The organism is Roseibium algicola (assembly GCF_001999245.1).
Classification (GTDB): Bacteria; Pseudomonadota; Alphaproteobacteria; order Rhizobiales; family Stappiaceae; genus Roseibium; species Roseibium algicola.
On sequence record NZ_CP019630.1, the window covers coordinates 1 to 57,671 of the forward strand.

Annotated in this window: 48 protein-coding genes, 1 pseudogene and 1 riboswitch (1 of these 50 running past the window's edge); of the genes and pseudogenes, 29 read left to right on the plus strand and 20 right to left on the minus strand. The window is 58.2% G+C overall.

Going from position 1 to position 57,671, the window contains the following annotated elements:
- Window positions 1-284: 284 nt before the first annotated feature.
- From B0E33_RS00010 to B0E33_RS00030, 5 genes are all read right to left on the minus strand, one after another.
- Window positions 285-890 carry a thiamine phosphate synthase gene (locus B0E33_RS00010; RefSeq protein WP_075281625.1) on the minus strand — a complete coding sequence of 202 codons (606 nt, stop codon included), beginning with the start codon at window positions 888-890 and terminating at the stop codon, window positions 285-287.
- Window positions 887-1,660 (minus strand): thiazole synthase, encoded by a 774-nt coding sequence (locus B0E33_RS00015; RefSeq protein ID WP_077290044.1) that lies wholly within the window; start codon window positions 1,658-1,660, stop codon window positions 887-889. The genes B0E33_RS00010 and B0E33_RS00015 overlap by 4 nt, the downstream gene beginning before the upstream one ends.
- A gap of 5 nt (window positions 1,661-1,665) precedes the next feature.
- Window positions 1,666-1,863, minus strand: coding sequence for a sulfur carrier protein ThiS (gene thiS / locus B0E33_RS00020; protein WP_077290045.1), 198 nt, complete (start codon window positions 1,861-1,863; stop codon window positions 1,666-1,668).
- Complete coding sequence (thiO, locus tag B0E33_RS00025; RefSeq protein WP_077290046.1) at window positions 1,847-2,824, minus strand: glycine oxidase ThiO; 978 nt, start codon at window positions 2,822-2,824, stop codon at window positions 1,847-1,849. Before thiO ends, thiS begins: the two co-directional genes overlap by 17 nt.
- A 161-nt stretch (window positions 2,825-2,985) precedes the next feature.
- A riboswitch (TPP riboswitch) is annotated at window positions 2,986-3,106 on the minus strand.
- 47 nt (window positions 3,107-3,153) lie between these two features.
- Complete coding sequence (locus B0E33_RS00030) at window positions 3,154-3,678, minus strand: P-loop NTPase family protein (protein ID WP_208997732.1); 525 nt, start codon at window positions 3,676-3,678, stop codon at window positions 3,154-3,156.
- Window positions 3,679-3,824: 146 nt separating this feature from the next.
- On the opposite strand from B0E33_RS00030, the gene B0E33_RS00035 reads away from it, so the two are divergent.
- Window positions 3,825-4,760, plus strand: coding sequence for a pirin family protein (locus B0E33_RS00035; protein ID WP_031270780.1), 936 nt, complete (start codon window positions 3,825-3,827; stop codon window positions 4,758-4,760).
- Here the strand turns inward: B0E33_RS00035 and B0E33_RS00040 are convergent.
- A complete protein-coding gene (locus B0E33_RS00040; RefSeq protein WP_156912294.1) occupies window positions 4,729-5,571 on the minus strand; it encodes a DUF6030 family protein in 843 nt (280 codons plus the stop codon). The two genes, B0E33_RS00035 and B0E33_RS00040, sit on opposite strands and share 32 nt — an antisense overlap.
- A gap of 300 nt (window positions 5,572-5,871) precedes the next feature.
- Here B0E33_RS00040 and B0E33_RS00045 point away from each other — a divergent pair.
- Window positions 5,872-6,578, plus strand: a pseudogene (locus tag B0E33_RS00045) (class II aldolase/adducin family protein).
- A gap of 2 nt (window positions 6,579-6,580) precedes the next feature.
- Window positions 6,581-7,474 carry an ROK family protein gene (locus B0E33_RS00050; protein ID WP_077290049.1) on the plus strand — a complete coding sequence of 298 codons (894 nt, stop codon included), beginning with the start codon at window positions 6,581-6,583 and terminating at the stop codon, window positions 7,472-7,474.
- Between the two features lie 74 nt (window positions 7,475-7,548).
- Here B0E33_RS00050 and B0E33_RS00055 read toward each other — a convergent pair whose 3' ends face one another.
- On the minus strand, window positions 7,549-8,700 hold the full coding sequence (locus tag B0E33_RS00055) for a DMT family transporter (RefSeq protein WP_208997733.1): 1,152 nt from the start codon (window positions 8,698-8,700) through the stop codon (window positions 7,549-7,551).
- 94 nt (window positions 8,701-8,794) lie between these two features.
- Here B0E33_RS00055 and B0E33_RS00060 point away from each other — a divergent pair, with 94 nt between their 5' ends.
- Window positions 8,795-9,373, plus strand: a complete 579-nt coding sequence (locus B0E33_RS00060; RefSeq protein ID WP_023014493.1) for a MarR family winged helix-turn-helix transcriptional regulator — start codon at window positions 8,795-8,797, stop codon at window positions 9,371-9,373.
- Between the two features lie 150 nt (window positions 9,374-9,523).
- Window positions 9,524-10,288, plus strand: coding sequence for an FKBP-type peptidyl-prolyl cis-trans isomerase (locus B0E33_RS00065; protein ID WP_075281618.1), 765 nt, complete (start codon window positions 9,524-9,526; stop codon window positions 10,286-10,288).
- Window positions 10,289-10,355: 67 nt separating this feature from the next.
- Here the strand turns inward: B0E33_RS00065 and sthA are convergent, their stop codons facing one another.
- A complete protein-coding gene (sthA, locus tag B0E33_RS00070) occupies window positions 10,356-11,756 on the minus strand; it encodes a Si-specific NAD(P)(+) transhydrogenase (RefSeq protein WP_023004084.1) in 1,401 nt (466 codons plus the stop codon).
- Window positions 11,757-12,169: 413 nt separating this feature from the next.
- Here sthA and B0E33_RS00080 point away from each other — a divergent pair, with 413 nt between their 5' ends.
- From B0E33_RS00080 to B0E33_RS00100, 5 genes are all read left to right on the plus strand, one after another.
- Complete coding sequence (locus B0E33_RS00080; RefSeq protein WP_167579468.1) at window positions 12,170-13,021, plus strand: substrate-binding periplasmic protein; 852 nt, start codon at window positions 12,170-12,172, stop codon at window positions 13,019-13,021.
- Between the two features lie 234 nt (window positions 13,022-13,255).
- Window positions 13,256-15,442 (plus strand): anthranilate synthase component I, encoded by a 2,187-nt coding sequence (locus B0E33_RS00085; protein ID WP_077290053.1) that lies wholly within the window; start codon window positions 13,256-13,258, stop codon window positions 15,440-15,442.
- 306 nt (window positions 15,443-15,748) lie between these two features.
- The gene (locus B0E33_RS00090) at window positions 15,749-16,087 is read left to right on the plus strand and encodes a hypothetical protein (RefSeq protein WP_023004080.1); all 339 of its coding nucleotides are present in this window, start codon (window positions 15,749-15,751) and stop codon (window positions 16,085-16,087) included.
- A gap of 137 nt (window positions 16,088-16,224) precedes the next feature.
- Window positions 16,225-16,749, plus strand: coding sequence for a TerB family tellurite resistance protein (locus tag B0E33_RS00095; protein ID WP_167579469.1), 525 nt, complete (start codon window positions 16,225-16,227; stop codon window positions 16,747-16,749).
- 304 nt (window positions 16,750-17,053) lie between these two features.
- Window positions 17,054-17,902: a hypothetical protein gene (locus B0E33_RS00100; protein WP_023014491.1), complete on the plus strand. Its 849-nt coding sequence runs from the start codon at window positions 17,054-17,056 to the stop codon at window positions 17,900-17,902.
- A 9-nt stretch (window positions 17,903-17,911) separates the two neighbouring features.
- Here the strand turns inward: B0E33_RS00100 and amt are convergent, their stop codons facing one another.
- The 4 genes from amt to B0E33_RS00120 all read right to left on the minus strand — a co-directional run bounded on the left by amt (window position 17,912) and on the right by B0E33_RS00120 (window position 25,797).
- Window positions 17,912-21,106, minus strand: coding sequence for an ammonium transporter (amt, locus tag B0E33_RS00105; protein ID WP_208997734.1), 3,195 nt, complete (start codon window positions 21,104-21,106; stop codon window positions 17,912-17,914).
- Between the two features lie 362 nt (window positions 21,107-21,468).
- Entirely contained in the window at window positions 21,469-22,560 is a 1,092-nt protein-coding gene (locus tag B0E33_RS00110; protein WP_077290055.1) for a metal-dependent hydrolase, read from the minus strand.
- Between the two features lie 219 nt (window positions 22,561-22,779).
- Window positions 22,780-24,624 carry a dihydroxy-acid dehydratase gene (gene ilvD, locus B0E33_RS00115; RefSeq protein WP_031270774.1) on the minus strand — a complete coding sequence of 615 codons (1,845 nt, stop codon included), beginning with the start codon at window positions 24,622-24,624 and terminating at the stop codon, window positions 22,780-22,782.
- A gap of 201 nt (window positions 24,625-24,825) precedes the next feature.
- Window positions 24,826-25,797, minus strand: coding sequence for an AraC family transcriptional regulator (locus B0E33_RS00120; protein ID WP_077290056.1), 972 nt, complete (start codon window positions 25,795-25,797; stop codon window positions 24,826-24,828).
- A 137-nt stretch (window positions 25,798-25,934) separates the two neighbouring features.
- Between B0E33_RS00120 and B0E33_RS00125 the strand changes: the two genes are divergently transcribed.
- Entirely contained in the window at window positions 25,935-26,339 is a 405-nt protein-coding gene (locus B0E33_RS00125) for a DUF4345 domain-containing protein (protein WP_077290057.1), read from the plus strand.
- Between the two features lie 92 nt (window positions 26,340-26,431).
- Here the strand turns inward: B0E33_RS00125 and B0E33_RS00130 are convergent, their stop codons facing one another.
- The 3 genes from B0E33_RS00130 to B0E33_RS00140 form a co-directional block, all read right to left on the minus strand.
- Window positions 26,432-27,538, minus strand: coding sequence for an alkene reductase (locus tag B0E33_RS00130; protein WP_077290058.1), 1,107 nt, complete (start codon window positions 27,536-27,538; stop codon window positions 26,432-26,434).
- Window positions 27,539-27,650: 112 nt separating this feature from the next.
- Entirely contained in the window at window positions 27,651-28,250 is a 600-nt protein-coding gene (locus tag B0E33_RS00135) for a TetR/AcrR family transcriptional regulator (protein ID WP_077290059.1), read from the minus strand.
- Between the two features lie 103 nt (window positions 28,251-28,353).
- Window positions 28,354-29,553 carry an ABC transporter substrate-binding protein gene (locus tag B0E33_RS00140; RefSeq protein WP_055653752.1) on the minus strand — a complete coding sequence of 400 codons (1,200 nt, stop codon included), beginning with the start codon at window positions 29,551-29,553 and terminating at the stop codon, window positions 28,354-28,356.
- Window positions 29,554-29,847: 294 nt separating this feature from the next.
- Between B0E33_RS00140 and B0E33_RS00145 the strand changes: the two genes are divergently transcribed.
- The 3 genes from B0E33_RS00145 to B0E33_RS00155 all read left to right on the plus strand — a co-directional run bounded on the left by B0E33_RS00145 (window position 29,848) and on the right by B0E33_RS00155 (window position 33,070).
- A complete protein-coding gene (locus tag B0E33_RS00145) occupies window positions 29,848-31,032 on the plus strand; it encodes an SH3 domain-containing protein (RefSeq protein WP_167579470.1) in 1,185 nt (394 codons plus the stop codon).
- Window positions 31,033-31,259: 227 nt separating this feature from the next.
- Window positions 31,260-31,736: a hypothetical protein gene (locus B0E33_RS00150; protein WP_077290061.1), complete on the plus strand. Its 477-nt coding sequence runs from the start codon at window positions 31,260-31,262 to the stop codon at window positions 31,734-31,736.
- Window positions 31,737-31,879: 143 nt separating this feature from the next.
- The gene (locus B0E33_RS00155) at window positions 31,880-33,070 is read left to right on the plus strand and encodes a lytic murein transglycosylase (protein WP_077290062.1); all 1,191 of its coding nucleotides are present in this window, start codon (window positions 31,880-31,882) and stop codon (window positions 33,068-33,070) included.
- Between the two features lie 116 nt (window positions 33,071-33,186).
- Here the strand turns inward: B0E33_RS00155 and B0E33_RS00160 are convergent, their stop codons facing one another.
- Both B0E33_RS00160 and B0E33_RS00165 read right to left on the minus strand, forming a co-directional pair.
- On the minus strand, window positions 33,187-34,788 hold the full coding sequence (locus tag B0E33_RS00160; protein WP_208997735.1) for an arylsulfatase: 1,602 nt from the start codon (window positions 34,786-34,788) through the stop codon (window positions 33,187-33,189).
- 227 nt (window positions 34,789-35,015) lie between these two features.
- Window positions 35,016-35,564: a cupin domain-containing protein gene (locus B0E33_RS00165; protein WP_208997736.1), complete on the minus strand. Its 549-nt coding sequence runs from the start codon at window positions 35,562-35,564 to the stop codon at window positions 35,016-35,018.
- Between the two features lie 335 nt (window positions 35,565-35,899).
- Here B0E33_RS00165 and B0E33_RS00170 point away from each other — a divergent pair, with 335 nt between their 5' ends.
- Window positions 35,900-37,927 carry a methyl-accepting chemotaxis protein gene (locus B0E33_RS00170; protein ID WP_167579471.1) on the plus strand — a complete coding sequence of 676 codons (2,028 nt, stop codon included), beginning with the start codon at window positions 35,900-35,902 and terminating at the stop codon, window positions 37,925-37,927.
- A gap of 183 nt (window positions 37,928-38,110) precedes the next feature.
- Here B0E33_RS00170 and mdlC read toward each other — a convergent pair whose 3' ends face one another.
- Entirely contained in the window at window positions 38,111-39,715 is a 1,605-nt protein-coding gene (gene mdlC / locus B0E33_RS00175) for a benzoylformate decarboxylase (RefSeq protein WP_077290064.1), read from the minus strand.
- 144 nt (window positions 39,716-39,859) lie between these two features.
- The gene (locus B0E33_RS00180; RefSeq protein WP_077290065.1) at window positions 39,860-40,564 is read right to left on the minus strand and encodes a metal-dependent hydrolase; all 705 of its coding nucleotides are present in this window, start codon (window positions 40,562-40,564) and stop codon (window positions 39,860-39,862) included.
- 235 nt (window positions 40,565-40,799) lie between these two features.
- Between B0E33_RS00180 and B0E33_RS00185 the strand changes: the two genes are divergently transcribed.
- From B0E33_RS00185 to rpmG, 14 genes are all read left to right on the plus strand, one after another.
- Window positions 40,800-42,575: an autotransporter outer membrane beta-barrel domain-containing protein gene (locus B0E33_RS00185; RefSeq protein WP_156912295.1), complete on the plus strand. Its 1,776-nt coding sequence runs from the start codon at window positions 40,800-40,802 to the stop codon at window positions 42,573-42,575.
- Window positions 42,576-42,623: 48 nt separating this feature from the next.
- The gene (ruvX, locus tag B0E33_RS00190; protein ID WP_023004059.1) at window positions 42,624-43,112 is read left to right on the plus strand and encodes a Holliday junction resolvase RuvX; all 489 of its coding nucleotides are present in this window, start codon (window positions 42,624-42,626) and stop codon (window positions 43,110-43,112) included.
- A gap of 61 nt (window positions 43,113-43,173) precedes the next feature.
- The gene (locus B0E33_RS00195; protein ID WP_055653735.1) at window positions 43,174-44,100 is read left to right on the plus strand and encodes an AEC family transporter; all 927 of its coding nucleotides are present in this window, start codon (window positions 43,174-43,176) and stop codon (window positions 44,098-44,100) included.
- A 438-nt stretch (window positions 44,101-44,538) separates the two neighbouring features.
- The gene (locus B0E33_RS00200) at window positions 44,539-45,495 is read left to right on the plus strand and encodes an aspartate carbamoyltransferase catalytic subunit (protein ID WP_055656461.1); all 957 of its coding nucleotides are present in this window, start codon (window positions 44,539-44,541) and stop codon (window positions 45,493-45,495) included.
- 17 nt (window positions 45,496-45,512) lie between these two features.
- Complete coding sequence (locus tag B0E33_RS00205; protein ID WP_031270764.1) at window positions 45,513-46,814, plus strand: dihydroorotase; 1,302 nt, start codon at window positions 45,513-45,515, stop codon at window positions 46,812-46,814.
- A 92-nt stretch (window positions 46,815-46,906) separates the two neighbouring features.
- On the plus strand, window positions 46,907-47,686 hold the full coding sequence (locus B0E33_RS00210) for a DUF3108 domain-containing protein (protein WP_167579472.1): 780 nt from the start codon (window positions 46,907-46,909) through the stop codon (window positions 47,684-47,686).
- A 114-nt stretch (window positions 47,687-47,800) separates the two neighbouring features.
- Window positions 47,801-48,466, plus strand: a complete 666-nt coding sequence (plsY, locus tag B0E33_RS00215) for a glycerol-3-phosphate 1-O-acyltransferase PlsY (RefSeq protein ID WP_031270763.1) — start codon at window positions 47,801-47,803, stop codon at window positions 48,464-48,466.
- Entirely contained in the window at window positions 48,463-49,602 is a 1,140-nt protein-coding gene (gene dprA, locus B0E33_RS00220; protein WP_077290068.1) for a DNA-processing protein DprA, read from the plus strand. Before plsY ends, dprA begins: the two co-directional genes overlap by 4 nt.
- A gap of 188 nt (window positions 49,603-49,790) precedes the next feature.
- Window positions 49,791-52,469: a type I DNA topoisomerase gene (topA, locus tag B0E33_RS00225; RefSeq protein ID WP_077290069.1), complete on the plus strand. Its 2,679-nt coding sequence runs from the start codon at window positions 49,791-49,793 to the stop codon at window positions 52,467-52,469.
- 62 nt (window positions 52,470-52,531) lie between these two features.
- Window positions 52,532-54,784 carry a ribonuclease R gene (gene rnr, locus B0E33_RS00230; RefSeq protein WP_156912499.1) on the plus strand — a complete coding sequence of 751 codons (2,253 nt, stop codon included), beginning with the start codon at window positions 52,532-52,534 and terminating at the stop codon, window positions 54,782-54,784.
- On the plus strand, window positions 54,781-55,251 hold the full coding sequence (locus B0E33_RS00235) for a DUF983 domain-containing protein (RefSeq protein ID WP_077290071.1): 471 nt from the start codon (window positions 54,781-54,783) through the stop codon (window positions 55,249-55,251). The genes rnr and B0E33_RS00235 overlap by 4 nt, the downstream gene beginning before the upstream one ends.
- Window positions 55,248-55,994, plus strand: a complete 747-nt coding sequence (locus tag B0E33_RS00240; RefSeq protein WP_077290072.1) for an NUDIX hydrolase — start codon at window positions 55,248-55,250, stop codon at window positions 55,992-55,994. The genes B0E33_RS00235 and B0E33_RS00240 overlap by 4 nt, the downstream gene beginning before the upstream one ends.
- Before the next feature lie 59 nt (window positions 55,995-56,053).
- Window positions 56,054-56,575, plus strand: coding sequence for a P-loop nucleotide/nucleoside kinase family protein (locus tag B0E33_RS00245; protein WP_077293083.1), 522 nt, complete (start codon window positions 56,054-56,056; stop codon window positions 56,573-56,575).
- Window positions 56,576-56,731: 156 nt separating this feature from the next.
- On the plus strand, window positions 56,732-56,899 hold the full coding sequence (rpmG, locus tag B0E33_RS00250; RefSeq protein ID WP_023004047.1) for a 50S ribosomal protein L33: 168 nt from the start codon (window positions 56,732-56,734) through the stop codon (window positions 56,897-56,899).
- Between the two features lie 601 nt (window positions 56,900-57,500).
- Here rpmG and B0E33_RS00255 read toward each other — a convergent pair.
- Window positions 57,501-57,671, minus strand: the 3' end of a protein-coding gene (locus B0E33_RS00255) for a response regulator (RefSeq protein WP_006934912.1). Its footprint extends 201 nt past the window's final position; only the last 171 of its 372 coding nucleotides appear in the window; its start codon lies beyond the right edge, outside the window — the gene reads right to left on this strand; the stop codon is at window positions 57,501-57,503.

A 57,671-nucleotide genomic window follows, 5' to 3' on the forward strand; every position in this document is an offset into this window, starting at 1 on the left:
AAGACTGGACCGCGCGATTTGAAATCGCCTCCGCACTCGGCCAGACCGAAGCAGTCAGGTCCGGCGCCGGTATCGGCATCCTTCACGACTTTATCGCGCGCGACAATGCCGACCTGATCGCCGTTCTCCCGGAGATAAAGCTTCACCGGGCCTACTGGATGGTGACACATGAAAGTTCGCGCCCTCTCCGCCATGTTGCCGCGGCACAGGATTTTCTGCGCGATCAAGTCGCGCGCGATAAAGCGATTTTCGTTTAACCAGGCCGAAGGCGAAACGAGTTCCACCTACCGCCAGGGATCTGTCGCCATTATCCATTCCCTGGTGCGCGCTTCCGGGTCGGCATTCCGGGTGATGTCGGTGACAACGGCTGCGATATCTGCGCCGTTCTCGAACACACCCGGCAGACGTTCCGGATTGAGGCCGCCAATAGCAACAAGCGGCAATTCGCCGATCTGCCGCTTCCACCGCCCGACCTTTTCAACGCCTTGGGGCGCCCATTTCATTTCTTTCAGGATCGTTGGATAGACAGGCCCCAGCGCGACATAATCGGGCTCGACAGAAAGAGCGGTTTCCAGTTCCTCACCGTCGTGGGTCGAAACGCCAAGTTTCAGACCCGCCTTGCGAATGGCCGCGACATCGGCGTCAGCAAGGTCTTCCTGACCAAGGTGGACAAAGTCGCAGTCCAGTTCAATCGCGAGCTGCCAATAGTCGTTCACGACAAGTTGGCAGCCGTGCTTTTCGCAAGCGCTCTTGGATGCTGCGATTTCCTTACGCAGGACTTCGTCGCTCGCGTCCTTGATGCGCAGTTGAACCAGTTTGACGCCAAGCGGAACCAGCCGCTCGATCCAGTCGGAACTGTCGACGATGAGGTAAAAGGGATCGAGCTTCATTCAAACACCGCCATTCCGAGAACCGGGGTAGAAGGAACCGCCATGTCGCGAGGTTCCAGGGGTTGGGCTTCATAGGCCAGGCGACCGGCCTCAATTGCAACTGCAAAGGCCTTGGCCATTGCGACAGGGTCTCCGGCCTTTGCGACAGCCGTATTCAGCAGTACCGCATCGAAACCGAGTTCCAGAACAGCGGCCGCATGGGACGGTCTGCCAAGACCGGCATCCACAACAAGTGGGATGCCTTTGAAGTGACTGCGATAGGCACGAAGGGCATCCGGATTGACCGGCCCCTTCGCCGAACCGATTGGCGCACACCAGGGCATCAGCACCTGGCACCCCGCGTCAAGCAACCGTTCGCCGACGACAATATCGTCCGTCGTATAGGGAAACACTTTGAAGCCGTCATCGCTCAGGATACGTGCGGCTTCCACGAGGCCAAAGACATCCGGCTGCAGGCTGTCGTGATGACCGATCACTTCCAGCTTGATCCAGTCGGTTCCAAAAAGGTCGCGTGCCATTTTTGCGGTGGTGACGGCTTCCTTCACCGAATGACATCCGGCAGTGTTGGGCAACACCTTGACGTTCAGTTCCCGGATCAGGTCCCAGAACCGGCCGCCTCCGCCACTTCCTGCCGTTTCGCGCCGAAGGGACACCGTCAGAATTTCAGCCCCAGATACCTTCACCGCGTCCGACAGAATTTGGGGTGACGGGTACTGGGCAGTTCCAAGCAGGAAACGCGACGCAACGCTTTCGCCGTAAACTTCAAACATGGGCGTCATCCTCCCTGCATCGGCGACAGGATCTCGATACGGTCGCCAGCTTGAAGGACGCAATCGCTTCGTTCTTCAGCACAAACCAGATCGCCGTTGCGTGCCGTTGCAAGAAACTCATGGTCATAGGCCAGTTCGTCCAGAAGCGCAGCCAGCGTCGCGCTGACAACTTCCTGAGGTTCGCCGTTAATGGTTAGCTTCAAGGGACTTCTCCTGAAGGTGTTGCACGATCGTGCCTGCCGCCTCCATGGCAAAATGCGGAGCAAGCAGGAAGCCGTGCCGGTAGAATCCGTTCATTGACAAGGTGTTGCCGGTAAACGTGAGACGAGGAAGATTGTTTGGATATGCCGGGCGCAGGCCCACCCCGGTTTCGATGATCTTTGCCTCGGCAAATCCCGGATGCAGGCTGTAGGCGGCATTTAGAAGTTCCATGGTGGACCGAACACTGACCGCTCCCTGGTCACCGCTTTCGATCATGGTTGCCCCGACCATGAAGACACCGCTGTCACGAGGCACCACATAGACCGGGATGCGCGGGTGCAGAAAGCGCACCGGCCGCGAAAGCGAGACATCCGGCGCGTGGAGGATCAGCATTTCACCGCGTACGGGACGCAAGTGCGGATCCGGTGAGGCCATGCCGGTACAATCGGCGACAAGATCGGTCGCCGCGGTGAAGTGCTGCGCCTCTAACCTCACCTTTGCACCGCTTTCAGACACTTTTGCCCGCAATGCCGTGAGGGCCTGCCGCGGATCGAGATGGGCTTCCCCGGCAAAATGGAGCCCCTTTGCAAATCGGCCTGCGAGGTCCGGCTCGAGTGCGCCCAGCGCGTCAGTTTCGAGCCGGACAAAGCCGCTGGTTCGAGAAGCAAAGCGACTTAACTCGCCGGTATCGCGCGGCGCGGCAACAACCAGCGTGCCATTGTGCCGGACCTGTCCCGGCAGAACCTTGCTCCACCAGCCAATGGAGGCTTGCCCGAGCCGCAGAACATCTTCCTCGGCACTTTCCCGCTCACACCATGGCGCCAACATGCCGCCTGCGAGCCAGGAGGCACTGGCGGTGAGATCCTTGTGTTTTTCCAGCAGCTCCACCCGCACACCGCGCGAGACAAGCTCATGTGCCAGTGCCAGACCGGCGACACCCGCCCCTTTGATACCGACCTTCATTCCGCCTCACCTGCCAGGGTGGACGTCAGTCGTTCGACATCACGGAATGTCTGATAGCCCGCTTGCATTCAACGGATCTCCGCCAGGACCGGAAAAGGTCCCGCATTTCGGACATTCGGCTTGGAAAGGTGGCCGGGTTGCAGCATTGCCGTGGCGAACGCAGCTGGCCGAGAACACCTTCCCTTCGCCAGCATGACCTGGATCAGGTTCGTCGGGTCCCTGCACTGCGCAAGTGCGCCAGCAGTATCTCAGCCTCTTCTGGAGGCACCCCGGGTGAGCCCCTGTTGTGCCGCCCGTCAGGCGCACCTGTCAAGAGACAGGATGAGCCTTCATCCTTGTTGCCAGGGTCGCGCCAGAAAGTCGTCGATTTCGGCAAGGGTGCTGAACCGATAGACTTTCAGATGATCCGGAGGTTCGCGGTAGATGTGCTCCAGCTTGGCTCTGGCGGAGTGTCTCGTTCGCCAGATGAACCTCAGGAATTCAACAGTTTGCCAGTTGAACTGCTCAGGGCAGCCCTCGGCCAGATCCGGACGGCTTTGCCCATTGTACTTCACCGACCGTTTCAGCACTCGAAATATGCGGCGCATTACCGGGACATCGAGCCAGATGAAAGTGTCGGCACGTTCGATACGTTCCGCATAGGTGCTTGAATGACCGCCCTCGAAGATCCACACATCCTTCAGATGGACCTCATGCGTCAGCCGGTCTTTCTCTTCCCGCGTCCGCTCGTTCCAGCCGGAGCGGTAGTGGATCTTGTCCATATGATAGACCGGCAGTCCGGTTTTCCGCCCAAGGGCAACGGCAAGCGTGCTTTTGCCCGAGCCCGGGCCGCCAACGATCATCACGCGTTTCATGTCGCACCAAACAAAAGCAAGGAAGGGCCGGTCGTTATACAGATTGTGCTGGGGATGAAAACCCGAAACAGACTGTTCAATGGACACTTTGGCTTCGCTGGCCCTATCTAGTTTGCAAGACAGAATGTTCTTTGATGGAGAGGCAGATGAGCTGGTTGAATTGCCCTGATCCCGTACCGGGAAATGCTGCAAGCTGTGACCCGATTGAAACGATCATCGTACCGCGGACATCCGACCTCGGCGGATTTTCGGTAAGACGTGCCCTGCCGTCTGCCAGGCGGCGGATGGTTGGCCCTTTCATCTTCTTCGACCAGATGGGCCCGGCAGAACTTTTGGTCGGCGGCGGTATCGACGTGCGCCCGCATCCTCACATCGGGTTGGCGACAGTTACCTATCTCTTTGAAGGAGAGATGTATCATCGTGACAGCCTTGGAACGGAGATTGCGATTGCCCCCGGTGCTCTGAACTGGATGAGCGCCGGCAAGGGCATCGTGCATTCCGAACGTGAGAGGCCGGAACGCCTGCAGGAAAAACGTCCCCTGTTCGGCCTGCAGAGCTGGGTGGCCCTGCCCAAACACCTGGAAGAGACCGACCCGACCTTCCAGCACCACGGCACTGAAGAACAGCCGGAATTTGCCGACAAGGGCGCTTCAGTCAAACTTATCGCGGGCGAGCTTTATGGCCACAAGGCACCGGTGAAGACAGCGTCCGACATGTTCTATGCCGATATCACGCTGGAACCGGGAGCGAAGATCCCGCTGGATGCCGGGTGGGAAGAGCGCGGCCTTTATACGGTCTCGGGCCAGATCACCATCGCCGGCCAGAATTTCGATCCGGCCCAGCTATTGGTGTTCAAACCGGGTGATCATCTGGTGATTGAAAACACGTCTCCCGTGCCGGCCCGTTTCGTAGTGCTTGGCGGCGAACCGATGGACGGCCGGCGTTATATCTGGTGGAACTTCGTGTCCTCATCGAAAGAGCGCATCGAGCAGGCCAAGGAAGATTGGCGTCTTGGCCGTTTCGATACGGTACCCGGCGATGCGGAAGAGTTCATTCCCTTGCCTGACCGTCCGGGGCCCTGACACTCCAGCCGCTCTCCAATGGCGGTGCTTTTTCAAACCTGTCGGCGGGCCGGATAAGGTCCGGCTCGCCAAAGTCCAGAATGATGTTGAGCCGTTGGCTTGCCAGCGGGTCACCCGTCAGATTTGGATCTTCCGGCGAAACCGACAGCCGCACGCCCCGGTGTGTCGTCTCCAGTTGCCTGAACCCGGAAACCGCCTCGCGAAACACTTCCGGAACCGTCCAGCCATACCGAAGCGACAGGGCGTCGATCACCAGCCAGACCGCATCAAGGCCGATCTGCATCTGGCGCGGATCTTCCACCACCAGCTTCAGCCGCAGATAATCGATGCTTTTTTCCGATGGGCCGCGCAGCAGAAAGAAAAGGGTTGTCGAACCGTAGTCGACACTGGGTGTGGTCAAGGGCACCAGGTCGGATGCACATTGCCAGCGGCCTTCACTGAAAGGTGCCCGGCTCCAGCCGGGATTTCCGAGCCCCAGAGACCGTAATTCGTCGCATAGCTGATCCGGCTGGCCCAGGAAGCTGCGTTTCAGCTCCGCGGAAAGTTCCGGTTCCGGAGCCAGCAGCACCTGCTTGGCCGGAGACTGCAGGGAAGAAAGCGGATCGGGCATCAAGGGGGCGGTTACAACGCTTTCCTCACTCCCTTGCCCGGCAAGGTGCAGGAACAGGCCGCCAACGGCGAAACCGGCAGCCAGCAACGCCAGGGTTCCCCAGATGTAGTACGGCGTCACCTGAGCACGTTTACGAGATCTGGACGCGCGGGTTGGCAGGCCGGGCCTCCTTGGCTCGCCTCCTTCAGACAGAGTTTCCATGTCTGACTCAGCCCAGCGCGGGCCCTTGGAACGGTGCCCCGGCCTCGACCTGGATTGCGCTCCCCTACCCGTCCGGTCTGCCGACATTGCAGCCGATCCAAGCAAATGCCTGAGCTTGTCTGCGAAACCTGCCATTCAGTCCCTTAACACCGCGATCCTCAACCGAGTGGTCAAGGGCACGGGATTTATCAAACCAATACCTTGAAAAGGCAACCGGATACCTGTCATGTAAGCGCCGCTTCCACGGTCGCGCAGCCAAACGTAACGCTCGCACCCGAACCAGAACCAAAGAGGCCCCGAATGCCCACCTTTCCAGGTGACACACCTGACCTGCGCCGTGCGATCATCGAGACAGCCCGCGCCTTGCCTCGTCTCGGACTGACCAAGGGCACGTCAGGAAATGTCAGTGCACGCACCGAATCCGGTTTTTTGGTGACGCCATCGGGAACGCCTTACGAAAATCTGACTGAAGACAAGATCGTCGCGCTGGACTGGGAGGGTTGCTACCGCGGCGAGACACTACCGTCTTCCGAATGGCGGATGCATCTTGACTTCTATCTGGCGAAGCCGGATTGCGGCGCGGTGGTGCATTGCCATAGTCCTCGCGCGACCGCCCTGTCCTGTCACCGGCGCGGCATTCCAGCATTTCACTATATGGTGGCGCTTGCCGGTGGCGACCGTATCGAATGCGCCCATTACGCCACCTTCGGCACCCGCGGATTGTCCGAGGCAATGATTTCAGACTTGGCGACAGAACGGCCTGCCTGCTTGCAAATCATGGGCAGATCGCCGGTGGAGCAACCTTGCAGAAGGCGCTGTCGACCGCGGAAGGCGTGGAAGATCTGGCAGACCAGTATCTATCAGCCCTGATCCTGGGTGAACCTGTGATACTGGATGCGGAAGAAATGACCGTAATCTTGAAAAAATTCAAAACCTACGGAAAACAAACAAGCGAACTTGAAGACGGCCAGACAGCTGCCTTCGAACTGCCAAGACGGATGGACTGAAAATGCGGCTGGGAATTGACTGGGGTGGAACCAAGATCGAAATCATCGCTCTTTCCAACGAGGGCGAGGAACTGTTCCGGCAACGGGTCGACACGCCCAGGGACGACTATGAAGGTTGTCTGGAAGCAGTCCGATTTCTGGTCGAGGCGGCCGAAAAGGCAACCGGACAGACTGGAACGCTCGGTCTTGGAATTCCCGGTTCGCTTTCCCCCAGGACAGGCCTGGTAAAGAACGCCAATTCCACCTGGATGAACGGCAAGCCCCTGGACCAGGACCTGCAGAGGGTCCTTGGCCGCCCGGTGCGTATCCAGAATGACGCAAACTGTCTGGCTGTTTCCGAAGCCACCGATGGCGCAGGTGCTGGAGCGCATATCGTTCACGCTATTATCATCGGCACAGGCAGCGGTTCGGGCATTGCCATCGACGCGAAAGCCCATCTTGGTGCCAACGGCATCGGTGGCGAATGGGGAGCGATCACCGTGCCCTGGCTAAAGCCGGAGGAGTATCCGGGTCCCGACAGCTGGATCGGCCACAAGGGCGCCATCGATCGCTGGTGTTCGGGAACGGGCTTTCAGCTCGACTACAGGGACAGAACCGGAACGCTGCTGAAAGGCCATGAGATCATGGCGCTGAAACGCTCCGGCGACGTGGTGGCAACTGCCGTCTACGAGGCTTATGTCAGCCGTCTTGCCCGTGCGCTTGCAATGTCGGCTAATCTGCTCGATCCGGATGTATTCGTCCTGGGTGGCGGCATGTCGAATATCGACGAGCTTTATGCCGACCTTCCGCCCGCGATGACGCCTTACATTTTCTCCGATACCTTCGAGACACCGATCCGCAAGGCTATGCACGGCGACAGCTCTGGTGTGCGGGGAGCTGCCTGGCTCTGGGGGTGAGAAATCACCTGGAACCCAAAGACGACAAACCGACCCCGCGAGCGGCGGGATCGGTTCTTAGGGGTATGGCAAGACTAGCCTGACTTTTTCGCTCCAGCGCCGCGCCCTTTGCTGACGAGCACAATACCTGCCCCGACAGCTGCGACGGCCGCCAGTTTCGCCAAGTTTGGCACTTCACCAAAGGCGAGATATCCAAGGCCAAGACCAATCACCGCGGCAACGGAGCCTATCTGGCTGAGATAGACAGGCCCGGCTGTGTGCTGCAGGCGGAAATACAGCCCGTACTGAAAAGCGAATATCGTTATTTGGGCTGCCAGCAGGCCTGTGGCCTCCAGTGACCAGGTGCCGGGTACAACGGGGATACCGGCCATGGCAGTAAATAGTCCGAGTGCCGCAAACCCGACCAGCATCATGCCGAGAGCAAGATTGACCGGCCGTGCGCCTGCTGGCCACTTCACCGTGCGAAAAATGTTACCGGAAGCCAGGAATACAGGGATCGACAGAGCAAACATCGCCCACCAAGAGGCATCCACGGAAAGCTGACGTCCAGACGCTGCCAGCAAGATGCCGCCAGCCAGACCGAACAGAACGCCGACCCCACGCAGAACCTGAAACTTCTCCAGGCGCAACAGAACAGCAAATCCATAAGTCAGAACCAGCGGAAAAGCGTAGCTCAGGGAGACAAACCCCGCCCCGACCTTTGGCGCAGCAACCACTGCGATCATGTTCGGGGCAATGAACAGGAGACCGCTGACCAGCAGGTAGAAGGCAAACTGGCCCCGGCTGACACCTTTGTGCCCTTTAGCGGCCATTCTTCCTCCGGCTGCAATCCTGCTAATAACGAACAAACCCGCAGCACCGCCAAGGATGGACCACTGCAACAGGGCCAAAGGATGCCACCCGGCCATGGGGGCGGCCTTCGCAATCACCGTGGATACGGCGAGAAAACCACCGACAATCAACAACAGCACCAACGGCTGATCCAAAGGACTTTCACGCCTCTCGCCTGAAAGAGAAGCTTGTTGCTGCAGGGAAGCCGTACTTACGGATGTTCCTAATCTGGTCGTGTCCACCATGGGACTGTCCTTCCTCACAATTTGGCGCTGGCTTGATGCTGCACCGTTGCCAGAACAGATAACGCATTTTATCTTGATTTCAAGATACTTAATCTCAAGATTCTTGACATCAGTTGACAGAACCACCCGAAACAGCGAGTATCGGAACAACAAAAACAGTCGATATGTCAGCTAGTTACGCAACCTCTTGTTCCCTTGTAAAAAAGTGCGTCATCTGACTGGAAATGATCTGGAGTTTCCGACCATGACCACCCGGTCAAGCGACACCAAGAAGCCATCGGATCACCTGTTCGGAGATCCGGAAGACCTGCTAATCGACCGTGCGGAGCGCGCGCGCAGGCAATGGCAAAGGGAAATACCCGAGATCGCGGAGCAGTTGTCGCCAATGGTTCTGCTTGGTCGATTGAACGAAGCATCTCAGGTTATGGGTCGCGACTATCTTGCCCCTGCCTACGCGGATATCGGACTGAAGACGGGTGAATTCGATGTTCTGGCGACCCTCGTGCGGTCCGGACCACCCTACAAGCTGACACCGACGGAATTGTACCGGACCACGATGATGAGCTCGGGCGGCATGACGGCCCGGGTCGATAAACTGGAGAAAGCAGGTCTGGTTGAACGCTGCCCGCATCCAGATGACAGGCGGGCACTCACCGTTTGCCTGACCCCAAAGGGACTGGACCTGATAAAGGGGCAAATGCCCGACTACATTGCAAAACAGCAGCAGGCGGTGAGCGGGTTAAGCGAAAAAGAACAACAGCAATTGTCGGACCTTCTGGAAAAGCTCATTCGCTCCGTCAACGATCCTCTTGGAAAGACCTGACTGGCGCATACGCTAGCCAGGCGCCTCTGGTCTGGAAACCACAAGCCACCCCGGCCTTGTCACTTACCGTCACTGTGATCGAAACCCGGATTGTATTCCTGTCCCAGATGACCAATTCTTGTCCGTAACAACACACCGGGACCACACATCATGCTCAAATGGGTTACGCGCATTCTCGCCATCATGCTCTTCGTCCTGCCGGCACAGGCACAGGAAGAGCTGCAGATCCGGGATATTGAAAAAGGTACCGGCGAAGAAGCAAACGTCGGTGAAACGGTGGTGGTGCACTACACCGGCTGGCTGATGGACGGAACGAAGTTCGACTCCAGCGTCGACCGAGGAACGCCATTTTCGTTCACGCTGGGTGAGCGGCGCGTTATTCCCGGTTGGGAAAAAGGCGTCGAGGGCATGCAGGTCGGCGGCAAGCGCGAGCTGATCATTCCGCCGGACATGGCTTATGGGTCACAAGGCGCAGGCGGGATCATTCCGCCGGATGCAACATTGAAATTCGAAATCGAACTGCTTGAGGTCAAGGCGAAGAAATTCTCCGATATCGACAACGGCACCTTGAAGGCAAAGCTCGCCTCGGGCACCACGGTCATTGATATCCGGCGTCCTGACGAGTGGAAGCAAACCGGCGTCATTCCGGGAAGCCACCTGGTTACGTTCTTCAATGACAGTGGCCAGGTGAACCCTGCCTTCGGCAGCGAACTTCAGAAGTTGGTTTCCGGCCCCTCGGACGAAGTGGTGTTTATCTGCCAGACGGGGCAACGAAGCCAGGCTCTGTCAGAATATCTCGCCGGACAGGCCGGCTTCACCAACGTGGTCAACGTCGAAAAGGGAATTGCACACTGGATCGAAGATGGCGGCGAAGTCACTCAGGCAGCCTTGCCGGAGAATTGCTGGCTCTGCTGAGTTCGGATCATCCGCCTTATTCCAGTTGATCTGCAAGAGCTCGTCAGACAAGGCCGCCACCGCTGGTTCAGTGATCCAGTGGCGGCATACGGTTCCAGGCATCGAGCGCGGCGATCTTGTAGGCCTCGGCCAGTGTCGGGTAATTGAAGGTGTTTTCGACGAAATACTCCAGCGTACCACGCAGATTGAGCACGGCCTGACCGATGTGAACCAGTTCGGTCGCGCCCTCGCCCACAATATGACATCCCAGAAGCCGGCGGGTCTTGAGCGAGAAAATCATCTTCAGCATGCCGGTATCGAGACCCATGATGTGGCCGCGTGAGGTTTCGCGGAAACGGGCAACGCCGCACTCGTAGGGAATGCCGCGTTCCTTGATCTCCTCCTCGGTCATGCCGACGGTCGAAATTTCCGGAACCGCATAGATGCCATAGGGAAAATACTCTGGCGGATCGTAGGCCTTTTCTCCCAAGGCCTGGCAGGCTGCGATGCGCCCCTGCTCCATGGATGTCGAGGCAAGGCTCGGAAAACCGATGACATCTCCAGCCGCATAGATATGCGGCACGTCGGTCTGGAAAGTCATCGGATCGACCTTCAGACGACCACGGTGGTCCACTTCCAGGCCGCAGCTTTGCAGGTTCAGGTTCGGGGTCGCGCCCATGCGCCCTGCCGCGAACAGGATGACGTTGGACCGGACACTACGTCCGCCTTCCAGCGTGATTTCACATTCTGCGGGACCATGTTTTTCGATCTTCTGGACCTTTGCCCCGAAGCGCAGCGCAATTCCGCGGTCTCGGAGCTGATGCGTAAAATCGGCAACGAGCTCCTTGTCCAGGAAGTCGAGCATCGTTTCGCGCGGCTCGATCAGCGTCACGTGTACATCGAGCGCGGAAAATATCGAGGCATATTCGACACCGATAACACCTGCGCCGATGACAGCGACCGACCGGGGCAATTCGCCAAGCTCGAGGATCTCGTCGCTGTCGAGAACATACTCGCCATCAAAGGGAACATAGTCGGGGCGGAAGGGCTTGGTGCCGACGGCGATGATGAACTTGTCCGAGGTGATGAAATGAACTTCCCCGGCATCGCCCTCCACTTCGATCTTGTGCGGCTCGATGAACCTTGCCTCGCCCCGGATCGTATCGACCTTGTTTCGGGCAAACTGGTGCTCCAGAACCTCGACCTCGTGATTGAGGGTGATGTGCAACCGCGCACGAAGGTCCGCAGCCGTCAGGTCTTCCTTCACCCGGTAGGAGCGACCGTAGAAGCCTCGTTCGCGCCATCCGGTCAGGTTGAGCACGGTCTCACGCAAAGTCTTGGAAGGAATGGTCCCGGTGTGCACCGAAACGCCGCCGACCCGCCGTCCGCGTTCCACCACCAGAACATTGTATCCGAATTTTGCCGCCTGAATCGCCGCCCGGCGCCCGGCCGGTCCGCTGCCGATCACAACCAGATCGTAGTGTTCCATGTGCCCCTCACTGCCAGTTTTCTGTCAGCCGCTCGGCCTCCGTTCGTGCGGAGGCACCTTGTTGAAAATCGCTGCACTGCAAAAACAGCATCTTGGCGGAAGGGTCAAGAAGGCAAGCGGAAAATGAAGGTTTTCCGTGAGCTTTGGTGGAGAAGCCGGTCGTGACCAGAACTTGTATCCAGGTTGCAAGACAAACACGGTCCGTCGTCTATATACTCGCCATCGATGAGATTCTCGGTCTCTGCCGAGCCATTCCCCTCACATTTCATGCGACCTTTCAGGAAGCTGAAGTTCGAGAGCGAAACGTTAATATGAAGCACCTTCACGACAGCCAGACGTGAACGGGATTCCCAACACTGAAAGGGTCGACCACCTAAATGGGATCATCGCCTTCCCAGACGGCGTGCCGGGCAATGGCATTGCTTGAAAGTATTACAGTCAGGCTGCCGCATGCGTTGGTTCTATTCAGTGCGATGCTGCTTTCGCCGATCGATAGCGCGAAGGCGGAACAATCCGGCCAATGCCCGATGCATGAAGAGATCGTTCTTGCAGCGGAAGATGCCTTTTTTCCCTATTCAGGCCTTCATGAGGGAGAGCTACGCGGATTTGCAGTGGATCTAGTAACCGCCGCCTTGAGCGCAAAACACTGCGACGTCACGCTCCACGTCATGCCGTACAATAGGTGCATACGTGAGGTCGCGCAGGGCAGACAGCTTGGCTGCTTCGACACCACCGGCTCGGACGAAAACAGGCGTAATTTCATTTTTCACCAGACACCGCTCTTTTTCGGAAAGATCCTGGTCTACAGCCATCCGGACAACACGGCGAAATTTCATCCCGATTTCCTGAAAGACAAGACCTTCTCCGTGGTCAGAGGGTACACCTACACCGACGCCTTTGATGCCGATGAGACGATCTCGAAGGTAGAGGTGGATTCCGATCTGCAGACACTTGCGCTGGTAGCGAAGAGGCGAACCGACTACGCCGTCGCCTACGAAAAGGTTGCCGACTTTCACATCAGCAACAGTCAGGATCTCATTTCCCCAGCCCCCAAGGCTGTCCACGAACTCGCAAGGTTCGGTCTCTTCGTGTCATTTTCCAAATTGACGCCCGAGCGCTCAAGCGCGGTAGCAGCCCTTCTCGATGAGGGACTGCACGCCATACAGGAGAATGGGACTTATGATGATATCGATGCAGCCTGGGACGAATGGCTGAAGCACGGTCTGAAGGATGGGCGCCCCGCGCCGCACTGGAAAAGCCGGTAAAACGTCAGGTAGTCTTTTTTCATTGCCATCCAGAAGCGTATAATCTATCCCTCTTGCCATGAACATGAACCTGAAAGCAGCTTGGTGGTGGCGTCGCGCGAAATAGGCGGCCAGCGATCAGTCATGCTCTGAAGGGATCGAGTATCAAACCAAAGGCCGCCGCGGGACACCGCTGGCGGCCTTGGTTCTTTATAAGGCCGTCACAAAGGCAGCCACCAGAACGGGACCAGAGACATGCCGGTGCTGGCAGACCAGACCTATGAAACCGATTGCGGGATCACCATCCTGCGCACATCGCGCCCTTCCGACTACGAAACCGGAACGTCGGAATGGATCGACCGGCTGGATGCCGAGATGGGGGCGGTCCTTTCTTCCTCCTATGAATATCCCGGACGGTATACTCGCTGGGACATGGCGCTGGTGAACCCGCCCCTGGTGATGGAAGCAACGGACAGAAACGTCGAGATCCGTGCGCTGAACGACCGCGGAGGCCTGCTGCTGCCGGCAATTGCCGAAGTGCTGAAAAAACATGACGATGTGGACACGTTCAATGCCGACACCGGCAAGATCCAGCTAACGGTCAAGCGGCCCGACCGGTTGTTCAACGAGGAAGAACGCTCACGCCAGCCGTCTACCTTTTCGATCATCCGTGCCCTGAAGGACATGTTCGCCTGTGGCGATGACCAGCTCGGGCTCTACGGCGCCTTCGGCTATGACGTTGCCTTTCAGTTCGAACCCATCGAACAGAAGCTCGACCGGCCGGACGACCAGCGCGACGTCGTCCTGTTTCTGCCGGATGAGATCCTGATCGTCGATCACCACGGCAAACGCGCCTACGTGCTGGAATATGATTTTGTTGTCGGTGGTCGTACCACCAAGGGAATGGAGCGGACAGGAGCCAAGCAGCAGTATACGCCGGCGAACCGCGACCCTGGCCGCGGTGATCATGAACCCGGCGAATATGCAAAGCTTGTCGAGAAGGCCAAGGACTACTTCCGCAGGGGCGATCTGTTCGAGACTGTGCCCGGCCAGACCTTCTACGAGCCCTGCGCCAATCCACCTTCCGCCGTTTCGCGGCGCCTCGCCCAGATCAACCCTTCCCCCTATTCATTCTTCTTCAATCTCGGCAACCAGGAATATCTCGTCGGCGCTTCGCCGGAAATGTACGTGCGGGTCACCGGAGGTCGCCGGGTGGAAACCTGCCCGATTTCCGGAACGATCCGGCGCGGCAAGAACGCCATTGAAGACGAAGCCCAGATCCGCAAGCTGCTGAACTCTGCCAAGGATGAAGCGGAACTGACCATGTGTTCCGATGTCGACCGCAACGACAAGAGCCGCGTCTGCGTTCCCGGCTCCGTTCGGGTGATCGGGCGGCGGCAGATCGAGATGTACTCCCGCCTGATCCATACGGTGGACCACATAGAAGGCATCCTGCGTGAGGACATGGATGCGCTCGATGCTTTCCTCTCCCACACCTGGGCGGTGACCGTGACAGGCGCTCCCAAACGCTGGGCCATGCAGTTTATTGAAGACCATGAAAAGTCGCCACGCGCCTGGTATGGCGGCGCAATTGGTGCCGTGCTCTTCAATGGAGACATGAACACCGGCCTGACGTTGCGCACCGTGCGCATCAAGGATGGCACAGCCCAGATCCGTGCCGGCGCGACCCTGCTGTACGACAGTGTTCCGGAAGACGAGGAAGCCGAAACCGAACTGAAGGCGGAAGCCATGCGGGCAGCCGTTCGCGAGGCCGGTCTTGCCGTCAATGCGCAGGAGAAGCGCGAGGACCGGAAACCCGGCAAAGGTATGAAGATCCTGCTGGTCGATCACGAAGACAGTTTCGTGCACACGCTTGCCAACTATTTCCGCCAGACCGGCGCAGATGTCGTTACCTATCGAACCCCGGTGGCAGACCACGTTTTTCACGACGTCAATCCGGATCTGGTGGTCCTGTCTCCCGGCCCAGGCAATCCCAAGGACTTCGACTGTGCCGCCACCATCGGCCGGGCTCGCGCGCGCGCCTTGCCCATCTTCGGCGTCTGCCTAGGGCTGCAGGCGCTCTCCGAATACTTCGGGGCGGAACTGGGCCAGCTTGACGTACCGATGCACGGCAAACCTTCACCGATTTCCGTTTCCGGAAACTCGTTGCTGTTTGAAGGTCTCAACGCCCCGGTGGTCGTCGGCCGCTACCACTCGCTTTACGCCAAACGGGAAACGGTGCCGGCAGATATCCGCGTGACTGCGGAAACCGAAGACGGGATCGTGATGGCGATAGAACACGAGAAAGAAGCGATCGCGGCGGTGCAATTCCATCCGGAGTCGATCATGTCTCTGGATCAGGATGCCGGCCACAAGATTATAGAAAACGTGGTTACACGCCTTGTTGCGTCAAAAGACCAACAGGTGGCAGCAGCTTCCTGATTTGCGAGCGCCAGGGCAATGTCAGCCCTCTCCATACGTTGAAATCCCGAACGGCGCCGTTGATGGCGCCGTTTCACTTTTTCCATTCAACGTCTTGTTTCTCAATACCGTTTACCCACGCGCGCGAAAGGTCCCGGCCCATTTCGTTCCTGAAACTTGGTGTTCCACATCTGAAAATTTCGTGACTGAAAAATCAGGAACGATACCGGGTGTCATTGCATTTTCTCCCCGACCGCCTCAACGGCACGGACCTCAAGTCAGGTCTCAGTCAGTTGCAGGTGTCTCACGAAGCAAAGGAGAAAACCAATGCTTACCCTCAAGAAGACAATCGTTCCGCTCATGAGCGCATTCATCGCCTCCACGGCAATGGTCAGCTTCGCACAGGCGGAAGACCCTTGCGGCAGCGACGGAAGCGGCGACAAGCCAATCGTTGCATGTCCTGAAGCAAACGCAGCAGCTGCGGCTGACGCACCGGTTGATGCCCCCAAGGCAATGGTGGGCGATCTTGACGGCGACGAACCGTTGACCGCCGAACAGCAGGTTGAAGGCCGTGTTGAAAACCACGCTTCAACCAAAATGGACCTGGACGGCAATCAGGCAACCAACCAGCCGCTCATGGACAAGACCGACGGCAACGATTCCTAATTGAGCCGTCGAAAAACAGTCGCGCCGAACCGGCGCGGCTTTTTTTCTTTCAACTCCCGGCACCCTCGTGATTTTTGTCACGATTTTTCCCGCAACCTGAGGTAAAGCTGACGCAGTTTTTTTGAAGGAGATTGTCCTTGCATATTCTGCTTGCAGCTCTTGGCATTTTAGCCGCTGGCGCTTTTTGGATCTATCGAGTTCGCAGGGTCGCCGACAACACCAGGGTGGTGCTTGATGCTGCTCAAGACATCAAGGCAGCCGCACGGCGTTTCGGTTTCAGGACACGAGCAAACCAGCACCCGGCGGAAGGTGTCGATGACCCTCGTGTTTCGGCTGCAGCTCTGCTGGTCCTCGTCGCCGATACCGATGGCGGCATTTCCAGAGCCGAACAGGATATGATCCTGGAACAGCTTCAGTCGGTGTTTGCAATGCCTGCCGGTGAAGTGGAGGAACTGTTCCAGTTTGCCAAATGGCTCGCCAATCAGAGCAGCAATCCGGACGACATGATCCGGCGCCTCATCAAACGTACGGTAAATCTTGGCGGCCGCGACACTCTGCCAGATTTGATCCGCATGGTCAGTGCGGTGGGAAAGGCCGACACCGGAACCCTTACAGACGACACCCAACAAGTGATCGAGCGTCTCAAACAACTGAATGCCTGAGATCTAATTTTACGTCACGTAACTTTAGTATCGAAAGATAAGTTCTGCATCTTCGTTTCGCATGTTTCAGCATGATTTGAAGACTGCTTTGCCAAAAGAAAGTTGATTAACAGATTACAACAGAGTTCTATGGATATACGCAGTCTGATTTATTCAGCCTTCACTGTTGAAAAGTATAAATACCAAATCCTGTCAAAACAGGTTTCAGGGAGACATGATGGCCGTAAGCGTACCAGAGGCAAGGACACGCAGGGTTCGGTCGTGGGGTGACGCATGCCGCTGCCTCGTGGTGGCAGCCATTGTGATGTTTCCATTTTATGGTCAACCTTCCGCAGCCGAAGATGGCGCGTCGTTGAAGAACCACATCCTCGGTCTTGGAACCTGCCCTCCCTGGAACCCGCAATCGGTCGAAATCTGCCGTTACAGCGTGGACAAGGTGATGTCCTCACTGGCCCCGAGGCTCGACGCCGGGCCCGACCGACAACACTTGCTTGTCAACGAGGGCGCCAGTGCTGCGGCACTCAAACTCAAGGCAACCGAACTCGCCAACAAGCTCGGACCTGAAGACCGGCTGGTGATCTATGCCAACTTGCCACTTGGTGTTGTCGAGCAAACCGGCACCGCTGACCAAACCAACTATGCACTGGAACTCTGGGCCAGCGCCAAGCCCGAGACAACGCTTCAGGCGATCAGCGACGGAACCTGGATGTCTGCTTCTGCGTTTGCGGCACTGATCCACGCCATTCCTGCTGGTGAAGTCATTTTGATACTCGACACCAACAATCCTCAGGCGTTCGACCTTGGCCTTCTTGAACATCATGCGGTCGATAACAAGAACAGGCCGGAAGCGTTGGTCATTTCCTCTGGTCCAGGCCAGTCAGCCAATTATTCCGCAGACCGCACGATATCGCTGTTCGGAAAGCATCTCGCTGTCGCGTTGCACGCTGGCGAAGGCACCCTGCAAGACATCGTGACGACGGCTGTCAACGGCACCCGGCAGGCGGCCATTCCCATCTGCGCGGAACTCAAGGAAAAGCGCGGCGAGACAACCGAACCGCAGCCCGACTGCACCCAGGTGCCGGAAATACACGATCCCGATGCCCTGCTGAACAGGACCGTGCTTCTGCCACTGTCGGAATCCAACGTGAACTGAAGCAGGCGTTTAGCTGGCCAGGTTCTTCTGGTTGGCCGCTTCAAACACCTGCAGCCCGCCGAACTTCAGCCGATCGAGCGCCTCACTCACTTCTTCCGGGATACTCCGGACAAGTTTGGACGTCGGCGCGGGCATTCCAATCAGATAACCCTGAGCTTCGTGGCATCCGCGCTGTGCCAACAGGCAGAGCTTTTCCGTGTCTTCCACGCCTTCGGCGACGACGCGCATCTTGAGAGCCTTGCCGAGCCTGACCACCGTTTCGATGATCGCCAATGAACCGTAATTGCGCTGTGCTTCGGAAACGAAGGACCGGTCGATCTTGATGCAATCGAAGGGAAAGCGGCTCAGGTAGCTGAGGGACGAATAACCGACGCCGAAATCGTCCAGCGCTATTTTCACCCCGATTTCCTTCAGGCGTGTCAGTACCGCCAATGCTCTGGCGTCGTCTTCAATCAGGGTGTTTTCGGTGATTTCCAGTTCGATCCGCTCAGCCGGAACACCTGACGTTTCGATGGCTCTGCGAACGTCATCGACAAAATCCCGATCACGGAACTGAACCGGGCTGACGTTGATGCTGATGCTGGCAGTCGTGATTGTCGAAGAGGCTATCCTCAAGGCTTCAGCCAACACATATTTGCCGATCGGAACGATCTGTCCGGAAGCCTCCGCGACGGGAATGAACTCGGCAGGACTGACAAGCCCACGCTCTGGATGGTTCCAGCGGATGAGCGCTTCATAGCTGACGATACGCGCGGATGCCAGGCACATGCGCGGCTGGAAAAACAACTCGAATTCGCCCGCCGAGAGTGCCGTATTCATGTCCTTTTCCAAGGCCCTGCGCTGGCGGACTTCATCCCCCATGCCCGGCTGGAAGACACAATAGGTATGCCGTCCGCCGTTCTTGGCGTTGTAAAGAGCGATGTCGGCATTGGAGATGACCTGGTCTTCGGCGTCGTATCCGGTCATCAGCGCAACACCGATGCTTGCTCCCGGTTTCAGAATTAGCCCGTGGCCACAGTCGATCGGCTCTGACAGGGACTTGACCAGACGCATGGCCATATCCTCTGCCTGATTGGCGAATTGGATGCCGTTCTGGATGATCGCAAACTCATCGCCGCCGAGGCGTGAGACGGTATCGCCGTGGCGGCACGAGTGGCGCAAACGCTCTGCGGTGACCCGGATGACGATGTCACCGACCGGGTGACCGTGCAGATCATTGATATCCTTGAAGCGGTCCAGATCTATGATCAGAAGGGCTGCCGACATACCATGCTGCTTGCACTTGCCGATGGTCTGTTTGAGCTCGGCATTGAAAACGGCGCGATTGGGCAGGTCCGTCAACGGATCGTGCTGGGCAAGGTGCAGGATCTGTGCCTCAGCCTTCTTGCGCTCCCTGAGATCAACCAGAGCGGAGACGCGAGTCGGAATGCCGCGATAGGAAATGACACGGGTGCGTATCTCGACGGGCACACGCTCACCGGAGCGGTTGATCAGAGTGACTTCCCTCGGTTCCTTTTCCGCCTTGACCAGATGCTCCTCGAGCGTGCCGGCGAGTTCGTTGTCGACAAACTCGTACAGTCCGCGCATCTCGAGTTCGTCAATCGGATAGCCGATGAGATCCTCAAAGGTCTTGTTGCCGTCCAGGATCCGTCCGTCGACCGAAATGACGATTGCATCGAATGTGGCGTTGGCAAGGGCCGACAGGCGTTCAGCCTCTTCGCGCGTGCGCTTGGCATCTGCGGCACGATTGTGAGCCTGTTCCTCGTTCTGAACGGTATCCATGAGCGCATTGAACAGTCGCGTCAGGCGTTCTGAATCATCACCCTTGGCAACTTCCAGTCTCATGGAAAGGTCCGCCTTGCCGGCAATCAGGCGATCAAGTGCATCTTCCACATGTCCGATACCGAGCCGCGTGCCGTGCTCCGCCTCGTTGAGGCCAAGATCCTCGCTTGCAAGGTCGAGCCGGATCGGCTGCATCTTGTTCAGGACGGACAGGACAAGCCAACCGGACCCGAAACTCCAGACAAAGCAGGCAAGCGCTCCGGTGAACTGGACCAGAAACTGCGGCAGATGAGCTCCCAGCGGCAACTGGTCTGCTGGTGCCAGAAGCGCCAGTCCCAGCGTACCGGCAACGCCTGAAAATCCATGTACGCTGATTGCGCCGACGGGATCGTCAATCTTCAGGACACGTTCCAGAAGGACCGCACCGAAAATGGCAACGGCACCACCGGCGGCACCGATCACCAGTGCACCGACCGGGGTCAGAAGATGGCAACCGGCAGTGACGGCAACCAGGCCACCCAATAGCCCCGAGATCGAGTTTTCCGGCAGAATGACCTTGTCTTTCTGCCGGCCAAGAAGATACCCCGCCCCGGTGCCAGCCGCGGCGGCAAGAACGGTGTTGGCAAGGATCATCGGCACATGCCAGGAGGCGGCAAGTGTGGAGCCGCCGTTGAAGCCGAGCCAGCCGACAAAAAGGATCAACGCACCAGACGTTGCAAGAACGGAACTGTGGCCCTGAATGCGATAGGCCCGCCCGTCGACTCCGAAGCGGCCGGATCTCGGCCCCAGGATCACACAGGCAGCCAGCGCGATCCATGCGCCCGTGCCATGGACCACCGTTGACCCGGCGAAATCGACAAAGCCGATGTTGGCAAGCATTGCCGTGGCATCTGAAAACAGCGCCTGTCCCCAGGCCCAATGCGCAAACACAGGATAGATCAGCCCGGCAGTCAGCACGGAACACCAGATATACGCCGAAAGGCGCATGCGTTCAGCCACCGCACCGGAAATGATTGTTGCCGCCGTACCGCAGAACATGACCTGGAAGGCGAAGATGGTCAGGCCCCAGGGATCAAGGTCGGACAGACCGAACAGCCGCGTGTCAAATCCCGCAAACCAGCTTCCGCCGGCGCCGAATGCCAGCGAAAAGCCAAAGACCGCAAAGATCAGAACGGAGACGGCGAGATCGAGAAGGTTCTTCTGGGCAACGTTGATCGAATTCTTGGAACGGACGAGGCCAGCTTCCAGCAACATGAAACCAACTTGCATCAACAAAACCAGCCCGGCTGCAAACAGCACCCAGACCATGTCCAGGCTCTTCTGGAAAGTCGCCAGCTCCATTGTCTGCGCGGCCACTGCAGGCCCCGCCACCAGAATACCGGCACCGCAGAGAACGGATCTAGTGTATGCCGCCCGGCTCATGATGTATTTGCCCCATCGTTCGAAAACACAGGCATGATTTCGCCGAGAGGTTAATTCTGTCTTGCTAATTTTGTCAGGTCTTTTACTGCAAAATGGATGCCCATTTCTTCAGCAATCTCACCTAAATTCAAATGAACAAAACCCTAAATTTAACTAACTGAAATAATTGATCAAATTCGCCCCAACCACGCCAGCACCAACGCCGTACCGGGTATATCCCCGCAGAAAACATGCTCAAAATTCAAGCAGCTAACAATCTGTAAAACCTGAAGAATTTCTGCCGCCACTTGCCAACAGGCAGTTTCACTTCAACTCACACAAGCGGATTGCAGGAGCATCTTTTTCAACGGCCCTGCAGTGTTCTAACCGGTAGTCCCATCAGGGAGCGCACATGCCCGCCCGGCAATGGCCTCTCCAGTTCCAGCAACAGCTGCCTCCGCCTGGCGCACCGCTACCACACCCTTGAGCCGGGCAGTCAGCCACGTCCAGTCTTGAGGATCCACCCTCACCTCTCCCGTTGCGCTTCGTGGAGGGATCTCCCGGAAGCCATCGTCCTGGGCGTCGGCAATCGCAAAGCGGAAAACATAGTTCGGGGTCATGCCCATGCGCAGATCGGAGATGACAAGCTTTCCGTCGTCCAGTTCGGCCCTGTAGTAGCCACGGCTGAACCAGTCCAGTTTCCGGAAGGCCTGCGTATCTTCAACACAGGAAACGAGTTCCGGGTGTCGCGGATGGGTATAGATCTCCGGTGTCCCGCCGTCGTCCAGAAGCGAATAATACAGATTGTCGTAGCGGTCTTCCTGAAGGCCGATGACCTTCCAGACGAGAATGTTGAAGGGAGCAGCAATTGCAAAAACCTTGTCTGGAAGAATGCCTTCCTGCCTGAACAGATCCTGCGCTTTCTGCTCGACATGACGCTGAAGGACGACGCTCAGGCCAAGATATCCGGTCGAAACCACCAGCGCAGCCGTCATCCAGGCCTGAAAGCGCCGTGTCCAGTTTTTCCTGAACAGAGCCCAGATCACGACGGCCAGAAGAGGCAGGGTATAGAGCGGATCAATAATAAACACCGACCCGACGCCGACGGGATCTGGATAAAAAGGCCAGAACAGCCGCGTGCCGTAGACCGTCATCGCATCAATGCCGGCGTGGGTGGCAAGACACAGGAAGACAGTAAGCCAGGCCAGCCAGCGGCAGTCCCTCAAGCCCTTGAACAGCCTTATGAGCCCCTCACCCAACAATGGCGCCGCCAATGCATGTACAAAGACCGAATGGGTCCAGCCGCGATGGTAGACAAAACTGTCGATGGGATCGTCATAGGGGATCAGGACATCCAGGTCCGGCAATGTCCCGAGGACACCGCCGATAAGAGCAGCCTTTCTGGGGCCAAGTTTTTTGCCAAGGAGTGCTGTGGAGACGGCTGCGCCGAGAACAAACTGGGTAAGAGAATCCATCTACTGCCTTGGATCTGAACCGGAAGGTAAGCCGGATATGTGCGGCGGAAGCATGCGAATGACAAGGGTCTTTGGCGAATTGATTTCCCGAACCACCTACAAGCCTTCAGTCTGAAGCGATTGTCTTGCCTTGTCATAACCTTGAAATGACAAACGCCCCGCGGCCTTTCGGGCGCAGGGCGTTGCAGTTTCGGTGCCGAATTTCAGTTCAGCTCGTCGTCAGTCGACCACCCGGAAGGCACCCTTGGAAGCGCTGGTGGTCAATTTGGCGTAGGCGCGAAGTGCCGTTGAAACCTTGCGCTTGCGGATCTCGACCGGCTTCCAGGCCTGATCGCCCTTTGCTTCCATTGCAGCGCGGCGTTCGGCAAAGACTGAATCCGGCAGATCGACCTTCAGAACACGGTTCGGAATATCGATCACGATAGGATCGCCTTCCTCGACCAGTCCGATAGCACCACCTTCGGCAGCTTCCGGCGAAATGTGGCCAATGGACAGGCCCGAAGACCCACCCGAGAAACGGCCATCGGTGATCAACGCGCAAGCTTTCCCGAGACCCTTGGATTTCAGGTAGCTGGTCGGATAGAGCATTTCCTGCATGCCCGGACCGCCGCGCGGACCTTCGTAGCGGATCAGCACCACGTCGCCTTCCTTGACCTTGTTGGTCAGGATCGCGGAGACGGCACTGTCCTGGCTCTCGAAGATCCGAGCCGGACCGGAAAACTTCAGGATGCTTTCGTCAACACCGGCAGTCTTCACCACACAGCCATCCTCGGCAATGTTGCCGTAAAGCACGGCGAGGCCGCCGTCCTTGCTGTAGGCATGTTCAGCTTCTCGGATGACACCGGCCTTGCGGTCGATGTCGAGATCGTCCCAGCGACGCTCCTGGCTGAAGGCAACCTGTGTCGGCACCCCGCCCGGCGCTGCCCGGAAGAAATTGTGCACGCTCTCGGAATTCGTCTGGCGAATATCCCAACGCGAAAGAGCTTCCTTCATCGTTGCGGAGTGGACGGTCGGAAGGTCCGTGTGCAGCAGCCCTGCCCGGTCCAGTTCGCCGAGAATACCCATGATGCCGCCCGCCCGGTGGACGTCTTCCATGTGGATGTTTTCGACCGCGGGCGCGACCTTGCAGAGCACCGGAACCTGTTTCGACAGACGGTCGATGTCATCGATCGTGAAGCCGATTTCGCCTTCATGGGACGCTGCCAGAAGGTGCAGGATCGTGTTGGTGGATCCACCCATGGAGATATCGAGGCTCATGGCGTTCTCGAACGCCTTGAAGTTCGCAATGTTCCGCGGCAGCACGCTTTCGTCGTCCTGCTCGTAGTAGCGTTTAGCAAGATCGACGATCAGATGCCCAGCTTCCACGAAAAGCCGTTCGCGATCTGCGTGGGTTGCCAGCGTCGAGCCGTTGCCCGGCAAGGCCAGACCAAGGGCTTCCGTCAGGCAGTTCATGGAGTTCGCCGTGAACATGCCCGAGCAGGATCCGCATGTCGGGCAGGCATTCTGTTCCATTGTCAGAACGTCTGCATCGGACATCCGGTCGTCGGCAGCGGCAATCATCGCGTCGATCAGGTCGACAGACTTGGCAACGCCATTTTCCAGCACCACCTTGCCGGCTTCCATCGGCCCGCCGGAAACGAAGACAACCGGAATGTTGAGCCGCATGGCAGCGTTCAGCATGCCCGGTGTAATCTTGTCGCAGTTGGAAATACAGACCAGCGCATCCGCGCAATGGCCGTTGACCATGTATTCGACCGCATCGGAAATCACTTCGCGCGAGGGCAGCGAATAGAGCATGCCATCGTGACCCATGGCGATACCGTCATCGACCGCGATGGTGTTGAATTCCTTGGCGACACCGCCAGCCTTTTCCACTTCTCGGGCAACCAGCTGGCCAAGGTCCTTCAGATGGACGTGGCCCGGCACAAACTGTGTGAAGGAGTTGGCGATGGCGATGATCGGCTTGCCGAAGTCGTCGTCCTTCATGCCGGTCGCGCGCCAAAGGCCGCGCGCACCAGCCATGTTGCGGCCGTGAGTGGATGTTCTGGAACGATACGGGGGCATTTTCGTTTCTCCCTACGTGTGCAGGCCTTTGTCCCTCCGGCGCGACGTGCTGCCGGAGCGGATCAGGTTTCCGCGCCCGATTTAGCTCTGATATGGGTTTGACAGGTTTTTTTGCCGAACGAAAGGCCGGAATGGGAAAAAAGAGTACGCTCCGGTACGGTTACCAGTCACAGCTGTGGCCGATGCTGAAATCACTCCGGTTTATTGCCTTCGATACGCCCCCGGCGACGTCCCGACAATTCGTTTGAAGGCCCGTGCAAATGCTGCTTCGGACTCGTAGCCGAGCCCGATGGCAATCTCCGCCAGTGTACGCTTTCCGTCCCTCAGATCCATTCGTGCCAATTGCATGCGCCAACGCAGGGCATACTGCATGGCACCTTCCCCGGTCAGCTGCTTGAAGCGCGCGGCAAACGCGGAACGTGACATACCAGCTCTTTCCGCCAATCTGGCAATGGTCCAGCCTTCCTGCGGAGCCCGGTGAAAGGCCTGCAGGGCCCGCCCGATCTTCGGATCGCGCAAGGCTGCAAGCCAACCTGTTTCAAGTGCCTCGTTGCTCTGCAGCCACGCCCGGATCGCCTGTACGACGAGAATATCCGTCAGGCGTGTCAGCACCGTTTCTCCGCCCGGCTGCGGATTGCGCGCCTCTTCTGCCAGGTATTTCAGCGTGCTGTAGATCCATGGGCCAGCGTGCTGAGCGAAGGTGTCCAGTCTTATGAGCGGGGGCAACAGCTGCTGCAGTCGTTCGGCTGCCGCGTGGTCGAGCTTCAACACACCACAGGTCATCCGGGTGACGGCCCCGCCCCCATCAAAAATCATGGTTTCGTAGGACGGGCTGTGGCGGATGGCAGGAATGTCGAACAGAGGCGTCGCGACAGCTTCGGCATCACTTTTCATGACAACCGGCTTGCCATGCGGCAACAGCACAAGCTGCCCGGCGGTCAAGGAAATCGTCTCGCAGTGCTCGGTCTGCAGCAAACAACTCCCCTCGGTCACCACCAGAAGAACCATCTGTCCACCCATGTCCGGAACATCAATCGCCCAGGGAGCTGACAGTTCGGGATTGCAGTAGAAGGTTCCCGTGAGCCTTAGAAGATGCAACACATCGCCAAGCGGGGCAAAATCCAGCGAAGGCGAGGATTGGTCAGCTTGCAAGACCGGGCTCGGCAAGGACATCAGGAACTCCCTCTTGAACGCTGGTCACCTGCCCAGAAATATGGACGATCTGCAAGTTTTCTTATTCTTTATATCATAGATCATCTGGCGCTCGTATCAGATCCTGGTTTCCAGTTCAAACGAACCGGAGACAGCCAATGAACACCCTGAGCAAAAAAGCCGCCCTCGCCCTGTCCGCCCTGACCTTTCTGGTGATCGGCTCCCTCATCGTCTTTGCGCCGGAGCTTCTGTTTTCTTCAAACGGAATAACCCTCAATCCCTCCGCGGCGATGATGAGCGAGGTTCGCTCCCCCGGCGTCCTCATCTTGCTGGCGTGTTTCGCCGCTTCGATGGGTCTTTTCTATCGTTCGTGGGAGACAATCGGATTGCTGGTGTCCGCCGCCTTGCTGCTTGGCTATGGCACAGGCCGGCTTGTCAGCCTGGCCCTCGACGGCATGCCCCCTGCACCACTTGTCGCCGCTGCCGCAGTGGAGTTGGGACTTGGCTGCTGGTGTGCCGCTCAACTGCTTGCCAGCAGGGCAAATCCCCCTTTGCACGCATAAAAAGAAAGCCGGTGCGGGTCGAAACCCTGCACCGGCTATCCTTCAGACCGCCCCGGAGGGGGTGGATGTCGGGCGGCCCGAAACCTTCTGGATTACTCCGCCGCGACAGACGCTTCTGCCAAGGTGGGATAATCCGTGTAGCCTTTTTCGCTGCCGCCATAGAGCGTATCGGTATCCAGCGCGTTCAGCGGAGCATTCTTCTCCAGCCTCTCGACCAGATCCGGATTGGAGATGAACGGACGGCCGAACGCGACCAGATCGACTACGCCTGTTTCCACTGCCTCAATTGCGGAAGCACGGTCGTAACCGTTGTTGCCCATATGGGCGCCGTCGAAGAGTGCGTAGAGAGCTGACAAATCACCACCATTCGGGATATCGCGCGGACCACCGGTCTGGCCTTCAACCAGATGCAGGTAGGCAAGACCATAGCCGTTGAGCAATTTGATCGCGTGCGAGAAGGTCGCTTGCGGATTGCTGTCGGCAATGTCGTTGGCGCTGGAGAACGGGCTCAGCCTGATGCCGACCCGGTCACCACCCAGCACACCAACGACGGCATCCATGACTTCCTTCAGGAAGCGGGTCCGGTTCTCGATGGATCCGCCGTAGGCATCGTCACGCTTGTTGGAGCCGTCGCGCAGGAACTGGTCGATCAGATAACCGTTGGCAGCGTGCACTTCGACACCGTCGAAGCCAGCTTTCTTCGCGTTTTCGGCGGCTTTTCTATAGTCCTCGACAATGCCCGGGATCTCGCTGGCGTCCAACGCACGCGGTGTTGGCGTATCAACGAATTGCGTCCCGTCAAACGTCTTGGATTTGGCAGCAATTGCAGAAGGAGCCACCGGATCCGCGCCACCCGGCTGGAGAACCGGATGCGAAATACGGCCGACATGCCAGAGCTGAATGACAATCTTGCCACCTTTTGCATGAACCGCATCGGTGACCTTCTTCCAGCCCGCCACTTGCGCATCTGAATAGATGCCAGGCGTCCATGCATATCCCTTACCCTGCGGCGAGATCTGCGAGGCCTCGGTGATGATCAACCCCGCTCCGGCACGCTGATCGTAATATTTCACTGTCAAATCATGCGGTGCATCGTCTTCGTGCCGAGCCCGGTTGCGGGTCAACGGTGCCATCACGATACGGTTCTTCAGTTCGATTGCCCCTGCCTTTGCGGGCGAAAACAGTTTTGCTTCTGACATGTTCTTCTTTCCTTTTGAAGTTTGTCTGCTTCACTATTTCTGGACTAAACAGTCCAATATTATGCGTACAACTCCGTGGTTCTTCACGAACGCTTCCACACCGCCCGGGCGATTATGGCATCAGGACGGTCCGTGCCTGCTTCAGGGTTCTGGCAATCCGCTCTGCCGGAACTCCAGCCTTGCGCAGCGCCAGGGTTCCAATGGCAAGCGATGAATAGGCGCTCGCCCTATCCCGGACAGCGTCCGGGTTGTCCGGGTCGATCGCCCTGGCAAAGAGGTCTTCGATGTTTTCCAGGTGACGACGGCCAATCTCGGCAACCTTGTCGTCATGGGGCGCAAGTTCGGTGATGCAATTGACCAGAAGGCAGCCCCTTGCCCCCCCTTTCGGATCGGACAAAGCCTGCATCATCGCGTCCACCGCGTCATCTTCAGCGGTTTCGGCAACTTCCTTCAGGCCACGGATTCCGTTTTTCGAATAATGCTCCAGCGCTCGCAGAAACAGCGTCTGCTTGCAGCCGAAAGTGGCGTAGAAACTGGAACGGCTAAGCCCCATTGCCTTGGTAAGATCGTCCAGAGACGTCGCTTCGAAGCCCTTCTGCCAGAAAACATGCATGGCCGCCTCAAGCGCCGCCGCTTCATCGAAGCTGCGCGGCCTGCCCGGACCTGCCGTGCGTTTTTCCGAGCCGGAAATATGGACCTCTGCGTTTCTCATGCCTCTGATATGGACTACGCAGTCCAGAATGCAAGAGGAGCAAGTCCGATTTCTGGACTGATCGTTTCAGATCATCCCGATGCCTGGTCTGTGCAAGATAAAATTACATACGGCACGAACCGGCATAGGCATCGCCGACATCGTCGAAGACCCGGGCAACGGCTTCCATCTCATAGAGTTTGCTGGTGCGCCGGACCCCTTCCACAATATAGAAATCCTGAATGGGAAACTGGTTGGAATTGAAGCGGAAGTCGCCTCGAACGCTTTCAAAGGGAGCCGCACTGATAGCCGAAATCAACGCTTCCTGGTCCTTGATGCCCCCGGTCAGTTCCAGGGCAAAATGGATCAGCTTGGCAGCATCATAGCCTTGCGCAGCGTAGACCGAGGGCTCGTACTTGTAGGCCTTGCTGAACTCCCGCACGAACCTCTTGTTGGCCGGATTATCAAGGTTGGGCGCCCAATGAGATGCGCTGTAAAGTCCCTCAGCCATCTCCGCCGTATAGGGTAGCGTGACGGCATTGACCGTGTCGGACGAGAGGAACGGTACAATACCCTTCAGCCCGGAAGTGTGGAACTGTTTCACCAGTTCCACCCCCATGCCACCAGGCATGAAGGTGAAAATCGCATCCGGTTCTATTTCCTCGATCTGCTTGAATTCATCCGAGAAATCGGTCTGACCCAGTTTCGGGAACAATTCGCGGGCGATCTGTCCCTTGAAATGGCGGCGGAACGCGGCAACGGCATCCCGGGCAGCTTCATAGTCCGGAGCGATCGTGACGACGTCCTGGTACCCTTTGAGGCTGGCGTAACGCCCCATCGTCTCGTGGACCTGATCGTCCTGTGACGCAGTTGAGAAGAAATAACGGCTGCAATTGCGCCCGGCGATCGGCGCAGGCCCGGAATGCGTTCCGATAAACAAGGTCTTCGACCGCACGATAGGATCGTGCACGGCAAGCATCACCTTGGAGAAATTGACGCCGACGATGAGATCGACGCCATTTTCCTCGATCAGTTTCGTTGCCTGCTCCAGCGCATTGTCCGGATCCAGCTTGTCATCGACCACGATTACATTGGTGGGCAAGCCACCAAGCGCGCCATTGGATTGCTCGACGGCCAGCATGAAACCGTCACGCATGTGTTCACCATAGACGGCCGCCGGGCCGGACAGTGTCGCCAACAGGCCGATCTTCAATTCCTGCACATCCTGCGCGGCCGCCGAGTGGCACGTGAGCGCCATTCCAGCAGCAACGCCCGCCGCCAATCCGACCGTTCGAGAGATGAGGTGAGAGATCCAGCGCGTCATGATCTTTTTGCCTGTCGTTTCTGGCTTCGCCTTTCGCCCTGCCCGGGCGAAATGCCTGCCGTTCATTCTACCGGCAGGCCGTTTGCGCGCAGTTTGTCAGAGACAGGTTAGGCTTTTGCAAACGCACATCCATTTGGCCCCGCAAGACCACAGACCCGTCACATTTCATGCAAAATTCCCTACTGCCGCCGCAATCCGGCCTGCGTGCCGACGCATTAACGAAGATTAATGCTCCGGTACCCAGATATGGCAATCGCTCCGAGCGTGCCCGAACCGCAAAACCAGGAGGGCCACATGTATTCCGTCACCGCGCCAGCCAACACTTGCGACTTCCCCGAAGGCCACGATCCGGACAATGCACCTCAAAAGAACGAGCTGAAGCTCGTCGTTCCCAACGATCCGTCCAAGGACGATGAAGTCCCTCTTAGCGAAACCGAAGTTCACACAGTGGCGGCAGACACAGGTTCTGACGCCAGCACACTTGCCGCCAAGATCCTGCAGATGCATGCAACCGCCGACGAACTGAAGCCGACAGGCTCCCGCCGCCCAACGCTGACAGGTGCAACGGACGAATCCGGCTTTGATATGCCAGGCGTGTTGCGCACTCCGGTACGAGGATCCCGGAATATCGGTCTTCAGCCTGAACAAGTCCCTGCACCTGCAGCCGCTTACAAAGCGGCAGCCAATTTCCGGCATGGTCCGAGTTTCAGAACCCTGCTGATCAGTACACTTGTGATTGTCGGCGTCGGCACAGGAGCAATCTATTTGAGCCTGAGCGACCTGCTGGCCGGCAAAGACGCAGACAGCCGCACGGTCCAGACCCAGCAGATCAATACCGAACCGACGATCGAGAGCCTGATTGCCGGCGCAGATCCCGAATACCAGGGCAGGACGGATCTGACCGCAACACCGACCGCAAGCGCAGAGCAGGTAAAGTCGGCCAAGGACCGTATCCGCGAGGTATTCGCCTCAAGGTCGATCGCGTCCACTGCACCTGAAGACCATTCCAACCCGCTGGGGCATGACACCAACAAGGTTGCCGACGACAAGATCCAGTCGCGACTTGCTCCAGCTCAGCCTGCCCCCGTCAGAACAAATAGCCAATCGGCACGTGGCACCACCAATACGCTCGTTGCCAGCGCTGCTGCAGCAGTGCAGGAGACCGACGAAAATCCGGTATCGGATGCATCGCCGCTGGGAGCTGACATTCCGGCCGTCACGGCACCTGACACCGACACTGCATCCGCCTCTACTCCGGAAACCAGCGCCGCTGCGTCGGACTTTCCTCTTTCGGCAAAAATCAAGTCATCGGTGAACCTGCGTGAAGCGCAGAACAAGGATGCGACGGTTCTGGCCGTCATCCCGGCTGGAGCCGAGGTTCGCTTCAACACGTGTGGCAACTGGTGGTGCGGCGTTCAGTATGACGGCAAGACCGGCTACGTAGGTGAAAGTTTCCTGGAACCCCAGCAGCAGCCATGAGTAAAACCTGCGATTGCCAGGTAGAGCCTTGTTAAGTGTCGAAGCGTAATATCCCGTCGATTTAAGTTTGCCCTGCGGACCGCGGGGACAGTTGCATCGACGGGCGCAATCAGCAGCGCCTGTTTCGATTGCTCTCGATATGTCGCAACATTTTTCCGGCCGGTCTCGGCATTTGGATTGTTGCGCTTTCGCGGTGCAAGTCAGGCACTGCAGACAGGAGACGGACCATGGCAAACCGTGCAGCCCTCAACCTCAGCGCTTCCCTTCTCTTCACTTTCCCGGCCGCAATCACACAAGCTCAGGCGGATGGAACCGATTGCACAGTCTATGCGACCGACTATGCCAACGCCCGCATGGGCAGCGGTGATGTCGTCGGAGATGCTGTGTCCGGCGGCATGGCCGGAGCGGTTGTTGGCGGTGAATGGCGCGGGGCTTCGGGCGCTTATCGTGGCGCCCGCGCCGGTGCAGCGCTTGGCGTCCTGGACAACATGGGCTCAATGTCCGGCGGTTGGCAGGCTCTTTACGACATGGCCTACCAGATGTGCCAGCAGCAGACGTCCGGGGTAAACGCCCCCTATTACCAGTCCCCCAGCGTCGGAACGTCTTCCTCCGACTGTCGTTCCTCGGCCAGCGTCAACGCGCCGCTGAAAAGATCCCCGAACGGCGGCATCATGGTCGGCTCTGATTTCGGCTATTGCCGCTAGCACCGCAGCTTGCTGCCAAAGACTTGGTGGAAGAGCCTTCAGCTCGCCCTGCCGACGGGTTGACGTTACAGGCGAAGCACAGTCAACTATGGCCGATTTTTAAAGGCTCCGGCCTGCCTTTGCGCACAACGACAGGATTTTTCATGACACTCCGCTTCTCCCCGAAAATCGCTGCCACCGCCCTCGCCGGTTTCTGGCTCGCCACCGCGCCTGCTCAGGCGCAGCAGTGTGGCGGCGACTTCCGGCAGTTCCTTGCAGGCGTGAAACAGGAAGCGATTGCCAAGGGCCTTTCCGCGAATGCGGCAGACCAGACCCTGGCGGGCGCGCAGGTCGACCGCAAGGTGCTGTCGCGTGATCGGGCGCAGGGTGTCTTCAAGATGACCTTCCTGGACTTTTCCAAGCGGGTCATTTCCGGCTACCGGATGAAAAACGGCGCCGCGAACATGAAGAAATACGCGAGCGTGTTCCAGCGCACCGAATCCGAATACGGCGTTCCGGCACCTGTCATTACCGCTTTCTGGGCGCTTGAAACGGATTTTGGCGCGGTTCAGGGCGATTTCAACACCGTCAACGCGCTGGCCACGCTTGCTCATGATTGCCGCCGCCCGGAACTGTTCCGGCCGCAACTGATCGCTGCCATCGAGATGGTCCAGCACGGTGATCTTGACCCGCGCAGCACCACCGGCGCCTGGGCAGGTGAGATCGGTATGGTTCAGATGCTGCCGGAAGACATCATCAAGTTCGGCCGCGACGGCGATGGTGACGGGCACGTGAAGCTGAAGGAAAGCGCCGCCGATGCCATTCTGACCGCCGGCGCCTTCATCCAGCATCTGGGCTGGCGCCGCGGAGAGCCCTGGCTGCAGGAGGTTAAGGTACCGCAGAACCTCAACTGGGCCGAAAGCGGGCTCGACAAGACCAAGACCGGTGCCCAGTGGGCGGCTCTAGGCGTGCAGCCGCGCTGGGGTCAGATTTCCGGCAACCTGCCCGCTTCGCTGCTTCTGCCCCAGGGCCGCAAGGGGCCGGCCTTCCTCGCCTATCCGAATTACAACATCTATCTGGAATGGAACCAGTCGTTCGTCTACACGACCACTGCCGCCTATTTCGCGACAAGGCTCGCCGGCGCACCGGTCTACACGGAAGGCAACCCGGACCTTGGCCTGGACGACGCCCAGATGAAGCAGCTCCAGTCGAAGCTATCCAGCATGGGTTATGACGTCGGCAAGATCGACGGCATCCTCGGTTCCGGCACCCGAAATGCCGTGCAACAGGTGCAGCAGAAGCTTGGCATGCCGGCCGATGCCTGGCCGACACCTGAACTGCTGAACCGTCTCTGAGGTCCAAAATCAGAAGACCGCTAATTGCTGCGGTTCTGGACGACACATTGGCAAATGCGCAAAAAGCCCGGAGCCTTGCGAAGCTCCGGGCTTTTTATTGTCGTGACAAGCTTAACTCAGTTGCTGCCGCTCATGCCGGCTTTCAGCTTTTCCTCAATCGCCATCAGATTGAAGGATCCAGGTGTCTGGCTCGGCGGATAGTCCTGCATGGTTTGCAGGAACCTTGAGGCCAGGGCCTGGATCGGAACGATCACGAACGCACGGTCAAGCAACCAATCAAAGTAGATGTTGGCGTTGTGCTGCGCCTTTTCGAAAGGATCCCGGCGCAGGTTGAAGATCGCCGGAACACGGAGTTCGGTGAAGGGCTCCTGCCAGACGCCGAAGGCCTGACCACGGTTTTCCAGGAAAACGACCTTCCAGTCGTCGTACCGGGCAGCAACCACCTGACCATCGTCATTCACGTACCAGAATTCATGACGCGGCGAGGCATCCGTCTCGCCTTTCAGATAGGCGTTGAGGTCGTAACCGTCGATGTAGTTGCGGTAAGTCCGGCCACCGAGTTCAACACCTTCAAGAAGCTGTTCCTTGATATCCGTCGCCCCTGCAATCGCAGCGAAGGTCGGCAGCCAGTCTTCGTGGGCAACAATACCGTTCAGCGTCACGTTTTCCTGAAAGACACCAGGCCAACGAATGAAGGCGGGTACACGGTAAGCGCCTTCCCAGTTGGAATTCTTTTCGCTCCGAAACGGCGTCGTGCCGGCATCCGGCCAGGTGTTGAAATGCGGGCCGTTGTCGGTCGAATACATCACCACCGTGTTATCGGCGATGCCGAGTTCGTCCAACAGGTCCAACAGCTCGCCGACATGCATGTCATGCTCGACCATGCCGTCGTGATAGGTATCCCCGCTCGGACCGGCAATCCCTGTGTGCTCCTCCTTCACATGTGTGCGGAAATGCATGCGGGTTCCGTTCCACCAGACAAAGAAGGGAACGCCCTCTTCCACCGCTTCGCGGATGAAGCGCTTGGCTTCCGCAAGCGATTCCTCATCGACAGTTTCCATGCGCTTCTTCGTAAGAGGACCGGTGTCCTCGATCTTCTGCGTTCCGTCTGCATTGGCCCATGTATGGAGGACACCACGCGGACCGAACTGTTCGCGGAAAGTCTTGCCGTTCGCCAGAACCATATCACCCGGATAGTCCCGGTTTTCCGGCTCTTCTTCGGCATTCAGATGATAGAGATTGCCGAAGAACTCATCGAAACCGTGGTTTGTCGGCAGATGTTCGTCCAGGTCACCCTGGTGGTTCTTGCCGAATTGGCCGGTCTTATAACCTTGTGCCTTCAGAACGGTCGCCATGGTGACGTCGGTTTCCTGCCAGCCTTGCTCTGCTCCCGGCAGGCCAACCTTGGTCATGCCTGTGCGCACAGGCACATTGCCCCCGATAAAGGCGGCGCGGCCGGCCGTACAGCTTTGCTGGGCGTAATAGTCGGTAAAGGCAACGCCTTCCTGTGCGATCCGGTCGATGTTGGGCGTGCGGTAGCCCATCATGCCACGGTTGTTGTGGCTGATGTTCCAGGTGCCGATATCGTCCCCCCAAATAGCGAGAATATTCGGCTTCTGCGCTTCCTGCGCCAGACTTGTCTGGGATGTTGCGGCAAAAGCTGCCGCAAGTCCGAGAACCACCGCGCTCAGACGCGGCAACATGCGAAAATGGCTCATGAAAACTCCCACCTGAATGGTTGCTTGGACTGCGCGTTCAGATTGCAGATGCATTTTCACCCCATCTGACAGGCAGTCTACAGTTACCTTAGGTAAGTCTTCCAATCTGGCAAGGAATTTTCAATATTTTACATAAAGTTCGCATTCCCAAAGGTATTGACAATCGGCCCAGGCTTCATCAATCAATGGGTGTATCGGACAAAGAGGCAGTGCGCGGTGCCCCGCGCTTATTCGACCTTGTTCTTGTTTGCACCCGGCTTGTCTTCGGCAACCGTTGCCACACCGTCATCACCGAGCAGGAAAACAGCCAGGATCTTGGCCGGCCCTTCGCCGGTGTTCTGCCCTCTGTGGGTGATATCCATCGCTTCCAGAAGACCGTCACCGGTGCGGTAGACCTTCTTGCCAAGCTCCTCGTAAGTAACGGTAATCTCGCCTTCCAGAATGTAGGCAAAGAGCGGCGCGTGATGCTGGTGCCATTGTGTTTCCTCGCCCGGCTCCATGGTGATCTCGATGGCCTTTATGGAAGGGTTCGATTGCGGAAAAGCGACCTTTTCACCGGCAACTGTCGTATCTCCGGAAAACACGTCCCGCACCGTCGCATAAGGTGTTTTGGCGGCAGCTTCTTCGTCCTGCGCGGCTTTGGACCCTGGCTTGGCATGCGGCTTGGAAGGCGCGGGCTTGCCGTCAGGCGTGATCGACTTGTCTGCCGACAAGACTGGCGTCGCACAAAGGGCGCCGCTCAGTACCGCAATGAAAGCAAAGCTGGACAGCTTCATGATAAGTCCCCGGTTATTCACTTGCTTGGGTGGCTGGGCCAAAACGACGGCTTGGCTACCATCAAAATGTGCTTGCATTGTGCCTGACGATTGAAAGCACAACAATATTCTCACAATGACTTGAACAACTTATCACACACCAAAGTGCATTCAGCCATTCGGGTGCATAGAAGCATCGTCATACCCCAACGATAAACACACCAAATATTTTTACTGCTCTCTGAAACATATACTTAAAACTATCAATGTTCTTTTCTCCTACCATCTGGCGAAATACTTATTTAATCCAAGCCCCATACCATCAGAAAACTCACTTCAGACATGTTGAGGCTCTCATGAGATTCGGAATTTCCCGCAAGCTGGCGCTGGTATTTGGTGCCCTGGTTCTGGTTTCCCTGTCCATGGGGTTCTTCTCCTACAGTCTCATGAAAAGTGTCGCGAGCGAAGGGGAACACCTGGGAGCAGAATTGGCGCCGCTTGGGGATGCCGCGATGGAGATCAAGCTCACCGCGACGCATGCGCATTTGCTCTTTGAGGAAATCATGTCCGGTGACGACGGCGAGAGCATCGACGAAGTCTGGAATCTCCTCGACGAAACACGGTTTTACGCGAACGCCATATTAAACGGCGCGAGCAACGAAGAAGGAACCTTCTACCCTTCCCGCTCCCCGGAAGTCCGCGAAAAGATCAAGGAAGTTCTGGCAGCAGTCGACGAGTTTGTTGCCTCCGCCCAAGGCCGGTACGCTTCCCTCGCAGGCGATCAGGGTGTCGGCAGTTCGGCTGACGAGAAGTTCGATGCGATCTACGACGATCTGGAACAGAAGATCGCTGCAATCTCCGCACCGCTGACAAATGATGCGAAGGCGCAAGCCCTGGCAGGTGAAGCAAGGTTCAGTCTTGCGCATGGACATTTGCTGGTCGCGGAAATCCTGGGCGGTGATGCCGGTGAGGAATTCGCAGAAGCTCTGGGCAGTTTCGAAAACGCCCGGAAAGCGCTTGAAGCCCATCCGGACCTTCAGAAGAGCAAGGACGTTCTCGCCCAGATCGGCGAACTGATCGACCTTGCGAACGTTCGACACCAGGCCATGCTTTCAACCGAGAAAGCCGGCTCGGGAGCCGATGTTGCCTTTGACGAAACCTTCGAACGTTTCATCGCCCTGGCGGATGACGCCGAAACGCTCATTCACCAGGAAATGGATAATGGGTTGTCATCCCTGCGCTCGGCCGCAGAAACGTCCAATGCACTTCAGGTCGGCGGCACGCTGGTGCTTACGCTATTTGCGGCAACAGCCTGGTTCTATTTCAGCCGCACTATCGGTCACCGCGCACGGCAGCTTTCCGAAAATGCCAACCTGCTGGCATCAGGCCAGCTTGAAATCGAGCGACCGACCTGGCGGGCAGCAGATGAGCTGGGCCAGCTCCGCGACACGCTGGACGTCTTCCAGGGCTCTCTGGTTGAACAACGCCAGTTGGCAGAAGAAGTCGACCGGCAGCGCGAGGTCCAGGCAGCAGACCGCAAGAAGCTGATGCACAGGCTTGCAGAAGATTTCCGTGCCAGCACCGAAGCGGTCCTCGCGGCTCTCGACAATGCCACAGAGGGTCTGCAGGTTGCCGTTGATATGTCCACCAAGGCCGCCGAGGACTCCGGCTCAATCGTGCAATCGACCACTCACGCCGCGGACAATGCATCCGGCAAGGTCGATACGGTTGCCGCCGCCGCAGAAGAGCTTACCGCCTCCATTGCGGACATCAGCAGACAGGTGGAAGCGACCGCGTCCGTGGTTGCCTCGGCCACCGGCCAGGCCAGCTTGACCAACGAGAAGATTTCAAACCTGGCCGACGCAGCCGACAAGATTGGTGAAGTTGTCGTTCTTATCCAAGCTATCGCCGAGCAGACGAACCTGCTTGCACTGAACGCAACCATCGAAGCGGCGCGGGCCGGTGAAGCAGGCAAGGGATTTGCGGTGGTCGCGGCGGAAGTGAAAGAGCTGGCGACCCAAACCTCAAAGGCGACCGAGGAAATCGGCGGGCAGATTGCAGCCATTCAATCGGAAACCAGGGAGGCTGTGCTCGCAATCGAACAAATTTCAACGACCATGACAGAAGTCGACACTCATACGACAACGATTTCCGCCGCGGTGTCACAGCAGGGCTCGGCAACAACCGAGATTGCCGCAAACGCGCAGGAAACGTCTTCGGATACCAGCGTCGTTTCCCGCAACATGATGCAGATGCAGGAAGCCATTCAGGCGCTTGTTCAATCCTCCGACCAGCTCCGAGGGTCTTCTTCCTCCGTTCAGGATCAATCGACCAATCTCAGGAAATCTCTGGACGACTTCCTCGCCCGCCTGGATGCAGCCTGATGGCTTCAGCAACGTGTTGGCTGGCGGCAGGTCAGCTGCCGGTCAGCCAAATCGCCTCTCCTAAAGCTTCAGCGCATCGCCTGACCTTGCGTACGGCTTGGTACTCTTGAACTTTACGTGAGGCGAAATCCCCTCGCTCGCCGGTAAAAATGGCATTGCACGATGAGTGCTGCTTTGAACCGTTTATCCAAGCAACGATCTGAGCTTCGGTGATATTTCCACCTCGATCACCGTCGTTCCCCTGTAGGCCAGGGCTCCGGAAAGAGCGGCCTTGAATTCGTCGGCGGTTTTCGCCTTCGCAGTCTTTGCGCCGTATCCACGCCCAAGTGCCTCGATATCAAGACCGGGCAGATCCAAACCCGGAACGTTCGGCGTTTCCTCCAGGATCGCAAACTCCTTCAGGATCGCATATTGACTGTTGCGCATGGCAACGAAAACCACATGCGCTTCCTCCTGCACGCCGGTGTAGATGCTCTGCACCGAATACTGGAACGAGCCGTCACCGATCACGGCGATTACCGGCCTGTTGCGTCCGCTCGTTTCCTCGGCAATCGCAAGACCGACAGCGGCCGGCATGTCCCAGCCGAGACCTCCGGAAGCAAAGGTGTAGAACGTATCCGGCTTGTCGATCGGAATTTGCCGCTCCAGCTCGATGACGTTGGATGGCGATTCCTCAACCAGCACGAAATCTGACGGCGCAGCCTCCCGGATCAAGCTGTAGACTGCATCCGGCGTCAATGGCAGGGCCGAGTAGTCGGGTACCGGCGCCGGATCCTTTTTGTAGGGATTAGGCTTTTCCTCACGTCGATCCAGCTGAGGCAGGATTGCCTGAAGAAAAAGCCTGCTGTCCGAGACCAGGCTGTCGCCAACCGGGGCCTTGGCCGCCATGTCCGGATCGTCTGTAATTTGCAGCAGCTTTGTGCCTGCCGGAAGGTAGTCTCCCGCGACATATGGATAGTAGCGGAAGACCGGTGCTCCGACGGCGATGACCAGATCGTGCCCCTCGAGCCGCTTGCAGATGGGGCCGATGGCCGAAGGCAACGTGCCGGCGTGGAGCCGATGACTTTCCGGAAATGGCGTGCGCTCCGCGAAAGGCGCCGTCAGAACCGGGGCAGACAGCGTTTCTGCGAACGCTATCCCTTCGTCCCAGGCTTCTGACCGGGCAATGTCCGAGCCGTAGACCAGAACCGGAGTTTTTGATGCGTTGATACGCTCAGCGAAATCTTGGATTCTGGCAGGGTCGGCGGCCGAACGCAGAGACACGGACCGAACTTCTGCGGGTCCCTCCATTTCCTTGTCCCAGTCGTCCAGCGGGAGAGACAGGAACACCGGCCCGCTCGGCTGCTGGATCGCTGCCGCGTAGGCCCGCATAAAAGCGGCCGGCACGTCCTGGGCCCTTGCCGGTTCATAACTCCACTTCACCCATGGCTGGGGCAAAAGCGTCGCATTGATGTTGGTAAGAAGCGGCTCGAGCAGCAGCATGTCTCGGGTCTGCTGTCCGGCGGTCAGAATGAGCGGTGTCTTGTTCTGGTAGGCGGTCAGGATGCAGCCCATCGCGTTACCGAGGCCTGCTCCTGTATGGACATTCACAATGACAGGTTTGCGCAGTCCCTGCGCCAGGCCGTCAGCGATGCCGACGACGCTGGCTTCCTGCAATGAAAGCACGTAACGGAAGTCATCCGGGAAATTCTTCAGAAAGGTTTCTTCAGTGGACCCGGGATTGCCGACGATAGTTGTCAAACCGAGCTTGCGAAGCAGATCGAAGGTAACGTCTTTTACAGTCGGCATATTATCCTCCGCTTGACGCTGAAACCAAAGCTCCCAGCGTCACAAAACAAGAAAACCACCCCTACTTCTTAAATTTCTCGGAAAAAGACTAAACCTCTGCCTCCAAGTGAGACAAGCAAAGATTGCTTCTCTTGAGTGAACCCGTCAGACGTCAATCGGTTCGCCGGGATTTGGCTTTACCACCTTGTCGCGATCGCCGCCCATTGCCTCAAGGAACGTATCCGCCGTCTGGTCGATGATCGGGAACGAGCCGTAATGGCAGGGAATGATCGTATCGAAGTTGAAGAAACGGGTGCAGGCGAGCGCTGCCGACTTGCCGCCCATCGTGAAGCGGTCACCGATGGGAACAAGCCCGATCTTCGGCTGGTAGATCTCGTCGATCAGGGCCATGTCGGAAAAGATGTCGGTATCCCCCAGATGATAGAGCGTCTTTTCCCCAGGGGCTTCGATGATGACACCATGTGGATTGCCCAGATAGACGGCCTCACCGCCTGCCTGGAAGGACGACGAGTGATCAGCGCGCGTCAGCGCGACGCTGAACGGTCCAACGTTCACCTTGCCGCCGGAATTCATGGGACTGATATTCTCGATCCCCTGCCGGTTGGCCCACATGCAGATTTCGAAATTGGACGTCAGCTGCGCGCCGTTTTTTTTCAGGATGTCGACGGCATCACCGATATGATCGTTGTGACCATGGGTCAGGATGACATGCGTTACGCCATCTGATGCCTGATCGACTGACAGGCTCTCGGGAAAAGACGGATTTCCGGTAAAGAACGGATCGAACAGGATGGATGCTCCTTCAATCTCGATCTTGAAGGCGGAATGGCCATACCAGGTCAGTTTCATCACGGTCTCCTAATTCGACGACAGATTGCCTGGACCCTATCAGCGGCAGCCGGTCCGCAACAAGCTGAATGCGTTCAATGTGCCCTGCAGGGCACGGTCTCGTTATCGATATTTTTGACAGTGCATCTGTGCAATTATGGCAACGCCTCAATTATTTCAACAACCAGAGCTGGCTTCCCCTTCTGCTTCAACGCAAGATGACGTCGGGGATTCGCGAGACTTTGGAGCTATGCCGATGCGATTGCGTTCGAAACGTGCCTGGCTGCAAGTCATCTGCCCGGCAGCTCTGCTCTTCAGCAGCCTTTCGACATCCGCCCTTGCCGCCAATTGCAAAAATGATGGCGGCTTGCTTTTTCTGGGAACCAACAAGTCTGATAGCCGTTCGATCTGGGTTTCCGGAACAGTCACGGGGGATTACCGGCTGGAGGCCGCCCAGGGCAATCAGACCGTCGACACATGGTCCCGCTCCAGCACGGGCCTCCATCTGTCCACTTCTCCGGTCGTTTCGAGCGGAAACGGTGGAACACACAGGCTTTTTGGCGTTGATGGCGGGTCTGATTGCCTGATTGACACACAAAACCAGAAACGCAACTTCCAGCTTCCCGACAACATCAAGCCGCCAAGCCTGATAAAGCCTCCGATCGGAAGGCTGTTTCCGGATTTCGGACGGCCGGTTCCTCCGATCGCGGCCCTGCCCCCAAGCGGAGTGCTGCCCGGCCTGCCAGGCCCGATTTCGCCACCCTCTAGCGGCGTCACTCCGCCAATAGGGACACTGCCACCGGCCGGACTTTCACCCGGACGTCCCGGACTTCCCGGACTTCCCGGAACAGCCTCACCACCAATCGGCATTTTGCGGCCTTCAGGCGTTCTACCAGGGGCACCTGGAGCGGTTACACCTCCCATCGGCACGCTTCCCCCATCCGGTGGACTCCCCGGCTCTCCTGGAGGGCCAGGCACTGTCACGCCACCAATCGGAACCCTGCCGCCCGGCAGCCGCAATCCAAATCAACCGAGCCTTCCGGCTGGCTTTGTGCCAGTCAGGCGCGCTGATGGTCAGGTGATCAGCTACTGCGTCGATCCACGATCAGCCGAGGAGACACGGACTGACAATGCACAGACGTTCTGCACCCGGGAACAACTGCTGGCCGCCGGACGTCTGCAGGCGCAGGACGAAGTTCCAATCACACCGGGCCGGGATCTGATCGAACCGACACTCTGGAATGCCTGGAGCACGGTAACCGGGGTCTACAGCGACGACCGTCGTTTCGGCAGGGACTTTCAGACACTCAGCGGGACCGCGGCATTCGGTGCCGACCGCAAGCTGACTGAAGATATCGTCGGCGGTATATCCGTGACCTTTGAAACCATCGACACCGACGGTTTCAATTCCCACCTGACAATCGACACCCAGGGCTTTGAAATCGGCCCCTATGTTGCCGCACGAATTTCTCAGCACTGGGCAGTTGACGGCTCGCTGAGCTATGGCTTTTCAAACAGCCAGTCGGATATCTCTGTTTTGAGCGGCGAATACAATACCCATGAACTCGGCGCGACTTTCAGTGTTCACGGTCAGTACTCGCTGAGCGAGATCCAGGTACGCCCCAAGGCGACCGTAACCTTCAACCGCGTGTTTTCCGATGGTTACGATCTGAACGGGACGATCCTCAACCGGGCTGTAAGCGTTCCCATCTCGGGCAATGCCGCCTCTCTGGGTACAATTGAACTTACGACCGAATTCAGCCGTCAATTCACCTTGCAGGACGGGCTTCTGATCCAGCCCTACGTGGAAGCAGGCGCGGTATACGAATATTTGCGACCGAACGACGGCAAGATACTCGATGATGAATTGAACTTTGTCACCGCATCGGCCTGGAGCTTTACGCTGCGCGGCGGGGCGACTACCCTGATTGCGGAGAACGTGACGCTTGATGCAAAGGGAGGCTATCTCAGCCTGGGCCAGAACGGGCTGGACGTTTGGGAAGGGCAACTTCGTGTTGCCATCGGGTTCTGAGTGAAAATCGAACTGGCGTTTTCCATGGCTCGCTGGTAAAGCCGCCGAATGGCAAATGACCCCGCACTTTCCCTGGAAGACTTCATGGCCGCCGTGCCCGACCGCACCCGGCTGATCGGCCTGGATCTTGGCACCAAGACCATTGGTCTGGCGCTTTCAGATCTCGGCCGTGGCATCGCCTCTCCCATGGAAACGATCCGGCGCAAGAAGTTCACGCTGGATGCGGAACAACTCCTGGCCATCTGCGCCAAGCAGGGCGTCGGCGGCATGGTGCTCGGTCTGCCGCTCAACATGGATGGCTCCGAAGGCCCCCGCGTCCAGGCGACCCGTGCCTTCGTGAGAAACCTTTCGCAAAAAACGGACCTGCCGATCACCTATTGGGACGAACGGCTGTCGACGGCGGCCGTGACGCGCACGCTGCTGGAAGCCGATACGAGCCGTGCGAAACGGGCCGACGTGGTCGACAAGATGGCCGCTGCCTACATCTTGCAGGGCTTTCTGGACCGACTCGGCTTTATGGGCTTAGATAACGGCTGATCCCACCGCTGCCGGGTACAGGCCCTTGTTTCAAGGCCTGTCGAACGCGAAAGCCGAACACATGCTGACCACACTTGCCGCCCTGATGCCGGTCATCCTCGTGATTGCCTCCGGCTACCTGATCGCCCGCACCGGACTGATTACCGGCGAGCAATGGCGTGGTGTCGAACGGCTTGCCTATTATGTCCTGTTTCCGGCGGTGTTGTTCCGCACGATCTCGCAAGCGGATTTCGCCAGTTTTCCGACGCTCAACATGGGCGGTGCCCTGCTCGCCTCCATCTTGTCCATGGCGCTGCTTCTGCTTCTGGCACGCACGACCATCGAGCGTGCCTGGGGCATCGCCGCGCCGCGTTTTACCTCCATTTTCCAGGGAACCTTGCGCTGGAACGCCATGATCGCACTCGCGATTGCCGACAATGTGGTCGGTGAAACAGGGCTGGCCATGCTTGCGGTCGCAATGGTGTTCATGATCCCCTTGCTCAACGTCGCCAGCATCCTGGTGCTGTCGCATTACGCAAGTGGGACGTCACCAAGTGGCGCCAAGATCCTGAAAGACCTGTTCACCAATCCCTTCATCCTCTCGATCGGCGCAGGCGGCATCATGAACGCGGGTGGCATCTCCCTGCCTTTTGTGGTCGACGATACCCTGGAGATTTTCTCCAGGGCCGCACTCCCCATCGGCATCATCTGCGTCGGAGCCGGGCTGGACCTCGGCTCACTCCGCAGACCGGGACCGGCACTCGCCCTCGGCACCTTTTTGCGGCCGATATTCATGCCGCTGCTTGCCTTTGGATTTGCCAGTCTTTTCGGCGTCACCGGCCCCGCATTGATCGTGGTCATCATTGCCAGTTCAGTGCCCTGTGCCAGCAACTCCTACCTGCTCGCCCGCCAGATGGGCGGCGACGCAAAGCTGATGGCCGAGATCATCACGCTTCAGACCCTGGCAGCGACCCTGACGATCCCGCTGGCCCTGCTGCTGGTCACTTGATCGGGCCCTTTGGCAGTAGAAGCTCGCCCAGTTGCGCAAAATCGTGCCTGTCATCAATTCGCTTTAGACCGGCACAGTTGCCAAGCCATGTGCAACGCCTGGCAGAAACTGACAGTTGTCTATAATTTCCAAGAACTTGTTAGCTGTTCCCAACCAGTGTGACTGCAAGCTGCGAGCGGATGAAAACCTGCAGGCTCTTTGCGACTATTACGACAGTATTCTCGCCGAGATTCGGTCGTGATCTTGAGTGGAACACAATAGTTTCAATCCTTTGGCAGCGCCTGCGCGTGCCGTCTTTGAAACCTCTCCCGTCTACCGCCGCGCACGCAGCCATATTTTGTCCAGCCGATCAAATATTTAGCAGGTATGTGGACAGTGGGCATGATGTGATTTCCTGACTTGTCGAACCGGGCGTTCCTCCTTATAGGAATGGTCTCGATGACCGCGAGCAACACCCATCGAGACAGCCCTTACCCCCATCGTCATTTGCTGGGCATAGAGGGCCTTCACCCCCACGAAATTCTGGGCCTTCTGGACCGGGCGGAGGAAGCCGTAGAGGTTTCCCGCCAGATCAGCAAACGACGGCTGGTCTTGCAGGGACGAACCCAGATCAACCTCTTTTTCGAGAACTCAACCCGCACCCAAAGTTCTTTTGAACTGGCCGGAAAACGGCTCGGGGCGGATGTGATGAACATGGCAGTGTCCCAGTCGTCTGTGAAAAAGGGCGAGACGCTGATCGATACGGCGGCAACGCTGAATGCCATGCACCCCGACCTTCTGGTGGTTCGCCACCACGCGGCCGGTGCGGTGCATCTTCTGGCGCGCAAGGTCGGCTGCTCCGTGGTCAATGCCGGTGACGGCCCGCATGAACACCCGACACAGGCCCTGCTCGACGCTCTTACCATCCGGCGACACAAGGGAAAGATCGCGCGGTTGACCGTGGCCATCTGCGGTGACATCGCCCATTCTCGCGTTGCCCGGTCCAATATCATTCTTTTGAACGCGCTCGGAGCGCGCGTCCGTGTTGTTGCCCCCACCACCCTCCTGCCGTCCGGCATCGCCAAGATGGGCGTCGAGGTCTTCACCAGCATGAAGGAAGGTCTCGAGGGTGCCGACATCGTCATGATGCTGCGCCTGCAGCGCGAGCGCATGAACGGTGCCTTCATTCCATCTGTAAGGGAATATTACCGCTACTACGGACTGGACGCGGAAAAGCTCGCCTATGCCAAGGAAGACGCCCTTGTCATGCATCCGGGACCGATGAACCGCGGTGTCGAGATCGATGCCTCGATTGCCGATGGCGCCCAAAGCCTTATTCGCGAACAGGTGGAAATGGGCGTTGCCGTGCGCATGGCCGTGCTTGAAGCCCTTGCCGCCAATCTGCCGAACAATTGATCCAGGGGACAAGACACGTGGCTTACGACACACCCAAACCTCTGGTTCTTTCAAACGCCAGAGTGATTGACCCGGCACGCGGCCTGGATGCTCCAGGTTCCGTCATCATCGCGGACGGCACCATTCTCGCCGCCGGGCCGGAAGCTGCCAACCAGGGCTCTCCCTACGGAGCGGAAATTATCGACTGCAAGGGCGCGATCGCCTGTCCGGGCCTGATCGACTTCTGCGTCTCCGTCGGAGAACCGGGTGCAGAACACCGGGAAACGCTCGCCAGTGCCTCCCAGGCTGCCGCAAGCGGTGGCGTGACGACAATTTGCACCATGCCCGATACGGATCCGGTCATTGATGATCCCGCGCTGGTCGATTTCATCCTGCGCCGGGCGCGTGACACTGCCATCGTCAACGTGTTGCCACTGGCCGCCTTGACGAAAGGCCTCAAGGGCGAGGAAATGGCCGAAATCGGCTTGCTGAAGGAAGCAGGAGCCGTTGCCTTCACCAACGGCCACAAGTCGGTCAAGAATGCCCAGGTCATGCGCCGCATGATGACCTATGCCCGCGATTTCGATGCGCTGGTCATCCACCACACGGAAGACCCGGACCTCGCCGGCGGGGTCATGAACGCAGGGCTGAACGCCAGTTGGAAAGGTCTTTCTGGTGTGCCGCGTGAAGCGGAAATCATCATGCTGGAGCGGGACCTGCGCCTGGTTGCCATGTCCAAGGGCAAGTATCACGCAAACCTCATTTCCACCTCCGACAGCGCAGACGTGGTTCGAGCAGGCAAGGCCAAAGGGCTGGACATCACCGCCGGGGTATCGATCAATCACCTGACCCACAACGAAAACGACATCGGCGCCTATCGGACGTTCTTCAAGATGTCGCCACCACTGCGCGATGAAGACGACCGGCAAGCGATGATCGCGGCTGTTGCCGACGGCACAATCGACATCATCTGCTCCAATCATGACCCGCAGGACGTGGAAACCAAACGTCATCCGTGGGCGGAAGCAGAAGACGGCGCCATCGGCCTTGAAACCCTTCTGGCGGCGGCCTTGCGGCTTTATCATTCCGAGCAGGTCGACCTTGTCACCCTGCTTGGCGCGATGACCTGCCGCCCGGCGGACCGGCTGGGGCTGGAAACCGGACGTCTCTCCAAGGGAGCTCCGGCGGATGTGACAGTGTTCGATCCCGAGCGTCCCTGGGTCCTGGAAAAAAGTACCATCAAGTCACGTTCGAAAAATTCTCCCTTCGAGGATGCACGGTTCTCGGGGCGGGTGCTGCGCACGGTTGTCGGCGGGAAAACGGTTTTCAGCCACACCTGAACAAGCCCTTGTTTCCGTTCCAACGTTGATCCTGTTCGCGCCACAATTCTCCCTGAATCTGGCGCGAACGGAACTTCCAACGGAACATGCTGATGCGCCTGATCGCCCTTGCCTTTCTGATAACCGCGCTGTTTACCGGCAGCGCTTCGGCGGCTGATCTCTACATTAAGTACAAGCTTTACGCCCTTGGGCTGCCTATCGGCTCCGGCGTCCTGTCACTGGATATCGACAGCAAGTCCTATTCCGTCAGTGCCAACGGCCAGACCGCCGCCTTCGGACGGCTGGTGTCTGACGGCAAAGGCACAGTTGAAGTCGCTGGAACCGCACAAAAACTCGACCTGGAGCCAGCCCGCTACGCTCTTGACCTCAAGAGTGAAGACGAGACCGGAACCATCACCATGCGGATGCGTAAGGGCAGTATCGACGCTATCGAAGTTCGGCCGCCGCAGGATCGGATGAAGGAACGGGTCAAGGTAACCGCCGAGCATCTTAAGAGTGTTCTCGATCCCCTGACCGCCGCCGTGCTTCCTGCCCCGCAGGGACTTGCCAAGGAGAGCTGCAACAGGACATTGCGCATCTTCGACGGCAAGGAACGTTACGACGTTCACCTGCAGTACAAATCCCGCAAGGCCACCAGAACGTCTGATGGCCGGTTCAAGGGCGACGTCATAGTCTGCGGTGTCCGGTACGAACCCATTTCCGGCCACCGGCCTAAGCGCAAGTCGATCCAGCAACTCGCGGCAAACAAGTCCATGGAAGTCTGGCTCGCACCGGTTGGTGACAAGCCGTATCTCGTCCCGCTCCGGGCCAGTATTTCCCTTCCGTTCGGATCGCTGCTGGTGGAAGCGGAAAAATACAAGCTCTCGGAATAGACCCCGCGCTATTTCCCTGCAAAGACACTCTTTTCTCAGTTGCCGGACTTGATCCGGGCTGCCATGCAGTTACATTGCGATGGCTATTTATTATGCACGTCATTGGAGTATCGCGTGCCAGAACCGATCAGCTGGGCCTTTGCCTGGCCCTACTATCTCGCCGCCCTCGCCTTCGGCTATCTGCTCGGTTCGATTCCCTTCGGCCTGCTGTTCACGCGCATGGCCGGGCTTGGAGACATCCGCCAAATCGGCTCGGGCAACATCGGCACCACCAACGTTCTGCGCACCGGCCGCAAATCTCTGGCAGCTGCCACGTTGCTGGGGGATGGATTGAAGGGCACCGTTGCCGTTCTGATCGTCAATCACTTCTACGGCCAGGAAATGGCTCTTATCGCCGGCCTTGGGGCGTTTCTCGGGCATCTCTTCCCGGTGTGGCTGAAGTTCAAGGGCGGCAAGGGTGTAGCAACCTACCTCGGCATTCTGCTTGGCCTCTATTGGCCGATGTTCCTGCTCGCGGCTGGCATCTGGATCGGTATGGCCTTCCTGTTCCGTTATTCGTCTCTGTCGGCACTGACGGCTACCCTGCTGACCCCGATCGTGCTCTATCTCGTTTTCCATCAGGTCCAGATAGCTCAGATGTTCGTCTTGCTGTCGGTGCTGCTATGGGCCAAGCATCACGAAAACATTGGGCGGCTTCTGCGCGGGGAAGAAAGCAAGATCGGCTCGAAATCCAAACCGGCGGCCAATGCTTCGTCTCCGCCCGGCGATGAAAGCGCGTGAACCGCGTTTCTGAAAATATAACTCCCGGAAACCTCTCCGAGGCGGAACGTCTGGCGTGGCTTCGCCTAATACGATCGGAAAACGTCGGTCCCGTTACATTCGCGGAACTTCTGAAACATGCTGGCTCCGCTCAACGAGCGCTGGAGCTGCTTCCCGATCTTGCAAGGCGCGGCGGCAAGGCTAGCCGGATTTGTCCGCTTGAAGACGCTGAAGCCGAGCTGGATGCCCATGGGCGGATCGGGGCCCGTTTGATTGGCCTGCATGAACCCGACTATCCGCAACATCTTCGACATATCGACGGTCCGCCGCCGCTCCTGTCCGTCAAGGGCGGCACCTCCGCGCTGACCCGGGAACGGATGATTGCGATCGTCGGTGCCCGCAACGCTTCGCTTTCTGGCAGAAAACTTGCGACACGATTTGCACAGGGGCTTGGGGCAGAAGGCTTTTCAATCGTGTCCGGCCTCGCCCGCGGGATCGATGCTGCCGCCCATGAAGCCTCACTACAAACAGGTACCATCGCCGTGTTTGCGGGAGGCATAAATGTGCTCTACCCGCCGGAACACGACAGGTTGCTTGCTGCCGTTCTCGACACAGGAGGCGCCGTCATCAGCGAGATGCCTCTTGGCTGGAAACCCCGCAGCCGGGATTTTCCCCGGCGCAACCGGCTGATTTCAGGCCTGTCTCTGGGGGTCATCGTTATCGAAGCCGCCAAGGCCTCCGGCTCTCTTCATACCGCTCGTTATGCTCTTGAGCAGAACAGGGACATTTTCGCCGTACCGGGTTCCCCCCTGGATCCGCGTTCGGAAGGTGCCAACGGCTTGATCCGGCAGGGTGCGGCACTTGTCTCGACCGCCGACGATGTGCTGGAAGGCCTTGGTGGTCGACTGGCACCAACCCTTCCCTTTGGCAGGCAGTTCCGCGAAGAGAGCGAAACCGCCCCTCTTTCCCGCTCCGAACCGGATGGAAAGCTGCGTGACCGCGTCCTTGCGGCGCTTGGTCCAACCCCTGTGGACATGGATGAATTGATACGCTTTGCGGATGGTGATGCGAGGTCGGTTCACGTCGTGCTGCTGGAACTCGAACTTGCCGGACGCCTCGAAAGACACCGCGGCAACAAAATCTCCGCTTTGATGTAAGGGGCCGTTTTTCCTTGAATCTCAGTGGATAACCCGTATCTGGACCGAACCGCTTGACCCGGAAGGATCAAAGGTCCATTTGACAGGCGGCGCTTGATCCTTGATCGTCTGCGCCACTGAATTAGCACTCAGATCACCTTCTCCACCGGGCGGGGGCTCCGTATCCGGCAAAAATATTTTGGGTAAGAATGAACGTCGTCATTGTCGAATCGCCGGCGAAAGCCAAGACGATCAACAAATATCTCGGTTCCGACTATACGGTGCTGGCTTCCTACGGCCATGTGCGAGATCTGCCGGCCAAGGACGGCTCGGTGCTGCCGGACGACAATTTCGCCATGAGCTGGCAAGTGGATGCGAAGGCGCAGAAACGGCTGAGCGAAATCGCCAATGCGGTCAAGGATGCCGACCGCCTCATTCTCGCGACTGACCCTGACCGCGAAGGGGAAGCAATTTCGTGGCACGTTCTGGAAGTGCTGCAAAAGAAGAAGGTGCTGAAGGACAAGCAGGTCGAGCGCGTGGTTTTCAACGCGATCACCAAGAAGGCGATCCTGGAAGCGATGGACAATCCGCGCCAGCTGGATACGCCGCTGGTCGATGCCTATCTCGCCCGCCGAGCACTGGATTACCTGGTCGGTTTCACCCTGTCTCCGGTCCTGTGGCGCAAGCTGCCCGGTGCCCGTTCCGCCGGGCGCGTGCAGTCTGTCGCATTGCGGCTGATCTGCGACCGGGAAATGGAAATCGAAACCTTCAAGCCGCAAGAATACTGGTCGATCTTCGCCAACATGAAGACACCGACCGGGGACATGTTCCAGGCTGGCGTGACCGGTTTTGACGGCAAGAAAATCGGCCGTCTCGACATCAACAACGAAGCGGAAGCCACCGCGATCAAGACGATGCTGGAAAGTGCCAGCTTCAAGGTCGACAGCGTGGCTTCCAAGCCTGCGAAGCGCAATCCGGCGGCGCCGTTCACGACCTCCACCCTGCAGCAGGAAGCCTCACGCAAACTCGGGTTTTCCGCATCGCGCACCATGCAGGTGGCGCAGAAGCTTTATGAGGGCATTTCAATCGGTGGCGAGACTTCCGGTCTCATCACCTATATGCGTACCGACGGCGTTCAGATTGCCGGCGAAGCGATCGCTGCCGCCCGCTCCGTAATCGCCAAGGATTTCGGTGACAATTACGTTCCGGAAAGCCCGCGCGTCTATACCTCCAAGGCAAAGAACGCCCAGGAAGCACACGAAGCGATCCGGCCAACGGACCTTTCGCGTCGCCCGAAGGATGTCGCCCGGTTCCTGGATCCGGACCAGGCCAAACTTTATGAGCTTGTGTGGAAACGGACCATGGCCTCTCAGATGGAGTCGGCCGTTCTGGAACGGACCACCATTGAGATTCTCGCCGACGGTTCCGGTAAACGCGCCAATCTGCGTGCCACTGGCTCCGTCGTCCGCTTTGACGGTTTTCTTGCGCTTTACCAGGAAGGCCGGGACGACGAGGAAGACGAGAACTCCAAGCGTCTACCAGCGGTCGATGAAGGTGCCGCGCTGACGGCTGCCTCTGTCGACGGGACCGCACAAGCCATCGAAGCCTCGCAGCATTTCACGACACCGCCGCCGCGCTACACCGAAGCGAGCCTGGTCAAGAAGATGGAAGAGCTTGGCATCGGCCGGCCGTCCACCTATGCCTCGACGCTCCAGACCCTGCGCGACCGTGACTATGTCGAACTCGACAAGAAGCAGCTTGTTCCGATGGACAAGGGCCGCATTGTTACCGCGTTCCTGGAAAGCTTCTTCCAGCGCTATGTCGAATTCGACTTCACAGCGAGCCTGGAAGAACAGCTCGACAAGATTTCCGCAGGCGAGCTTTCCTGGCTCGACGTGCTACGTGATTTCTGGACCGGGTTCTCCGGCGCGGTCGATGAAATCAAGGACCTGCGCGTTGCCCATGTCATCGACGCGCTGAACGAGCTGCTCGGGCCGCATATCTTCCCGCCGAAGGAGGATGGCACCGATCCGCGCAAGTGCCCGTCCTGCGACACAGGTCAGCTATCGCTCAAGGTCAGCCGCTGGGGCGCTTTCATCGGCTGCTCCAACTATCCCGAGTGCGGCTTTACACGGCAGCTCGGCAAGCCGAGCGGTGAAGACGGCGAAGGTGACGACGGCCCGAAGGTTCTCGGCACCGATCCGGAAACCGGCCTTGACGTTTCCCTGCGCAACGGCCGCTTCGGCCCCTATGTTCAGCTGGGCGAGGAAGCCAAGCCGAAACGAGCCTCCCTGCCCCGTGGCTGGTCCGCACCGGACATGGATCTGGAAAAGGCGCTACAGCTTCTGTCGCTGCCACGCGAGGTGGGGCCACACCCGGAAGACGGCAAGATGATCTCGGCCGGTATCGGTCGCTACGGGCCCTTCGTGCTGCATGAAGGCACCTATGCCAACCTGTCCACACCAGACGAAGTGTTCTCCGTCGGCATCAACCGTGCTGTCGATGCTCTTGCGCAGAAACGCGCCAAGGGTGGTGGACGCGGCGGTGCAGCGGCAACGCCGCTGAAGGAGCTTGGCGATCATCCGTCCGAAGGTGGCCCGATCAATGTTTATGACGGGCGCTATGGGCCTTACGTCAAGCACGGCAAGATCAACGCCACGCTACCGAAGGACACCGACCCCAAGGCCGTGACGATGGAACAGGCGCTGGAGCTGATCGCGGCAAAGGCCTCCAAGGGCGGCACCAAGAAGAAGGCGGCTGCCAAGAAACCTGCTGCGAAGAAAACAGCAACCAAAAAGACGGCCACCAAGAAGACGACGGCAAAGTCATCCGCAAAGGCAAAGGTCGATGCGTCGTCCGAAGAGGTGCCCTGGGATGATGCGAGTTGAGCGCAAAACGGATTAACACGCGCAAGCACACCAATCGAAAACACGCCAAGGTTCCGGGTGAAATGCCGTCACGCGAGGATATTCTCGCGTTTGTTGCAGATAACCCGGGGCGTGCGGGCAAGCGCGAGATTGCCCGTCATTTCGGTATTATAGGCGGGGCCCGCATCCATCTGAAAAAGATGTTGAAGGACCTGACCGACGACGGTCTGATGGAAAAGCGCAACAAGCGCATGATCCGTCCTGGCGATCTGCCGCCGGTTTTCGTGGCCAATCTCATTGCACGCGACCGGGACGGTGAGCTGATCGCGACCCCTGTCGACTGGGACGACGAGGCTGGCACTCCGCCGAAAATTCTGGTGCTGACCGGCAAGACCAAGGCGACGCAACCCGGCCTGGGTGACCGCGCACTCGTGCGCCTGACCGAAGCTGAGAGCGGCCCCGAAACAGAACATGTCGCTCGCGTCATCCGCGTTTTGGAAAAGCGTCAGGGTGCAATCCTCGGAATTCTGCGGAAGCGTGACGGCACCCGCCCGCCCTATCTCGAACCGATTGACCGCAAGCAGCGGGAACTCGACATCGATCCGCGTGACCTCAAGGACTCAGAGGACGGAGATCTTGTCAGCGTTCAGGTGACGCGCTCCGGCCGCTACGGCCATCCCGTCGCGTCGGTGGTTGAGCGCTTCGGCTCGATGAATTCGGAAAAGGCGGTTTCGGAGATCGCCCTGCAATCGCATGGCATTCCGCATGTCTTTCCGGCAGCTGTAGAAGCGCAGGCCGAGAGCGCAAAGCCGGTGGAGAAACTCGGCAAGCGCGAGGACTGGCGGCAGGTGCCGCTGATCACCATCGACCCGCCCGACGCAAAAGACCACGACGACGCCGTCTACGCCGAAGCGGACGAGGACCCTTCCAACGAAGGCGGCTATATTTGCTATGTGGCGATTGCGGATGTCGCATACTACGTCACCCCCGGCTCTCCGATGGACCGGGAAGCGAACCTGCGCGGCAACTCGGTCTATTTTCCCGACCGGGTGATCCCGATGCTGCCGGAGCGAATTTCCAACCAGCTCTGCTCGCTCCGGGAAAAGGAAGACAAGCCGGCGCTTGGCGTGCGGATGGTGTTCGACAAGACCGGACGCAAGACCGGCCACACCTTTCACAGGGTGCTGATGCGTTCGGCGGCAAAACTCTCCTATCTGCAGGCCCAGAAGGCGATTGACGGCACGACAGACGAGAAGACCGAAACCCTGCTCGACGGCGTCCTGAAGCCGCTATGGGCCGCTTACGCCGTGCTGAAGAGGGGACGTGAGGCGCGCGAACCGCTGGAACTCGATCTGCCGGAACGCAAGATCAAGCTGAAACCGGATGGAACTGTCGATCATGTCTATGTTCCGGAGCGTCTGGACGCCCACAAGCTGATCGAAGAATTCATGATCCAGGCGAACGTGGCAGCCGCCGAAACGCTGGAGCAGAAGAAAACGCCCCTGCTCTACCGGATCCACGATGCCTCGACCCCGGAAAAGCTGGAAAGCCTGAAAGACTTTCTGTCGACGATCAACATCAAGCTGCCGTCCTCCGGTGGTCTCCGCCCCTCCGCCTTCAACGGCATACTTGCCAAGGTGAAGGACACACCGCAGGCCAATCTCGTCAACGAGGTGGTCTTGCGCAGCCAGGCCCAGGCAGAATACGCCCCGCAGAACATCGGCCATTTCGGCTTGAACCTGCGGCGGTACGCGCATTTCACGTCACCGATCCGCCGGTATGCCGATCTGATCGTGCACCGTGGGCTGATATCCGCGCTCGGGCTTGGCAAGGATGGCTTGCCGGAAGGTATCGAGACGAAACTGGAGGCCATCGGCGCTGAAATCTCGGCCGCTGAACGGCGGGCAATGCTTGCCGAACGCGACACCATCGACCGTCTGATTGCCCTTTGGATGAGCGACCAGATCGGCGCGAGTTTTCAGGGCAGAATTGCAGGGGTGGTCAAGTCCGGCATGTTTGTTCGCCTGACCGACACAGGTGCCGACGGCTTCGTACCGGCCTCCACAATCGGCCTCGATTATTATCGCTATGACGAAGGGTCGCACGCCCTGATAGGTGACAAAACCGGCGAGACCTACCAACTTGGCGATCAAGTGGAGGTCCGGCTGGTGGAAGCAGCCCCCTTTGCCGGTGCACTGACATTCGAGCTGCTGAGCCACGGCAGCATTGCCGGCAAACGCATCCGGAAAGCCGCGCCAAAGGTGCGGCGCGGGCCGCCGAAGGGCGGACGCGGCAAGGCCTCACCGAAGAAACAGGGTCGAAGGAGATCTTCGTGACGGTCCGGTATGAACTGCACGACAAACTGGAAACGCCGGATACAGCATCCGAAAAACCGCGGCGCAACGTTCTTCAGGCCATGCTGCGCGGTGCCGGCAACCGGTGCATGAACTGCGGAAAAGGCAAGGTGTTCGATGGCTTCCTTCAGCCACACTATGCCTGCTCTGTCTGCGGCGAGGAGTTTCATCACCATCGCGCGGACGACGCCCCGCCCTATTTCACAATCACCATTGTCGGCCACATTATCGTTCCTGGCCTTCTGGCCGTGGAAGTGTTGTGGCATCCCGCGTTGTGGATCCATATGTCTCTCTGGGTACCGCTGACGCTGATCCTGTCGCTGTCGCTTCTGCGACCGATCAAAGGTGCGCTGATCGGTCTGCAGTGGGCGCTCTACATGCATGGTTTTGACCCGGATGCGGAAGACGACACGCCTCCCATTCCGGTGCCTTCCGAAAGGGTTACATGAGCGGTTCGTTCGAAAAGCAGCTGGCAAAAGACGAAAAAGCCGGAAACTATCCGTATATCCGTCCCAAGGATGCCGCAACGCTGCTCATTCTGGACCGCGACGATCGGGGTTCCGTGAAGCTGCTGATGGGCCGTCGTCACATGCGCCATGCCTTCATGCCGGGAAAATTCGTGTTCCCTGGTGGCCGAGTGGATGTCTCCGATTCCCGTGTGACCGACGTGCTTCCCTATCATCCGGACGTCGAGGCAAAGCTTACGCAGGACCTGAAGAACGCCAAGTCTGCCGCGCGCGTTCGTGCACTGGCCCTGGCCGCCATTCGGGAAACCTATGAAGAGGCCGGGCTGTTTATCGGCCGTCTGGCGCACAACAACCACCTGCACCTTGGTACCGGCTTCGAGGCATTTGCCGAGCGCGGCATACAGCCCGACCTGAGCGGCCTTCGGATGATTGCGAGGGCCATCACCCCACCGCAACGCCCGCGACGCTTCGACACCCGTTTTCTGGCCGTCTGGGCGGACGCCATTGCCGACAGGTTGCCCGATGGAACCGGCCCGTCCGGCGAACTGGAAGACTGTGCCTGGCTGACTTTCGAAGAGGCGAGGCAGAAGGATCTGCCGATGATCACCAACAAGATCCTGACCGACCTGGAAGACAGGCTGGCGAAAGACCCTGAGCTTTCACCGACGACGCCTGTCCCCTACTATTTCTTTCGCAAGGGCGGTTTCGTGAAGCAGGAGCTCTGAAGTTACCTGTACCTGGCGGATTGCCGGCCATTGTAACACACAAAGGTGTGTCCAGGCTTATGCCTTTCCTGATTGCCCTTTCCGGTTTACCCGGCGTCGGCAAGTCGACGATAGCAAAGGATCTGAGCGGGCGGCTGCCCGCATTTCTTTTGCGTGTGGATGCGGTTGAAGCTGCCCTCAAACGCAGTGTCTTGCACATTCATCCGGCTGAAGACGCGGGTTACCTCGCCCTTGCTGCTATCGCTGCCGGAAACCTGGAACTTGGTCACAACGTCGTTGCCGATACGGTCAACCCGGTTGCCGAATCCAGGCAATTGTGGAGGGAAACCGCTCAATCAACCGGCGCGACACTGCTGAATGTCGAGATTGTCTGCTCGGATGAGCGCGAACACCGCAAGCGCGTTGAAAGCAGGGAAACCGAGATTGACGGACTGACCCTGCCCCGGTGGCCTGAGGTACGAAGTCATGAATACGAACCGTGGACGGAACCATGTCTCCAGCTGGATAGTTCCAGCCTGAGCGTGGACCAATCGGTTGATACGATAACGAGGGCTTTGACAGCACTGCGGCAGAATGGCTGACATGGTTCGAAAAGGCGGCTGAACCATAGCAAGTGCTTGACTTTCGCGCTGCGATGAGTAGTTTGCGCGCTGATTTCAGACATTGGGGCAGATTCATCGCCAGCCATCTGGCCGCAAGAACTCTTTGCCCGACAACAGAGAACAGGATCCAAGGCCATGGCCAAGGCGACAACAATCAAGATCAAGCTCCTCTCCACGGCTGACACCGGCTTCTTCTATGTCACCAAGAAGAACTCCCGTACGATGACCGAGAAGATGGTCAAAAAGAAATACGACCCGGTTGCCAAGAAGCACGTCGAGTTCAAGGAAACCAAGATCAAGTAAGATCTGGTTCCTGATGATTTTTAAAGAACCCGCCGGAAACGGCGGGTTTTTTCATGCGTGGCCGAATGTGATTTTGAAATTTTGTCGGCGCAGGTCAGCGTCGTGAAACCTGTTTCCACAAATGATTACTGTGCGGACGCAGAGGCACGACGACGCAGCTTCAGCATTGCTGCTGGTGCTGCTTCTTGATTTTCGGTTGAAAGATTAGTGGTCGGCGGGAACACGGCATTCGAGGAGGCCACTCATCGGCCGGTTCCCTGCCGACCTGCCCCACGGACCCAGGAGATGCGGCGGACCTGAGCACTCCGAGGGGAAACTGTATTGCCCGTTTTGACGCTACGGCATTCTTTACCACGTCATTGAGGCGATCAGGAAAAACACTAATCTGCGGTCACACTACCTGAATGTTGCCTGATTGCAATATTTTCCGCAAAATATGCACAGAAACAATGCCGTTTTAGTAAATCCGTAACCTTAATATGAAGAGCGCGTGAACGCGAGGTTTTGCGATTCGCAGGAATTGGTTGCACGCAGCCATGCCAAACAACCGTGAAACCTTGCAGAAATCTTTATCCGCCGCAGTTCTACCGGCGGCGGCCCGTTACGCTTCGCCGAGATATGCCCGAACTGTTTCCAGGAATTTCGCTACGGAGATCGGCTTGGATATGTAAGCTTCGCACCCGCCCTGCCGGATACGCTCCTCATCGCCCTTCATCGCGAAAGCGGTCACGGCGATAACCGGGATGGAAGCGATATCCTCGTCTTCCTTGAT

Excerpts from the sequence above, each read along its gene's own strand:
- B0E33_RS00065 (WP_075281618.1), top strand. The coding sequence starts at position 9,524 with ATGCTCAAATGGGTTACGCGCATTCTCGCCATCATGCTCTTCGTCCTG.
- B0E33_RS00200 (WP_055656461.1), top strand. The coding sequence starts at position 44,539 with ATGACCGCGAGCAACACCCATCGAGACAGCCCTTACCCCCATCGTCAT.
- B0E33_RS00040 (WP_156912294.1), bottom strand. The coding sequence starts at position 5,571 with ATGGAAACTCTGTCTGAAGGAGGCGAGCCAAGGAGGCCCGGCCTGCCA.
- B0E33_RS00140 (WP_055653752.1), bottom strand. The coding sequence starts at position 29,553 with ATGACGCGCTGGATCTCTCACCTCATCTCTCGAACGGTCGGATTGGCG.
- B0E33_RS00130 (WP_077290058.1), bottom strand. The coding sequence starts at position 27,538 with ATGTCAGAAGCAAAACTGTTTTCGCCCGCAAAGGCAGGGGCAATCGAA.
- B0E33_RS00150 (WP_077290061.1), top strand. The coding sequence starts at position 31,260 with ATGGCAAACCGTGCAGCCCTCAACCTCAGCGCTTCCCTTCTCTTCACT.
- mdlC (WP_077290064.1), bottom strand. The coding sequence starts at position 39,715 with ATGCCGACTGTAAAAGACGTTACCTTCGATCTGCTTCGCAAGCTCGGT.
- B0E33_RS00060 (WP_023014493.1), top strand. The coding sequence starts at position 8,795 with ATGACCACCCGGTCAAGCGACACCAAGAAGCCATCGGATCACCTGTTC.
- B0E33_RS00210 (WP_167579472.1), top strand. The coding sequence starts at position 46,907 with ATGCGCCTGATCGCCCTTGCCTTTCTGATAACCGCGCTGTTTACCGGC.
- B0E33_RS00125 (WP_077290057.1), top strand. The coding sequence starts at position 25,935 with ATGAACACCCTGAGCAAAAAAGCCGCCCTCGCCCTGTCCGCCCTGACC.
- B0E33_RS00135 (WP_077290059.1), bottom strand. The coding sequence starts at position 28,250 with ATGAGAAACGCAGAGGTCCATATTTCCGGCTCGGAAAAACGCACGGCA.
- sthA (WP_023004084.1), bottom strand. The coding sequence starts at position 11,756 with ATGGAACACTACGATCTGGTTGTGATCGGCAGCGGACCGGCCGGGCGC.
- B0E33_RS00090 (WP_023004080.1), top strand. The coding sequence starts at position 15,749 with ATGCTTACCCTCAAGAAGACAATCGTTCCGCTCATGAGCGCATTCATC.
- topA (WP_077290069.1), top strand. The coding sequence starts at position 49,791 with ATGAACGTCGTCATTGTCGAATCGCCGGCGAAAGCCAAGACGATCAAC.
- B0E33_RS00165 (WP_208997736.1), bottom strand. The coding sequence starts at position 35,564 with ATGAAGCTGTCCAGCTTTGCTTTCATTGCGGTACTGAGCGGCGCCCTT.
- B0E33_RS00035 (WP_031270780.1), top strand. The coding sequence starts at position 3,825 with ATGAGCTGGTTGAATTGCCCTGATCCCGTACCGGGAAATGCTGCAAGC.
- B0E33_RS00195 (WP_055653735.1), top strand. The coding sequence starts at position 43,174 with ATGCTGACCACACTTGCCGCCCTGATGCCGGTCATCCTCGTGATTGCC.
- amt (WP_208997734.1), bottom strand. The coding sequence starts at position 21,106 with ATGAGCCGGGCGGCATACACTAGATCCGTTCTCTGCGGTGCCGGTATT.
- B0E33_RS00170 (WP_167579471.1), top strand. The coding sequence starts at position 35,900 with ATGAGATTCGGAATTTCCCGCAAGCTGGCGCTGGTATTTGGTGCCCTG.
- B0E33_RS00015 (WP_077290044.1), bottom strand. The coding sequence starts at position 1,660 with ATGTTTGAAGTTTACGGCGAAAGCGTTGCGTCGCGTTTCCTGCTTGGA.
- B0E33_RS00155 (WP_077290062.1), top strand. The coding sequence starts at position 31,880 with ATGACACTCCGCTTCTCCCCGAAAATCGCTGCCACCGCCCTCGCCGGT.
- B0E33_RS00160 (WP_208997735.1), bottom strand. The coding sequence starts at position 34,788 with ATGAGCCATTTTCGCATGTTGCCGCGTCTGAGCGCGGTGGTTCTCGGA.
- rnr (WP_156912499.1), top strand. The coding sequence starts at position 52,532 with ATGCCGTCACGCGAGGATATTCTCGCGTTTGTTGCAGATAACCCGGGG.
- thiO (WP_077290046.1), bottom strand. The coding sequence starts at position 2,824 with ATGAAGGTCGGTATCAAAGGGGCGGGTGTCGCCGGTCTGGCACTGGCA.
- ilvD (WP_031270774.1), bottom strand. The coding sequence starts at position 24,624 with ATGCCCCCGTATCGTTCCAGAACATCCACTCACGGCCGCAACATGGCT.
- B0E33_RS00145 (WP_167579470.1), top strand. The coding sequence starts at position 29,848 with ATGTATTCCGTCACCGCGCCAGCCAACACTTGCGACTTCCCCGAAGGC.
- B0E33_RS00245 (WP_077293083.1), top strand. The coding sequence starts at position 56,054 with ATGCCTTTCCTGATTGCCCTTTCCGGTTTACCCGGCGTCGGCAAGTCG.
- B0E33_RS00030 (WP_208997732.1), bottom strand. The coding sequence starts at position 3,678 with ATGAAACGCGTGATGATCGTTGGCGGCCCGGGCTCGGGCAAAAGCACG.
- B0E33_RS00010 (WP_075281625.1), bottom strand. The coding sequence starts at position 890 with ATGAAGCTCGATCCCTTTTACCTCATCGTCGACAGTTCCGACTGGATC.
- rpmG (WP_023004047.1), top strand. The coding sequence starts at position 56,732 with ATGGCCAAGGCGACAACAATCAAGATCAAGCTCCTCTCCACGGCTGAC.
- B0E33_RS00080 (WP_167579468.1), top strand. The coding sequence starts at position 12,170 with ATGGCATTGCTTGAAAGTATTACAGTCAGGCTGCCGCATGCGTTGGTT.
- B0E33_RS00185 (WP_156912295.1), top strand. The coding sequence starts at position 40,800 with ATGCGATTGCGTTCGAAACGTGCCTGGCTGCAAGTCATCTGCCCGGCA.
- ruvX (WP_023004059.1), top strand. The coding sequence starts at position 42,624 with ATGGCAAATGACCCCGCACTTTCCCTGGAAGACTTCATGGCCGCCGTG.
- B0E33_RS00240 (WP_077290072.1), top strand. The coding sequence starts at position 55,248 with ATGAGCGGTTCGTTCGAAAAGCAGCTGGCAAAAGACGAAAAAGCCGGA.
- B0E33_RS00100 (WP_023014491.1), top strand. The coding sequence starts at position 17,054 with ATGTTTCCATTTTATGGTCAACCTTCCGCAGCCGAAGATGGCGCGTCG.
- B0E33_RS00110 (WP_077290055.1), bottom strand. The coding sequence starts at position 22,560 with ATGGATTCTCTTACCCAGTTTGTTCTCGGCGCAGCCGTCTCCACAGCA.
- B0E33_RS00050 (WP_077290049.1), top strand. The coding sequence starts at position 6,581 with ATGCGGCTGGGAATTGACTGGGGTGGAACCAAGATCGAAATCATCGCT.
- B0E33_RS00180 (WP_077290065.1), bottom strand. The coding sequence starts at position 40,564 with ATGAAACTGACCTGGTATGGCCATTCCGCCTTCAAGATCGAGATTGAA.
- B0E33_RS00120 (WP_077290056.1), bottom strand. The coding sequence starts at position 25,797 with ATGTCCTTGCCGAGCCCGGTCTTGCAAGCTGACCAATCCTCGCCTTCG.
- B0E33_RS00085 (WP_077290053.1), top strand. The coding sequence starts at position 13,256 with ATGCCGGTGCTGGCAGACCAGACCTATGAAACCGATTGCGGGATCACC.